This is a genomic window from Ruegeria sp. HKCCD3925 (genome assembly GCF_057221175.1).
This window is the reverse complement of sequence record NZ_JBWVBI010000005.1, coordinates 335451-391043: the sequence shown is the minus strand read 5'-3', so window position 1 is coordinate 391043 and position 55593 is coordinate 335451. Positions and strand designations below refer to the sequence as shown.

Genomic DNA, 55593 nt, shown 5'->3' with positions numbered 1-55593 from the left:
CCAAGCCTGACTTGCCCCGGCTGCACTACTTCGGCACACCATCCCCCATGCCCCCGCACAGCAGAATAGCCGCCTTTGCCCAACGCCTCCTCCATCCGACTGCATGGAGCGCAGATCACGGTATAGCGCAAAACGGCCTCCCCGACCTGCACCTCCCGCCCCTTTAGCGCCGCCAGATTGATCCCCGAAACCACCAGATTGCGCCGCAGGATCTCAGGCATAACCGATCCTTGCCCCAGATAAGAGCCAATCGCCGCCAGATGTTCCTGCTGGATCAAAGTCACCGCCCGCTTGCCCGCCCGGCTGCGGTCGCCGTCGAGGCCATCGGCTGATACCCAAACCTCGTTGCGCCCATCCATTTCCGCTCTGCGGCCGGGACGTAAACCGATCCATGTCACCCGGCCCGGTTGCGCCCAACCGGCAATCAGTTCCGCAAGTTCTGCCAAAACCCCACCACTCCTTGTCGTGTTGGTTCTACCGGATCAAACGACCACAGAAAATTCACAATACCACCAGCTTGCCCCGCCCGCTCGCCTCGGATATCCAGCGTTCCAACTTGATTTCCCCGACCCAGAGGACGCGACATGGCCGCCTATCAATATGTTTACCACATGCAGGGTGTCTCCAAGACCTATCCCGGTGGCAAGAAGTGCTTTGAAAACATCCACCTGAGCTTTCTGCCCGGCGTGAAAATCGGTGTTGTCGGCGTCAACGGCGCGGGTAAATCGACGCTGATGAAGATCATGGCGGGCCTCGACACGGACTTCACCGGTGAGGCATGGGCGGCCGAAGGCGCCAAGGTCGGCTATCTGCCGCAGGAGCCGCAGCTGGATGAAAGCCTCTCGGTCCGCGAAAACGTCATGCTGGGTGTCGCCGCGAAAAAGGCCAAGGTAGACCGCTTCAATGAGATCGCCATGGAGATCGCCGAGAACTACTCGGACGAGCTGATGGAGGAAATGACCACCCTGCAGGACGCGATCGACGCGGAAAACCTATGGGACCTCGACAGCCAGATCGACGTCTCGATGGAAGCCCTGCGCTGCCCGCCGGACGATGCCAACATCACCAATCTCTCGGGTGGTGAGAAACGCCGTGTGGCGCTTTGCAAGCTGCTGCTGGAAGCGCCCGACATGCTGCTGCTCGACGAACCGACCAACCACCTGGACGCCGAGACCATCGCGTGGCTGCAACAGCACCTGATCGACTACAAAGGCACCATTCTGATCGTCACTCACGACCGTTATTTCCTGGATGACATCACAGGCTGGATCCTCGAACTCGACCGTGGCCGCGGCATTCCGTACGAGGGCAACTATTCCGCATGGCTGGAACAAAAGGCCAAACGGCTGGAGCAGGAAGCGCGCGAAGACAAGTCCAAGCAGAAAACCCTGCAACGCGAACTGGAATGGATGCGTCAGGGCCAGAAAGCCCGTCAGGCCAAATCCAAAGCCCGGATTAACGCCTATAATGAGCTGGCCGAACAGTCCGAACGCGAAAAGCTGACCCGTGCCCAGATCGTCATCCCCAACGGCCAGCGCCTTGGCGGCAAGGTGATCGAGGTCGAGGGCCTGTCGAAACACATGGGCGACAAGCAACTGATCGAAGGGCTGGACTTTGCCCTGCCACCCGGCGGCATCGTCGGCGTCATCGGCCCCAACGGTGCCGGTAAATCGACCCTGTTCAAGATGCTCACCGGTCAGGAACAGCCCGACAGCGGCACCATCACGCTGGGCGACACGGTCGAGCTGTCCTATGTCGACCAGTCCCGCGACGACCTGAAAGACAACGACACCGTGTGGGAGGCGATCACCGGCGGCGCCGAGATCATCCAGCTAGGTGACGCACAGGTCAATTCCCGTGCCTATTGCTCGTCCTTCAACTTCAAGGGCGGCGACCAGCAGAAGAAGGTCTCTCTACTGTCGGGTGGTGAGCGCAACCGTGTCCACATGGCCCGCCTGCTGAAAGAGGGCGGCAACGTCCTGCTGCTCGACGAACCGACCAACGATCTGGACGTCGAAACCCTGCGCGCACTGGAAGACGCGCTGGTCGATTTCGCCGGCTGCGCCGTGGTGATCTCCCACGACCGCTTCTTCCTTGACCGGATTTGCACGCATATTCTGGCCTTCGAGGGCGACGCCCATGTGGAATGGTTCGAGGGCAACTTCGAGGATTACGAAGAAGACAAAAAACGCCGTCTGGGACCGGACGCGCTGGAGCCCAAGCGGTTGAAGCATAAGAAGTTTGCGCGGTGATTAGATGAGATTATTTGTTTCATAGCGCTCCGATTTGCCCGCTTCGATCAGGCAAATCCGACCTTTGTTAACTGCAACTGGTGCGTGCAATCGCTCGCCCAAAAAATATCTACAAGGAATAGCTAAGATGCTTATAGGATTTTCACGGGTTGTGAGCGTAATCGCATTGATAGCGACTGGTAGCAACGTCTCAGCGGGACCGGCGACCGAGAAGATGGCTGATTGTCTTGTTAAGCAGAGCACCGGTCAAGATCGAATTGAATTGGTTCGATGGATGGTTCTCGGCTATTCGAAACACCCTGACGTTGCACCAGTTATTACAGCGCAACAGGGCTTCGGCGAGGAGGTGCAGAGTAATGTAGCTGATGTTTTTTCAAAACTGCTTCTAGAACACTGTAACGAAGAAACTCGCGCAGCGCTAAAACAAGAAGGCCAACTTGCGATGGAAAATGCATTTGAAGCTTTCGGGAGAATCGCAGCACTTGAACTGGCACAAGACAGAGCTGTTAATGAGTACCTAACTGGATTCGCCCAATACTTAGACCAAGGCAAGATTGCTGAACTCTACGAATAAGCAAGTGTAGGGTGGGTGCTCGCACCCATCACTCCTCAATTCTCCAATATCCCACCACATAAATTGATGGGTGAAATCACCCATCCTACGCTTCCCCAAACGCTCCTTCGGTGACAACGCCACTCCATTCCGGATCAACCCGGCCTGCGCGGATATCACGATAAATCGACGAATACGGCCAATCGGTTGGATGCTCCACCAACCCATGTTTGACCGGATTGCCCCAACAATAAACCACATGATTGCGGTAATCTCGTTCGTCCCGAATGGTGTGCTCCCAAAACCGGCGTTGCCAAATCCCGCGTTCCTGTTTGACAACCTTGGACTCGCTTCGCGGACCGAATTCTCCGACGGCACGCACAAATCGGCTTTTGATTAACCGCCACCGCGTCGAATAATCCGCATCCCCCGGCGGCAAGGTCCAAACCGCGTGCAGGTGATCCGGCAATACAACAAACGCATCGCACCAGAACGGCCGCTCTATCTGCGTTGCTGCAAAGGCCGCCCGCAGATGCGCTACCTCACGCACCAGCAAATCCGACGACCGGTCGGCCAAAGACACGGTGAAAAAATACTTGGCTCCGGGAACGCGGACGTGTCGATAATCGTTCATGCTGTAACTTGATCATGACGAGGGTTAACGGATTCTGAATGCCACTCCGACGCGCCAGATAAATAACCGGACCTTATCAAAGCTCCGCTAACTAATAACCAAAACCATCGGCGGATTCTTGTGCAAGTCGGACGATTGCCCCTCAAACCCCTGTACAAACCGTACAATCCGCCCTTGCCACACCGCCTGACCGATGCCATATCCATGAGGCTTACGTTTTTCTATTTCGACCTGCAGTCTCCTTCTACGGCGCTCAGTCTATCGATCCAGACAACGACGCCGGGCTGCCGCATCCACGTGGGCAGCACTAAACAGGAGACAACGGATATGCCCGCAGGCACCGTAAAATGGTTCAACACCACCAAAGGCTACGGCTTTATCGCACCTGAAGATGGCGGCAAAGACATCTTCGTACACATCTCGGCTGTCGAGCGTTCGGGCCTCACCGGTCTGGCCGACAACCAGAAGGTCACGTACGAGCTGCGCGCTGGTCGTGACGGCCGCGAAAGCGCCGACAATATCGAACTGGCCTAAGCCATTCAAAGGGCGGGATTTTTCCCGCCCTCTCCGCTATGCCCGCGCCCCGTGTGTGGCATAGGGAATACATCACAATCGGGTTATTCCTCCCCGGTGATTGACCAAATCCGCTATCATTTCAAAACTAGCGTTATGATTTCTTTGGTCATTTGAGGGATGTCACCATGTTCACACGCCGCGTATTTCTGGCCGGTACTGCCGTCAGCCTGCTTCCGGGCGTTGTCAGCGCCAAGAAAGCGGTCGAGTATGATCCCACGCCACAATTCGTGCGGGTCAAAAAGCAATTCCTACCCGGTCAACTGCTGGTCGTTCCCCGTTCCTTCTACCTTTATTACATAACCGAACCCCGCAAAGCGATCCGCTATGGCTGCGGCGTCGGCAAAGCCGGACTGGAGTTTACAGGAACCGCAACTATCGACGTCAAGAAGGAATGGCCCACCTGGCGACCGACCGATGAGATGATCGAACGCGACCCGGTGGCCTATGGTCGGTTTAAGGACAACGACTATGTCCAACCGGGAGGGAGCGATAATCCACTGGGCGCGCGCGCTTTGTATCTGTTCCAAAACGGAGTCGACACCTATTTCCGCATCCATGGCACCACACAACCGCAAACCATCGGTCGCGCGGCCTCGAACGGCTGCATACGGATGCTGAATGAGCATGTAATCGATCTGTACAACCGGGTGCCGATTGGAACCGTGGTGACCGTGGTCTAAGCCGCCGACCAATCCACATCGTCGGCTTGTTCAATCCTCAGGCGACCTTCTGGCCATGGGCGCATCAGCTTCTGCGCCTCTTCTTCGGATCCATGTAACCAGCAATCCACATCCTGCGACCCCAGCAACACACCCATACGGTGGTGGATCGGCTTTACATCGGCATTTGGCTCGCAGGTGACTGCGGCGACCTGATCCACACGCTGCCCACCAGGGGCCTCCCAACAATCCGTAATTGCAGCAAATAATAGCGGAATGCCATCCTTCGCTGCGATACGCCATGCAGTTTTGCGCCGTTTCTCTCCGGTCCACTCGTACCAGCCATCAACTGGTATAACTGCGCGCCCAACACCTTCGAATGCGCTTTTGTCAAAAACCGTTTCAGAGCGAGCGTTGATAATGGTCTCCATCACCGGACGTCCGCGCGCATTGACCCTGCCGACCGGGATCATCCCCCAACGCATCATCTTCAAGCCTTCACCGGTCAATACCGTCACCTCCTGACCCGGTTGAATGTTCCTGCGCGGGGGTTGAGGCCCTACGTTATCTTTCACGTTCAGGAACTTAGCAATCTCGCCAATTGGTCGTGTGAGAAAAAACCGGCCTGGCATAGGACCCTCCTAATCGGCAGCGCGCTCCGCTAAAGCCAGTACAAAAGGTCCTAGCGCGTCAACGATCAGCGCAACGCCTTGGGCATTTGGATGGATGCCATCAGATTGCATGAACTGGCGCGCGACTGCAGGATCGCCCTCGGTCGTGAGCCCGTCAAAGAAGCTTTCCGCATAGATCGCGCCATACTGCTGCGCCAGTTCCGGATACATGGCATCGAAACTTTGCTTGTAATCCGTCCCATAGTTCCCGGGGGCTTGCATGCCGATCAGCAGAACTTCGACATTCGCAGCTTCAGCGGTGTTCAGGATTGCCTCAAGATTGGCGCGCGACACATCCGGATCGATACCGCGTAACAGATCATTGCCGCCGAGGGCTACAATCATGCCATCGACCTCTGGCGTCAGAGTCCAATCAACGCGGGAGGCTCCTCCTGCGGTCGTATCCCCGGAAACACCGGCGTTGATAAGCTGAATATCCGCCCCTTCCTCCTGCAACCAGCGTTGCAGTTGCGGCACAAACCCGTCTTGTTGCGGAAGTCCATATCCTTGTGTCAGGGAATCTCCGAGCGCCGCAATCACCACCGGCTCAGCCGTCGCGGCAAATCCGCAACAGATGAACACGCCTGACATCAAACCCTTGCGCAGCTTCTGTATCGCGCCATATCCCAATGGACTGTACCCCTCTTGATGGCCTGATCGATGACGACACCCGTTCTCACCCTCCAAGATGCCGCATTATCGCTGGATGGCAATGCCGGAAGAGTGGATATCCTGCACGACATCACTTTGACTGTGAGCAAGGGTGAAACTCTGGGGCTGATCGGTCCCTCTGGTTCCGGAAAGTCTTCGCTACTGATGCTAATGGGCGGCTTAGAACAGGCAACTGGTGGACGCGTTACCGCATTGGGCCAAGATTTGACGAAAATGAGCGAGGATGCGCTGGCACGGTTCAGAAGAGATGCCATGGGCGTAGTGTTTCAGAATTTCCACTTGATTCCGACGATGACCGCGCTTGAGAACGTGGCGACCCCGTTAGAACTCGCGGGACACAAAGATGCATTCCAGCGCGCCGCGGCCGAGTTGGAGGCCGTGGGCCTTTCACATCGTATCGATCACTACCCGGCGCAGTTGTCAGGCGGCGAGCAACAGCGTGTGGCGCTGGCCCGCGCTTCGGCCCCGCGCCCGCATATATTACTGGCGGATGAACCAACGGGAAATCTGGATGAAACCAACGGTTCAGCAATCATTGATCTGTTATTCGGACTGCGGGACCGTCACGGGGCAACTCTGGTTCTGGTCACGCACAGCCATACACTGGCTCAGAAATGCGACCGCGTTGTGCGCTTGCGCGATGGGCGTATCGCCGAGGAATCCCAGCGTGAGGCCGCCGAATGAGCCTGCGACTGGCCGGTCGCCTGGCCCGGCGCGAACTGCGCGGTGGGTTGCGCGGGTTTCGGGTGTTTCTGGCCTGCCTGGCTTTGGGTGTTGCAGCAATTGCTGCGGTTGGCATGGTGCGCCAAGCCATTCAGACCGGATTGCAACAAGAGGGCGCGTCGCTCTTAGGCGGCGATGCCCAGCTGGAGTTCACCTATCGCTTTGCAAACGATGAGGAACGTGACTGGATGGCGGACACCGCGCAAGCAGTGTCGGAGGTCGTCGATTTCAGGTCCATGGCCGTCACGGGTGATGGCGCAGGCGCGCAACGGGCGTTAACTCAGGTGAAGGCCGTGGACGGGGCCTATCCGTTGTTGGGATCGGTGGCTCTGGAACCCGCAGTTTCTTTGCCCGAGGCCTTGGCGGGCGCCGATGGGCTGCCCGGCGCCGTGATGGCTCCGTCCCTGATTGACCGCCTGAATCTTGCGATTGGGGACCAATTTGATCTCGGTACGCAGAGGTTCGTTTTGATGGCCTCGCTGGAACACGAACCGGATGGTGCGGCAGATGGGTTCTCGCTGGGACCGCGCACCTTGGTTCGAACCGAGGATTTGCAATCATCGGGCCTGCTGGCTCCGGGTACTTTGTTTTCCACCAAATACAGGATGAACTTGCCGCAAACCGCCGAGTTGGAGGCGCTGTCGCAGCAGGCCAGGCAGGCCTTCGAGGGAACCGGCATGCGCTGGACTGATGCCCGCAATGGTGCACCGGGGATATCCGAGTTTGTAGGGCGCCTCAGCGCGTTTCTGGTGCTGGTTGGTCTATCCGGATTGGCGGTTGGGGGGATCGGCGTATCGGCTGCCGTGCGCGCCTATCTGTCCCAGAAAACGGAAACCATTGCGACATTGCGGACTTTGGGCGCTGATCGGGCCACAATCTTTCAGACATACATGATCCAGGTCGCCGTTCTTTCAGGCGTTGGTATCGTCATGGGTTTGACCCTGGGCGCGGCGCTTCCAATGCTGCTGGCACCGGTTATCGAAACCCAACTGCCGATCCCTGCTGTATTCTCGCTATATCCGCAGCCCCTGTTCGAGGCCGCACTTTATGGTGTGCTAACCGCGTTCCTGTTTACGCTTTGGCCTCTGGCCAGAACCGAGGAGGTGCGTGCGGCAACATTGTTCCGGGATGCGCTGACTTCGGCAAGCAGCTTCCCGCGCTTGATTTATGTAATTGCGACTGCAATTGGCCTGGCCGTACTGATCGGAGCCGCCGCTTGGTTCAGCGGTTCAACCCGGTTGACCCTCTGGACAAGCGCAGGTCTGGCGGGGGCGCTCACTTTGCTGACCCTTTCTGCCTTTGCCATTCGCAAATTGGCCCGCGCGGGCGCTCCTTGGGCCAGAGGGCGTCCAGCCCTGCGGTGGGCGTTGTCCGCCATCTCTGACCCACGCGAAGGCGCAGCATCGGTGGTCCTGTCCCTTGGGCTCGGCCTTTCGGTCCTTGCGGCGGTGGGGCAGATCGACGGCACGCTACGCAATGCGATTTCGGGCAACTTGCCCGAGGTCGCACCCTCGTATTTCTTCGTCGATATCCAGAAGGATCAGATGCCCGGGTTCAGCGAACGTCTCGACACTGACCCTGCCGTCAGTCGGGTAGAAAGCGCTCCGATGCTGCGTGGGATCATTACCAAAATCAATGGGCGACCCGCGCACGAGATTGCAGGCGATCACTGGGTTCTGGACGGCGACCGGGGCGTAACCTACTCTGCCCGCCCCCCACGGAATGCCCGCGTGACTGACGGGGTTTGGTGGCCAGAGGACTACAGCGGCCCACCGCAAGTCAGCTTTGCCGCAGAAGAGGCCGACGAGATGGGCCTGAAACTGGGCGATGAGCTGACCGTTAATATCCTGGGCCGCGATATCACAGCTGAACTCACATCGCTGCGCGAAGTTGATTTCTCCACTGCAGGAATGGGTTTTGTCATGTCGATGAACCCCTCTGCCTTGGCTGGTGCCCCGCATAGCTTCATCGCTACCGTCTATGCCGAAGAACAGGCCGAGGCCGCCATTCTGCGTGATTTGGCCGGTCAATTCCCCAACATCACGGCAGTCCGGGTCAGAGACGCCATCGACCGGGTATCAGGCCTGCTGGCAGGGCTTGCGGCAGCCACGTCATATGGCGCAGGGGTTTCTCTGTTGACCGGGTTTTTAGTGTTGATCGGTGCGGCGGCAGCGGGCGAACCGGCGCGTAGGTACGAGGCAGCGATCCTCAAGACTCTGGGTGCCAACCGTGGGCGCATATTGCGCAGCTTTGCCCTGCGGGCAATCCTTTTGGGAGCAGCCGCAGGTTGCGTTGCTTTGCTGACCGGAATTCTGGGCGGTTGGGCCGTGGCTACTTATATATTCGACACAGAGTTCGCGGTCATCTGGCCATCCGCGCTTGGGATCGTCATCGCCGGTGTTGGCGTTACCTTAGGCGCGGGGATGGTCTTTGCCCTGCGCCCACTTTCAGTACGCCCTGCGCGCATACTGCGCGCCAGCGACTGAGTTCAGCGCATACAAGCGACAGGCTGCAATATTTTCAGCAATTGGTCATTGTCGCACACCAACGCATCGAGCGTGATTTCGTCCAGCGACGCATAAAACACCTCAGCCGCATCCCGCAGCGCCAACCGGAGGCGGCAGGCATCGGTCAGTGGGCAGGTGTTGTCAGCATCCGCAAAACACTCGGCAATCGGCAATCCGCCTTCGACATGGCGAAACACGGACCCGACCCGGATCTGATCCGCCGGGCGCGCCAGCGTCATGCCACCATTGCGGCCGCGTTGTGTGCTGAGATAGTCTAGCTGGCTCAGTTGGTTGATCACCTGTGCCAGATGGTTTTCTGAAATATTACAGACATCGGCGATCTCGGCCTTCGTGACCAGCCGTTCCTGATGTGCGGCGCAATACATCAAAACACGCACCGCGATATTCGTCCGTTTGGTAATCCGCATTAGGGCCTCCCGAATCTCAAGGTGAAGCTTTATTGCATGTCTCGTAAAAAGACTGTTTGACATACATCAATCGTCAAAGAAGGACGCGACCCGCATGGCAGACCCTTATTTCTTCGGCTATGGCAGCCTCGTGAACCTGTCGACGCATGATTTCCCCGACCCGCGCCCAGCGCGACTGAAAGGTTGGCGACGCGCATGGCGGCACACGGATCTGCGCCCGGTGGCGTTTTTGACCGCTGTGCCGGATGCTGATTCCGAGATCGATGGTATGATCGCCCATGTTCCTAAAAACGACTGGGCCGCGTTGGATGAAAGAGAATGGGCCTATGACCGCGTTCCAGCCACACGGTCGGTCACGCACACTCTGACGCAAGAGGTGGAAATCGCTGTCTACGCAGTCCCGCATGCTCGACACACCGCGCCCTGCAATCACCATCCCCTATTGCTCAGCTATATTGATGTTGTCGTGCAAGGGTATCTGCGGGCTTTTGGACCAGAGGGCGCCGATCGCTTCTTTGCAACAACCGATGGTTGGGATGCTCCGATTTTGAACGACCGCGCCGAGCCCCGTTATCCCCGTCACCAACAATTGAAGCAGGCCGAGACCGAATTCGTGGATGACCGCCTGCAACGCGTTTCGGCGCAAGTTTTGCGACCCGGAGAACAAAGAAAGGCAGGTGATTTACCTGCCTCCTTCGTATTCTAAGCACTGACCCTGAAGTCAGCCGCGAGCGCGGATCACCTGCAACAGCGGCAGCAAGGTCGCCATTTCGGGCCCGCGCTCCATCCCCGTCAGCGCTTTGCGCAGCGGCATGAACAGGCCTTTGCCCTTGCGGCCTGTAGCCTCTTTCACGGCCTTGGTCCATGTGCCCCAAGTTTCCCCATCGAATGGGCCTTCGGGCAGCAACGAGACAGCCTGAGCGATGAACTCACGGTCCTCGTCAGCGATCAGGGGTTCGGCCCCATCACGGCACAATTCCCACCATCCCTCGAGATCGCTCAGCGTGGTGATGTTTTCGCGCGCCATGGTCCAGAAAGGCTCGGCCAGTTCAGCAGGGACACCTGCTTCAGCAACGGCATCGGCCACATCGGTCAGCGGCAGCGATTGTAGATGCTTCGCAGTCAGCGGGAACAGGTCCTGCACGTCGAACTTGGTTGGGGCTGCACCGAAGCGTGTAACATCAAAGCCGTCGATCAACTCTGCCATATCCGAGCGCAGCTCAACCGGATCTGACGACCCCAGACGCGCCATCAGGCTCAGTAAGGCCATTGACTGCACACCCTGCTCTCGCAGATCGCGCAAGGCCAGAGTGCCCAAGCGTTTCGACAACGCCTCTCCCTGCGGGCCAGTCAGCAACGAGTGGTGCGCAAAACGCGGACAGGTCCCGCCCAAGGCCTCGATGATCTGAATCTGCGTTGCGGTGTTGGTGACATGGTCCGAGCCGCGCACGACATCGGTTACGCCCATCTCGGTGTCATCGACCACAGAGGCAATCGTATAGAGAACCTGACCATCGCCCCGGATCAGCACCGGGTCGGATACTGAAGCTGCATCGATCGAGATGTCGCCCAAAATGCCATCGTTCCATTCGATACGCTCGTGGTTCAGTTTGAACCGCCAGACGCCATTGCCACGCTCAACGCGCAGGGCTTCTTTCTCGGCATCGCTGAGGTTCAGCGCTGCACGGTCATAGACCGGCGGCTTGCCCATGTTCAGTTGCTTCTTGCGCTTGAGGTCGAGCTCGGTGGGCGTCTCGAACGCCTCGTAGAACCGGCCCATCTCGCGCAGCTTGTCGGCGGCCTCGGCGTAGCGGTCCAGACGCTCCGACTGTCGCTCAACCTGGTCCCAATGCAGGCCCAACCACTCCAGATCCTGCTTGATCGCGTCGACATATTCTTCCTTCGACCGCTCGGGATCGGTGTCATCAATGCGCAGAATGAACGTACCGCCAGCTTTGCGGGCGATCAGATAGTTCATCAGGGCGGTGCGCAGGTTGCCCACATGGATGTAACCGGTGGGCGACGGGGCAAAACGGGTCGTGGTCATGGAAGTCTCCTGTTGGCGCGGCTCATCTCACATGGGCGCGTTTTTGTCCAGCAGGGGCTTTCAGGTCGGTTCAACCGGCCAAATGCCATCTAAGCGTTCGAGCCCGGCTTTGATGAGTTCACGAAGCACGTCGAGATCGATATCCGGTAGCTTATTCATATAGAGGCAGGATTTACCCAGCTTGTGCTTGCCCAGTCTTGATAAGATATCTCCGAAGTCAGCATACCCGGGCATGATATAGATGGAATGCGCCGCCTTGCGCGGAGAGAACCCAGTTGCGAGAAAGTCGCCCTCGCGCCCTGACGCATAGCGATAATGATATCGACCATAGCCAATGATCGACGGCCCCCACATTACTGGCGCATAACCTGTGGTTTCACGAAACAGCCTGTCCAGCACGTGCGCCTCCTCCGCCTTGCGGGTCGGCTGAATACTCGCCAGAAAATCAGCAACGTTTTGCTCGGTGGGTATGGTTTTATTCGCAGATCGCGGCATGAACAAAAATTAACACGTAATGTTCAACCACGCAGCCCATATAACAGTGCCATAGTATGGCCACAGGCCCAGACTGACCTAATTCAGTCAAACATGCTCTGACAGGGAGAACGACCATGACCATCAGATTGACTCGCCGGGCGGCGCTTGGAACGGTTGCGGCTCTGCCGCTTGCGGCAGCTACTTCGCCTGTTCTGGCCGCAGGTACCGAGACCAAAGCCAACTCTACAATAGCAAAATCGTTTCAACTGGGCGATTTCACCGTCACCACCTTGTTGGATGGCAGCCTGCCTCGTGATGGTGCGCAAGACATTTTCGGCGGCGGCGCCTCGGATGAAGATTTCGCCCGTGTATCGGCTGACAACTTCATCTCGCCAGATGTTGCGCAGTTCTTCTTCACACCAACGCTGGTTAATACGGGGTCCGAGATGATCCTGTTTGATACTGGGCTTGGCCAAGGTGGAATTCAGGCCGCGTTGGCCGACGCCGGCGTAACGCCTGATCAGATCGATGTGGTGGTCATTACCCACATGCATCCCGATCATATCGGTGGTATGACAACCAATGATGCCGCGACTTTTGCCAATGCGCGTTATGTAACAGCAGCACCCGAATACGACTTTTGGTCAGCGCAAGACGCGGGCAACCGAGTGGGTGATATGGTTGCAGCCAAAGTCACCCCGATGGCAGAGAAGATGACCTTTATCGGGGATGGTGGTGAAGTCGCATCCGGCGTCACCGGTATGGCAGCGTTTGGGCATACTCCGGGCCATATGGTCTATCACCTAGAAAGCAACGGTCAGCGTCTGGTCCTGACGGCGGATCTAGCAAATCACTATGTCTGGTCCTTTGCACATCCTGAATGGGAAGTGCGATTCGACATGGACAAAGCCGCTGCAACGGAATCGCGCAGGAATGTGCTGGGCATGCTGGCTGCGGACAAAGTGCCTATGATCGGCTATCACATGCCTTTCCCGGCCGCTGGGTATGTCGAATCCCGTGGCAACGGGTTCCGGTTCGTGCCGGTCAGCTATCAAATGATGGGTTAGAGGCTAAAAACCAGCATCCGGCCGCACTTTTGCCCCATCGGTGAAACGGGACAGGCGAAAGGCGGTCGGATCAACGCAAGGCGTGCTTTCCGTAACAAGGTCCGCCACTAATCGACCGGCGGCAGGACCGATGCCAAAACCGTGGCCAGAGAAACCGGTCGCAATATGCAGGCCCTGCACCGCGTCCACTTTCGAGATGACCGGGATCGCATCCGGGGTCACATCGATCAGGCCGGCCCAGCTTTGCACGATCTCCGCACTATCAAGCGCAGGCAACGCCTTGCGGGCGTTGGCCCACGCCCTTCGCAACACTTTCTGGGAAGGTTCCGGGTCGAGTACTCGGCAATGTTCAAACGGTGTCACATCGGTCGGCAGCCAGCTTCGATCCTCATTCGCCTCGACCATCCAGCGTCTCGAAAAGCGAAACCTTAAGGACCGCCACTCTTGCCGGAATGCGGGCAGAAACTGCAAACCGAGTCGGAAACTGTCAGGAACGATATCCACTGTATTCTCGTGACCCGAAGCTATGGTGTATCCCCCGTCCGAGCGCTTTCGAATGGCAAAATCATCACTCCAAAGCGACACCTCTGGCCCTGCTGCAACCGGAGAGGTCCGCATGACCGTATTGAGCACTTTGAGCTGTGGCAGAGTGATTCCAGCGTTCCCCGCAAACAGCCGAGACCAGGCTCCGCCTGCAAGTACGACTTGACTACACCTTACGCGGCCGCGTTCGGTGAAAACACCTGCGATCCGGCCAGCAGCAACATCGACACTTCGCACCGCGCATTGCGTCATGATCGCGGCCCCACGGTCGCGCGCCGCCTCGGCGAATGCGGGGGCCGCCCATTGCGGCTCGGCTCGCCCGTCCTGCGGCATGTAAAGCGCTGAGCGCAGTTTCATACTGTTATCCGACAGCAACCCGTCCAGTTCAGGGCCGGATACCATGCGAGCACCTGTTTGCAGCCCTTCAACATGGTCCAGCCATCGCGTCAGGTTTTCATCGTCTCGTGCGCCAGATGCGCCAAACACGATTCCTGATTGAACATAGCCTGTGGCGCGTCCCAATCGCGCATCCAGCCCTTGCCAGATTCGAAGCGCCTCTTGCATCAGGGGGATCTCGCGCGGATCACGTGTCCCAAGGCGCACCCAGCCCCAATTGCGCGAGCTTTGCTCGCCCGCAATCCGGCCCTTCTCGCACAACAAAACGGAAGCACCTCGCTCAGCAAGCTCGAAGGCTGCCGAAGCCCCGATGATTCCACCACCTATGACGACAACATCTACGTGTTTGGGAAGTGTAAGATCAGATTCGACGGGTGTCGGTGTGGGGCCTGGCATTAACCGCTCGGTGCTCGTTCATCGGAGCGACATCCAGCCTGAAGGCGATTTCACTGGCAATGTAGAAAACGGTTGGTCCCGGGCAATTCCCGGAACCTGTGGCCAATTGGCCAATGCGCGGCGAATTACGCCGCGCAGATGCGCTCAGATTACGCCGCCCCGGAAAGTTGCGCCCATTTCTGGCGCAGTACCGTGCTGAGCTTGGGATCGGACTTAGATGCAAGCGATTCCTGTGGCTGCAACACCGGAAATTCCGATCGCAACGGAACCGGGCCTGCCAACGCGTCGGGCGTCGGCTCTTCCTGGCTCATAATGTCTGCAATCGCAGCATCCAGCGCCTGTTCATCCAACTTGCGCGGCGCTGATTCCATGGGCTTCAACTGCAACGGAGAATGAAGCGGCTTATCGTATCCATTCGTCATTTGACCACCAATACCTTTACTGACATCCCAAACACGGATGCCTTTTCCCAGTTCCACAATCCCGGTCATCGGCTCTGAAAATGGCAGGCCAACCTACCGGATTGCGTCACATCCGCCCCATATGAGGCGAACCCCTGTCGTAAATGTGGCAAAAAAAGGACGCGCGTACAAGCGAAACATAGTCTTTTCACCGCACAACTGGCTGAAATGGATAAACAAACTGCAGCAGAAATCCGCATTACCATGCACTTTCGAAACAATGGTAAATTCTTCAACCAGAGCGGTGCTTACGTTCTATCCCGCCAGCGATTTACAATCGGATAGCGGCGATCCAGCCAGAAGGCCCGCGGCGACAACCGTGTGCCAGGCGCGGACTGGAAGCGCTTGTATTCACTAATGTAAATCAGATGTTCGACCCGCCGGGCCTCGGCCTCATCAAATCCGGCTGCAACGCAGTCGGCGATTGAGCCATCCTGATCTACCAAGATATCAAGAATCGCATCGAGAACGGGGTAGTCCGGCAGGCTGTCGCTGTCTTTCTGATCTTCACGCAATTCAGCACTTGGCGGCTTGTCGATCACCGAAGGGCGTATGACCTCACCCTCGGGACCCATCATCCAATCGCGATGATTGGCGTTGCGCCAGCGGCAGGTCTCGAACACGCGGGTTTTGTACAGATCCTTGATCGGGTTATAGCCACCGTTCATGTCACCATAGATAGTGGCGTAGCCGACTGCGACCTCGGACTTGTTGCCGGTGGTCAGCAGCATCTCGCCAAACTTGTTCGAGATCGCCATTAGCAGAAGACCGCGCAGGCGAGACTGGACATTTTCTTCGGTCAGGTCCTCATTCAGCCCCGCAAAAAGCGGAGCCAAAGTGTTGGTTACCGCTGCGCGTCCCTCAGAGATCGGCACAAAGTCGTAGTGCACGCCCAGCGCCTTGGCGACGGCTTCGGCATCATCCAAAGAACTTTGGCTTGTATATTCCGAAGGCAGCATTACGCAGCGTACATTTTCCGCCCCGATGGCATCCACGGCTATTGCGGCCACCAGCGCCGAGTCGACACCACCCGACAACCCCAGCACAGCTTTGCCAAACCCCGTCTTGCCCATGTAATCGCGCAGAGATTGCACCATCGCGCGATAGTCCTGCTCCCATTCGTCGGGTTGCGGCACGACTTCACCAGCCACAATACGCCATCCGTCATCTTGGCGCGACAGATCGATATGGCTGACGGCCTCATCGAAGACGGGCATGCGGAACGCAAGCTCTCCACCCGGGTTCAATCCAAACGTAGCACCGTCGAAAACCTGATCATCCTGCCCGCCGACCATGTTCAGGTAGATTACCGGCAGACCCGTTTCGACCGTGCGAGCCACCATGTGGTTCAACCGGATATCGTATTTGTTTCGAAAATAGGGCGAGCCGTTGGGGATCAGCAGAAACTCAGCCCCGGTTTCTTCCAGTGTCTCGGCGACATCCTCGTGCCAGCCATCCTCGCAAATCGGGCTACCGATACGGACATTTCCAACGGCATAAGGGCCGCCCATAGGACCCGCATCATAAAGACGGACTTCATCAAAGACGGTTTCATTGGGCAAATGATGTTTAAGAACTTTGCTGACAATCCGCCCACCTTTGAGGATCAGGTAGGCGTTATAAAGCTTCCCATCTTCAACCCAAGGACCGCCGATGGCCAACGCCGGGCCGTCGGCACAGTCTTCAGCCAACGCCTGCACCGCATTCATCGCGGCCCGATGAAACGCGGGCTTCATCACCAGATCCTGGGTATTGTAGCCGGTTATGAACATCTCGGGCAGCGCCACAAGATCAGCCTGCGCTGCGCGCCCTTGCTGCCAGGCTGCAGCAGCCTTGGCGGCATTACCGTCGATATCCCCAACCGTTGGGTTCAATTGCGCCAGAGTGATGCGGAAACGATCGGCCATTTTTGCCCTCTTGCCCTCATGTCTTTCAGGGATTTAGCAGATCACACCGCGAGTGAAAGGCAAATGCGCCAAAAGCCGTTGCTCTGCCCTCGGCGGTATCTTAGTTTTGCGCCAACACAAACACCGCAGGCAGGTACAAAAATGAAAGCGATCCGCACATCCCTTACCGCTGCAACGCTTACAATGCTGGCGTCTTTTGCGATCGCCCAACAGGACGGTCAGATTGTCATCGCTGATGATGATGTCGGAGGTGTCTACGAGGGCACGTTCGAAAACGGGCTGCGCCATGGCACCGGCACTTACCGCCTGCCGAACGGTTTTGAATATTCCGGTCAATGGGTCGAGGGCGAGATTCAAGGACAAGGCACCGCGCGCTACGCCAATGGCTCTGTCTATGAAGGGACATTCACCAAGGGCCAACCAGAAGGGCGCGGCAAAATCGTCTATTCTGATGGCCAGTCCTATGAGGGCGAGTGGGCCAACGGCACGATAAACGGTACCGGTATCGCGACATATTCCAACGGCTCGCGATACGAGGGCGGCTTCAAGGACGCCAGATATCACGGTCACGGCGTGCTGACCGGCCCGGATGGCTCGGTTTATGAGGGCGACTGGGTAAACGGCCAGAAAACCGGCAGCGCCAAGATCACCTACGCCGATGGAAGTACCTATGAGGGCGACTTGAATGGCGGGCAACGGCATGGTCAGGGTAGTCAAGTCTGGGTCGACGGCATGACTTATGCTGGGTCCTGGGCCAACGACCAGATGGCCGGAACAGGCCGTTTGGTTCAACCCAACGGAGATGTCTACGAAGGCGAAATGGTCGAAAATCGCCGACAGGGCAAAGGCAAGTCCATATACGCCAACGGTGCGACCTATGAAGGCGACTATGCTGACGACCAGCGCCATGGTCAGGGCACCTACAAGGGCAGCGACGGGTTTGCGTACACAGGTGCCTGGCAAAAGGGCCAGATTGAGGGCCTGGGTGAGATGCTCTATCCCGATGGTTCGGTCTATATCGGCGACTTTCTAGATGACCTGCCTCATGGCAAGGGGCAAACGACATACCCCGACGGATCAGTTTACGACGGCAACTGGATCGCCGGGATTTTTGAGGGCACCGGCACGGCAACCTATCCCAACGGAACGGCTTATACGGGCCAGTTCAAAAACGCCCGCTTCGACGGCAAAGGTATTCTGACCTTTGCAAATGGCTATCGCTATGATGGCGATTGGGTAGACGGCGTCCGACAGGGGAAGGGCAAGGCTACGTTTCCGGACGGGATCATTTACGAAGGCGATTTTCTGAATGGCAAGCGTCACGGCAAGGGAACACTGACCCGACCGGGCGGATACAGCTACACAGGCGACTGGGCCGACGGCAAGATCACTGGCTTTGGAACCGCCACCTATGAGACCGGGGATGTCTATGAGGGCAATTTCCTGGAAAACAAACGCCATGGTGACGGCACGATGCGTTTCGCGGGCGGCGAGGTTGAGACCGGCGTCTGGGAAAATGACACGCTGGCGACCGAAACAGAGACTGCCCCCGAAACCCCCGCTGCGGGTGCTGAAACCACTGAGCCAGACTCTAGCCCCGACGCGCCCGCCCCTGACGCGACAGACCCGGATATAAACGACGGCTAAATCAGCCCTACCAAGGCACGCGTTTGCCAGCCCAATCGTAAAAACTGCCCGAGTCAGCGGGGGTGAGTCCATTGATGACGGACAGCAGATTGGCTGCGGCCTCATTGGGTTCAACAGCCGGGTGGCGGGCAAGGTACTTTTCGGTAAAGGCCGTTTTGACTGTTCCGGGGTGCAAAGCGACACATATGGCCTGTTTGTGCGTGCGCGCCAATTCGATGGCAGCCGTATGTACTATCTGATTCACAGCCGCCTTGGCCGCACGATAACTGACCCACCCACCCAGCCGGTTGTCCCCGATTGAACCAACCCGGGCCGACAGCACGGCGATCACCGATCTGCGGTCGCGTGGCAGCAGGCGGTGCACGTGCTTCAACACCAAGGCCGGGCCAACTGCGTTCAGTGCAAACTGGTCCATCATCGCCTTCGCCGACAAGGTGCGCATAGATTTTTCCGGACCCATACCGTTAATCTCAAGCGCCCCTGAGGCTACCAGGATCAGATCAAACGGATCAGAAAGGGACGCCAGCATACGCTCTGCGCCATCCGGGTCGGTCAGGTCAAACCCATCCGTTGATCTGGCCAGTCGGATGACTTTGACACCATCCGTTGTCAGGTGGTCATTCAAAGCGCGCCCGATACCGCCAGAAGCTCCGATGATTAATGCAGTTTTCATGCACGAGAAGTTAGCCGAAAGCTTCATCGCTTCAACTCCACCGTCAATTTTGTTCCCCCTTAAATTTCCCGCTTTTCATTCGCCGCGCGCCCTGTATAAGCTGATCCCCATGATCAACCGCGCAGATATCGCTTTTGCAAACGCCGCACTCAGCGGCGCGTTGCTGCGTGGTCTACTGATCCTAATCCGCCTCTGAGCGTGCCATCCGGCGCGCCCGCTCAGAGGAGGACGCCCGCGCGCCAAGAGGCTTTAGGACAGAAGAAGAAAGAGAACCCCATGACAAACGTGACCGACCAAGACCGCGTCGTGATCTTCGACACCACCTTGCGCGACGGCGAGCAGAGCCCCGGCGCGACCATGACCCATAACGAAAAGCTCGAAATTGCCGAGCTTCTGGATGAGATGGGCGTCGACATCATCGAAGCCGGATTCCCCATTGCATCGGAAGGCGACTTCAAAGCGGTGTCCGAGATTGCCGAGCGCTCGAAGAACAGCCGCATCTGTGGTCTGGCCCGCGCCAATTTCGCCGATATCGATCGGTGTTGGGAGGCGGTGAAACACGCCGAGAAGAACCGGATCCACACCTTTATCGGAACCTCTCCGCTGCACCGGGCGATACCAAATCTGACGCAAGACGAGATGGCCGACAAGATCCACGAAACGGTCAGCCACGCGCGCAACCTTTGCGAAAACGTGCAGTGGTCGCCGATGGATGCGACCCGGACCGAATGGGATTATCTGTGCCGTGTGATCGAGATTGCAATCAAGGCTGGCGCCACCACGATCAATATCCCCGATACTGTCGGTTATACTGCCCCGGTCGAGTCTGCAGATCTGATCAAGCGCCTGATCGAGACGGTTCCCGGCGCGGATGAGGTAATCTTTGCCACCCACTGCCACAACGACCTTGGCATGGCGACAGCGAACTCTCTGGCAGCGGTCGCAGGTGGTGCGCGTCAGATCGAATGCACCATAAACGGGTTGGGTGAACGCGCAGGCAACACCGCGCTGGAAGAAGTTGTGATGGCGTTGCGCACACGCAACGACATCATGCCGTGGCATACTGGCATCGACACCACCAAGATCATGCATATTTCGCGCCGGGTCGCGACCGTGGCCGGATTTCCGGTGCAGTTCAACAAGGCCATCGTTGGAAAGAACGCATTTGCCCATGAAAGCGGCATCCATCAGGATGGCATGCTGAAGAACCGCGAAAACTTCGAGATCATGCGCCCTGAAGACATTGGGCTCTCTGGCACCTCTTTGCCGCTGGGCAAGCATTCGGGCCGCGCTGCGCTGCGCGATAAGCTCGAAACGCTGGGGTATGAGGTTGGTGACAACCAGCTCAAAGACATTTTTGTGCGCTTCAAGGATCTGGCCGACCGCAAGAAAGAAGTCTTTGACGATGACCTCATCGCGTTAATGAGCGTCGACGACGAAGCGGACGATCACCTGCAACTGGTGTCGATGAAAGTGACCTGCGGTACCGGAGGTCAGGCCGAAGCGACGGTCGAGCTGGAAGTAGAGGGTGCAGACAGGATCGCCACGGAAAACGGTGACGGCCCAGTCGACGCAACCTTCCGGGCGATCCGGGCGATCTATCCCAACACTGCGCGGCTGCAACTGTATCAGGTGCATGCGGTAACCGAAGGCACCGACGCGCAAGCCACGGTTTCGGTCCGTCTTGAAGAGGATGGTATGATCGCCACCGGTCAGTCTGCAAATACCGATACGGTGGTTGCGTCGGCCAAAGCCTATATCCACGCGCTGAACCGCCTGATCATGCGTCGTGAAAAGGCCGGTCCGGGGGCAGATACACGCGAGATCAGCTACAAAGACCTGACCTGATCGAAGGGTAAGGCGAATGGCTCCCGCACCCGCGGCGGCCCGGCTTCGCCGACCCTTCTTGGGTTTTGGGCCCGGCAGCGCGCCACTGGCGCGCTGCCGGGCCCAACGCGTTTGACGGCATCTTTGATGCAGGCAAACGGAGCGGGAGCTTTCCCTGTGTAATTCTTGCTTTTCAAAGCTGAGCGAACAGCTCCGACAAGCGGCGCGTTTCGTCTTCGATCCCGAAGGGTGCATTCAACATGAACATACCTGATCCGACCATGCGATGACCTTCCCGCGCCGGAGGGAACGTGACCTCATGGCAAATCGTTTTGGGATATCCAGCGGATTTCAGAGACGAAATCATAGCCTTGTGACGTGCATCCGTCAGGATTGGATACCAAAGTGCGATCACTCCCACATTCCATTTGCGGTGCAGCTTCGCGATCACCCCAGGCAAACGGTCATACTCGGCTTTCACTTCATAACTGGGATCGATCAGCATCATGCCCCGCCTCGGGGTCGGAGGCAGCAATGATTGGGCCAACTCAATCCCATCCTGCCGATAGACCTTCGCCCCGAAAGGCGACAGCGCCAGTGAAAGTGCCGTATGTTCCTGCGGATGCAGCTCGGCGAAATGCAGGCTATCCTGTTTTCGCAACAGGTTGGCCGCAATCAGAGGTGAACCGGGATACGCTTGCACGCCGTGACTGGCCTGTATGGTATCCAGCACCCGCGCCATTGGATGATCGGAATCAAACCAACCTTCGCGCCTGACGCGCCCGATCCCGGCGACAGCTTCACCCGTTCGAACCGCCTCAGCCGCGTCAAGGTGATATAGTCCACGCCCGGAGTGCGTTTCGATATAGCTGAGGGGTTTGTCCTTTTGGGTCAAATAACGCAGCGTCCACGCCAATAAAGCGTGCTTTTGCACATCAGCCAGATTTCCAGCGTGGTAAATGTGTTGATATGAGAGCATTATGCCTTCTAAAGTCCCCATCAATAAGGCGGAAAGGTGCTGATTGTCGCGGAATCAGCCCTTTAACCGGGCGAGTTGGCACCCTATAAGGCATCCGTCCCGGAACCGTCGAGTCGCGGGCAGTGGAAATTCTGACAAACGGGATCAGGGAAATATGGGCATCTTTGGCAATCTGGGCGGCCTGTTCACAGCGGACATGGCTATCGACCTTGGGACAGCAAACACGCTGGTTTATGTCAAAGGGCGCGGTGTCATCCTGTCGGAACCGTCTGTTGTGGCCTATCACGTCAAGGATGGCGTCAAGAAGGTGCTGGCCGTTGGCGAAGATGCCAAACTGATGCTGGGCCGGACGCCCGGTTCGATCGAGGCGATCCGCCCGATGCGTGAAGGCGTCATCGCTGATTTCGACACCGCCGAAGAGATGATCAAGCATTTCATCCGCAAGGTGCATAAACGCTCGACATTCTCGAAACCCAAGATCATCGTTTGCGTCCCTCATGGCGCAACCCCGGTTGAAAAACGCGCAATCCGCCAGTCGGTTCTGTCCGCAGGCGCGCGCCGCGCGGGCCTGATTGCCGAACCAATTGCGGCTGCGATTGGCGCGGGGATGCCGATAACCGATCCGACCGGCAACATGGTTGTCGATATCGGCGGCGGTACCACCGAGGTCGCGGTTCTGTCGCTGGGCGATATCGTCTATGCCCGCTCGGTCCGCGTTGGTGGCGACCGGATGGATGAGGCGATCATCTCGTACCTGCGGCGTCAACAGAACCTGCTGGTGGGTGAATCAACTGCGGAACGGATCAAGACCACCATCGGTACCGCACGGATGCCAGACGACGGGCGTGGCCAGTCGATGCATATTCGCGGGCGCGACTTGTTGAATGGTGTACCGAAGGAAATCGAGATCAGTCAGGCTCAGGTGGCCGAAGCGCTGTCTGAACCCGTGCAGCAGATTTGCGAGGCGGTAATGACCGCGCTGGAAACCACGCCGCCCGATCTAGCGGCGGACATCGTGGACCGGGGCGTGATGCTGACCGGCGGCGGCGCGCTGCTGGGTGATCTGGATCTGGCGCTGCGCGAGCAAACCGGTTTGGCAGTTTCTATTGCTGATGAAAGCCTGAATTGTGTGGCTTTGGGCACCGGCAAGGCGCTGGAATACGAAAAACAACTGCGCCACGCGATTGACTACGAAAGCTAAGGCGCGCACCCTTTGAAGGGTAACAAACGGACGCGAGCAGCACGGGAAGGTAACCTGTGGCAAAAGACCGTTCACAGCGCGACGAATACACGACCCCTTTGCGCCGCCTGCTGCTGGGGATCGTGGTCCTGTGCCTGCTGGGTATCTTCCTGATCTGGCGCATCGACAGCCCGCGCGTCGAACGGTTCCGCGCGCAGGTGGTGGACACGGTTGTCCCCTCGATGGAGTGGGCAATGGTTCCGGTCACTGCGCTGGTGAACCTGTCTCGTGATTTCCAAAGCTATCAGCGGCTGAGCGAGCAGAACCAGGAATTGCGCAGCGAGCTGCGCCTGATGCGCGCCTGGAAAGAGGCCGCGCTGCAGCTGGAACAGGAAAACGCCCGCCTGCTGGATCTCAACAACGTACGGCTCGATCCGCGCCTGACCTATGTCACAGGAGTTGTGATGGCCGATAGCGGCTCACCCTTCAGGCAATCTGTGCTGTTGAACGTAGGCGAGCGTGACGGGATCGTGGATGGTTGGGCAACGATGGACGGGATCGGAGTGGTCGGGCGCATCTCGGGCGTGGGCCCGGATACCGCGCGCGTGATCCTGATGACCGATGCCTCAAGCGCGATCCCGGCGACGATCCAGCCTTCGGGGCAGACGGCGCTGATCGCAGGTGACAATACTTCGGCCCCTGCAGTGGAGTTTCTGGAAAACCGGGAACTCGTGCGACCGGGCGACCGGGTCGTTACATCAGGCGATGGTGGCGTGTTCCCCGGTGGCTTGCTGATCGGTCAAATCACGGTTGATCCCGGTGGCAGGTTGCGTGTGCGGCTGTCGGCAGATTTCGAGCGGCTCGAGTTTCTGCGCGTACTACGCTATCAGTCGGCCCCACCAATCACGGAATCCGGTGATATCGTCGGCCCGCGTCAACCCGAAGCATCCTTGACCCCATCCGAGGTCAATGATGGATAGGTCGGTCTCAGGTCTGTGGGCCAAGCGCGGTCTCTATGTCGCTCTGGCGGCATTTGTGGTTTTTCTGCACCTGTTGCCGCTGGATACAAAACCTGATCGCCTGCCCTTTCCTGACATACTGATCGCTCTTACTTACGCTTGGGTTTTGCGGCGGCCGGAATATATTCCGATCCTGATCATTGCCATGGTCATGTTCATGGCCGATTTGCTGTTGCAACGCCCACCGGGGTTGCTTGCTGCGTTAGTGGTTCTGGGTGCAGCCTATCTTCATTCCACTGCAGCTGGCATGAAAGACAGTGGGTTTGTGGGCGAATGGGCAACCGTCGGGGCAGTGATCACGGTTGTGTTTGTGCTCTATCGACTCATTCTTGCTATCCTCTCGGTGCAACAGGCAACTCTGGGACCGGTAGTGGTGCAAGTTATTCTGACAATCGCAATCTATCCTGTGATGGTTTTGATGAGCCAAACTGTGTTTGGCGTAAGGCGCAAATCTGTTGCCGACAGCACGATGCCACGGGTGCGGCCATGAAGCAGCGCAAACCAAAGCCCAAGGGCCTTGCTTACAAACGTTTGCCGCGCCGCGCCTTGATCCTCGGTGGGCTACAAGCGGCCTTTATCGGGGGGCTGGCAGCCCGGATGCGGTTCATGCAGGTGGATCAAGCGGATGAATACCGTCTGCTGGCCGAAGAAAACCGGATCAACATCCGTCTGATCCCACCAACCCGGGGCCGGATTTATGACCGAAACGGGCAGATCATCGGATTAAACTCTCAGTCCTATCGCATCGTCATCGTGCGCGAGGATGCAGGCGATATCGACAAGGTCATCGCCAAGCTTTCGGAACTGATCCCGTTGACCGGGGACGAAATCGAGCGTGCCAAAACCGAAATGCGCCGATCGGCCCCGTTTCTGCCGGTCACGCTGGCCGATCAAGTAACGTGGGAGGATATCTCGAAAGTCGCGGTCAATGCCCCCGCACTGCCTGGTGTCACGCCCGAGGTCGGCATGACACGTCAGTATCCGCGCTATGAAGATTTCGCCCATGTGGTCGGCTATGTCGGCCCGGTCAGCGACTATGATCTGAGCCAGATTGAAGACCCCGAGCCGGTACTGCGCATCCCACGGTTCCAGATCGGCAAGGTCGGGCTGGAAGCCAAGCAAGAGATCACCTTGCGCGGCAAGGCCGGGGCCAAGCGGGTTGAGGTCAACGCCACAGGCCGGGTGATGCGCGAGCTGGACCGCCAGGTCGGCGAAGCCGGGGCAGATTTGCAATTGTCAGTCGACGCCAATCTGCAGCAATACGCGCAGGCGCGATTGGCTGGGGAAAGCGCCGCTGCGGTCGTGATCGATTGCGAAACCGGCGACATCCGCGCCATCAGCTCGGCCCCCAGCTTCGATCCGAACCTGTTCGTGCGTGGGATCTCGGTGGCGGACTACCAGATGCTGACGCAGGACAAGTATCGCCCGCTTGCCAATAAGACAGTACAGGGCACCTACCCTCCTGGATCGACTTTCAAAATGATCACCGCCATGGCTGCGCTCGAAGCCGGGGTGATCAGCCCATCCAGTACAGTGTACTGTCCGGGTCACATGAAAGTGGGCAGCCGCCGCTTTCACTGCTGGAAACGCGGCGGGCACGGGACGGTTGACCTTGAAACCTCGCTGAAGCGCAGTTGCGACGTCTACTATTACGACGTGGCAATTCGTGTCGGGATCGACAGGATTTCCGAGATGGCACGCACCTTCGGACTGGGTATCAAACATGACATTCCGATGTCTGCCGTTGCCGCCGGGCTTGCCCCCAATCAGGAATGGAAGCAGCGGGTTCACGGACAGGACTGGCTGGTAGGCGACACCGCAAACGCGTCGATCGGTCAGGGGTTCATGCTTGCCTCACCGCTTCAATTGGCCGTGATGACGGCGCGTTTGGCGACAGGTCGCGCCGTGCAACCACGCCTTGTTCGAACAATCAATGGGGTTGAACAGCCCTCGGGCGCGGGTGAACCGCTGCAGGTGAACCGCAACAACCTTGAGCAAGTGCGCAAAGCCATGTTCACAGTCTCGAATAACAGGCGTGGCACCGCGTATCGCAGTCGCATCATCGCCGATGAGTTCCGCATGGCAGGCAAAACCGGCACCAGTCAGGTGCGCAATATTACCAAGGCAGAACGCGCCGCAGGTGTGATCCGAAACGAAGACCTGCCATGGGAGCGTCGAGACCATGCCCTGTTCGTCAGCTTCGCCCCCTATGACAATCCGAAATACGCTGTGGCTGTGGTGGTGGAACACGGCGGCGGCGGCTCCAAAGCCGCGGCGCCAGTGGCGCGCGATATCATGCTGCAGGCACTCTACGATGGCACGCCACCGCTCGAGGCGTATCCGGCCGGAGACCGAGAGCGCATCAAAGAACAACAGAAACGGCTGGAGGGTGACCGTCGCCCCAAAGCGCGTCCTGACGAGAAGGACCGCGCATGAGCTATCTTGAATATGCCGTCAAATCCACGCCGTCGGGGTTTCGCAAGTTCCTTTATATGAACTGGCCGCTCACCCTATTGCTGATCAGCGTGGCAAGCGCGGGGTTCCTGATGCTCTACTCGGTCGCGGGTGGATCCTGGATGCCGTGGGCGGAACCGCAAATGGAACGGTTCGGTCTGGGCTTGGCAGCCATGTTTATCATCGCGCTTGTGCCTATCTGGTTCTGGCGGAACATGTCGGTTGTGGCCTATCTGGGCGCGATCGGTCTACTGATCGTGGTCGAACTGTTTGGAACGATCGGCATGGGGGCGCAGCGCTGGATTGATCTGGGCTTCATGCGGCTGCAACCCTCAGAAGTAATGAAAGTGGCGTTGGTGATGGTGCTGGCCGCCTATTACGACTGGCTGCCGGCGCACAAAACCTCGCGCCCGCTCTGGGTGATTATCCCGGTCATTCTGATCCTGATCCCGACATTCATGGTGCTGCGCCAGCCCGACCTAGGCACATCGATCCTGTTATTGGCTGCTGGTGGTGGTCTGATGTTCCTTGCCGGGGTGCATTGGGCCTATTTCGCTGCCGTGATTGCAGCGGGGGTTGGCCTAATTGCTGCGGTGTTCAACAGCCGAGGGACTGAATGGCAGTTGCTCAAAGATTACCAGTTCCGACGCATCGATACGTTTCTGGATCCTTCAACCGATCCGTTGGGAGCGGGATATCACATCACGCAATCGAAGATCGCTCTGGGTTCGGGGGGCTGGAATGGGCGCGGTTTCATGCAGGGAACGCAATCACGTCTTAACTTCCTGCCCGAAAAACACACCGATTTCATCTTCACCACCTTGGCCGAAGAGTTCGGCTTTGTCGGCGGCATCACACTGTTGATCCTTTACGGTCTGATCCTGATCTTCTGCATGGTCACGGCGCTGTCGACCAAGGATCGTTTCTCGTCTCTGGTGACACTTGGGATCGCGCTGAATTTCTTCCTGTTCTTTGCCGTCAATATGTCGATGGTGATGGGGCTGGCCCCAGTGGTCGGAGTACCGCTGCCGATGGTCAGTTATGGCGGCTCGGCCATGCTTGTCCTGATGGCCGCCTTTGGCATCGTTCAAAGCGCCCATATACATCGTCCCCGCTGAAAGGTTTCCCATGCCCGTGAATGTCCTGTTTTCCGCGCGCCCTGAGTTGTGGCCCGAGTATGAAGCTCTGATGCATCAATACTTGTCGGACGCAGGGCTAGATTTTCATCTGGCCACGGACATCCCTGCAGATCAGGTCGACTACATCGTTTACGCCCCGAACGGAGGGGTACAGGATTTCACGCCCTTCACACGGCTCAAGGCGGTGCTGAGCCTCTGGGCTGGGGTTGAGAAAATCTCGGGCAATGAAACCTTGACCGTTCCGCTGGCGCGTATGGTTGACGGGGGGTTAACGCAAGGCATGACGGAATGGGTGGTGGGCCATGTGCTGCGCTATCACCTTGGGATGGACCAACACATTACGCTACAGGATGGGGTCTGGACACCTGATGCGCCACCACTGGCCCAGCAACGCACCGTCTGCATCTTGGGTTTGGGCGCATTGGGTGAAGCATCGGCCCACGCGTTGGCAGCGTTGAATTTCCATGTCATCGGTTGGAGCCGTACCGCCAAGACTATTCCCGGCGTGACCTGTCTGCATGGTAAGAACGGGCTGCGCGATGCACTGTCCCAGGCCGAGATAGTGGTTTTGCTGCTGCCAGATACTCCGGCGACCGAAAACACGCTCAACGCCGAAACACTGGCGCTGTTGCCGGAAGAGGCCAAGATCATCAATCCGGGTCGCGGGCCGCTTATCGATGATGAGGCCCTGCTGGCCGCGCTGAATTCAGGGCAGGTCGGGCACGCCACGCTGGATGTCTTCCGCACCGAACCCCTGCCGACCGAGCATCCCTATTGGGCACATCCCAGTGTGACGGTGACGCCACATATAGCCTCGGAAACCAGACCTGTTACCGCAGCTCAGGTGATCTGCGAGAACATTCGCCGAGGTGAAGCGGGTGAACCCTTTCTCCACCTCGTTGACCGAAAGCTTGGGTACTAGGCCGCGATCAGCCCGCGGCCTTTGAGCAAGGCTTCGACGCCAGGCAGACGTCCACGGAAGGCCAGATACAGCTCTTCCGCCTCGCGGGATCCGCCAGTTGACAGGATGTGTTCCTCCAGTGCCTTGGCGCGTTCGGGATCAAACGCGCCGTCTGCTTCTTCGAAGGCAGCAAAGGCGTCGGCATCCATGACTTCGGACCACATATAACTGTAGTAACCCGCGCTATAACCGTCGCCCGCAAAGACATGGGCGAAATGCGGGGTGGCGTGGCGCATTCCAATGGCCCGAGGCATGCCGATTTCGGCCAGCACCTCGGCCTGTTTCTCCATCGGATCAGCGGGGGCAGCCCCCTCATGAAACGCCAGATCGACCAGGGCCGAGGCAACATATTCCACCGTCTGGAACCCCTGATCGAAATTGGCGGCCTGTAGCACCTTCTGCAACATCTCCTGCGGCATCGGTGCGCCCGTTTCGGCATGAGTGGCGAACTCAGCCAATACCTCGGGCACTTCCAGCCAATGTTCGTAAAGCTGGCTGGGCAGTTCAACGAAATCACGCGCCACCGAGGTGCCCGAGATACTCTCATAGGTCACATTGGACAGCATCTGGTGCAGGGCATGGCCGAACTCGTGAAACAACGTTCGGGCGTCATCATAGGACAAAAGCGCTGGTTCACCTTTGGCAAAGTTACAGACGTTGATCACGACCGGAGCCTGTTCTTTCGGGTATTTCGCCTGCCCGCGCATTGCGCTGCACCATGCACCCGACCGTTTCGAACCGCGTGCAAAGTAGTCACCGATGAACACCGCAATATGCTGCCCGTCACGGGTCACCTCCCACGCACGGCAATCGGGATGATAGAGCGGCACATCAAGCGGCGCGAACTCCAGCCCGAACAGCCGTGTGGCGCAGGCGAAAGACGCCTCGATCATTCGGTCCAGTTGCAGGTACGGCTTCAGCGCCGCTTCATCGAGATCATGTTCGGCCTTGCGGCGTTTCTCGGCATAGTAGCGCCAATCCCACGCCTCCAGCGGGCCATTTACGCCATCCTCTTGCATCATTGCCGTCAGCACCTCGGCATCTGCGTCGGCGCGGGTTTTGGCGGGCTCCCACACATCCAACAGCAGCTCTCGCACGCGATCTGGTGTGCGGGCCATCTCGGTCTCAAGCTTGTAGGCGGCGAAGCTGGCATACCCCAGCAGCTTGGCGCGTTCTTCGCGCAGGCGCAGGATGTCCGCCGCAATCTCGCGGTTGTCGGTCTCACCTCCATTTGCCCCCCGTGCAGTCCACGCGCGATAAGCCTTTGCACGCAAATCCCGGCGGGGCGAGAATTGCAGAAAGGGCACGATAATCGACCGAGAAAGGGTTACCACCGGGCCATCCGCTCCCTTTTCCTGACCCGCTGCGCGCGCTGCATCGATAACAAAATCCGGCAAGCCTTGCAGGTCTTCTTCGGTCAAATCCATGAACCAGTCGCGTTCATCCGCCAGCAAGTTCTGCGTGAAGGACGTGCCCAGAGACGCCAAACGGGCCTTGATCTCTTGCATTCTCGCATTGTCGGCGCCGGTCAACGCCGCCCCCGCCCGCATGAACCCGCGATGAGACAGCATCAAAACGCGCGCCTGTTCATCGGTCAGGTCTAGATTATCGCGCCGGTCCCATAAATCCGCCACGCGCTTAAACAGTGCTTTGTTTGATGAGATGCGCGAGTAGTGTGCCGCCAGCTTGGGCGAAAATTCGCGTTGCAGTTCTTCACGCTTGGGGTTGCTGTCCGCACCTGCAACGGTGAAAAAGACCGACAGAACCTTATCCAACTGCTCGCCTGCAGCCTCCAGCGCTTCGATCGTATTGGCGAATGTGGGCGTATCCGGACTCGCTGCTATCGCCTCAATCTCGGCATCATGTGCGTGCATCGCCTGATCCAGCGCAGGGGCAAAGTCATCATCCGTGATCGTTGCAAAGGGCGCGATTTCGAAGGGCGTGTTCCAGTCGGACAGGATCGGGTTGGTCATTGAGGTCTCCTTTGACCTCATAGCTAAGACCGTCCGTCGAAATGATCCAGAGCTACCCGAGAATTTGAGCCCGCCTTAATGAGATGCCCCGCAGATCGGGCAATCGGTGCGACGCGCCAGGGTGATCTTGCGGCTTTCGCCGTATAGCGCATCGTAGATCAACATCTCACCTCGCAATGCCTGCCCGGCGCCGGTGATCACCTTGATCGCCTCAACCGCCATCATCGAGCCGACCACACCCGGCAGTGGGCCGATTACTCCAGCCTCGGCGCAAGAAGGCGCAAGGCCGGGGGCAGGCGCTTCGGGGAAAATGCACTGATAGCACGGGCCGGTTGTGGCGGGATCGAACACACTCAGCTGCCCTTCCCATTGCGAAAGCGCCCCCGAGATCAGCGGTTTGCCCAACGCAACGGCCGTTCGGTTGGCCAGGTAGCGGGTATCGAAATTGTCAGTGCCATCAAGGATCAAATCGAAATCAGCGAACAGATCTGTTGCAATCTCTTCAGTCAGACGGCGATGATAAGGCAAGACAATCACATTGGGATTCTGCGCCACCATCGCCTGCTGGGCCGAGAACACTTTGGGCATGCCGATATCTGCGTCGCGGTGGATCACTTGCCGCTGTAGGTTGGCGTTCTCGACCACGTCATCGTCGATCACGCCGATTGTTCCCACTCCGGCGGCAGCCAAATATTGCAGGGCGGGCGCGCCGAGCCCCCCCGCACCGATTACCAGCACGCGCGCCTGTTTCATTCGCTTTTGGCCGGGACCGCCCAGTTCACGCAGAACGATGTGGCGGGCATAGCGTTCAAGCTCGGTCTCGCTGAACTGTTCGGATGGCTTGGCGGGCTCCGACGTCTGGCCGGACGCGGCGCGATTTCGCAACGCCTTCAAACCCCGCCCATAAAGCAGCACCAGCACAGCCGCTCCAGCGAGGATCAGCCACATCGCTGCCGACCCACCGGTCGCCTGACGCAACGGGTTTCCCTCAGGCAGGAGAAGTTGAGCAATAATCACGCCTATCAGGAGCGCGCCAATGGAAACCAGACGCGCGCTGCGCGACACCCCGGCGATATAGCCGACACCCCAAAGCCCGGCGGCAAGGATCAGAACCAGCAGCATCAGCCGCGCCCGGTCGAGCCGAAGCCACCCGCGCCGCGATCAGTCTCGGTCAGAGCCTCAACGTCCTGGAACATGGCCTGCACCACCGGTGCGACGATCAGTTGCGCGATACGTTCGCCATGCGTAATCTCGAAGGGGTCCTGACCCGCATTCATCACGATCACGCCCAACGGCCCGCGATAGTCGCTGTCGATTGTACCCGGAGTGTTGGGCAAGGTGATCCCGTGTTTCAAGGCAAGGCCCGATCGTGGACGCACCTGAACCTCGAACCCCTGCGGAATTTCGATCCTAAGGCCTGTCGGTATCAGCGCACGACGGCCCGGTTCAAGAATAACAGACTCACCATCCGGCAGATTGGCGCGCACATCCGCCCCGGCAGCACCCGCGGTTTCGTATGAAGGCAAGGGCACCAACGGGTCAGCCCCCTCCTCTCGGATCACGCGAATTGCCACCATACCTGTACCTCTTGTCTTTATGGCTGCTATCTGGTCAACGCGCCGGCGATCTTGGCTGCTAACCGCTTTGCCACATCATCCTTGCCCATACGCGGCCATTCTTCGGCACCTTGCTCTGAGATCAGGATCACCGCATTCTCAGAACCGCCCATGATACCTGTCGCGGGGCTGACATCATTCGCAACGATCCAGTCACATCCCTTGCGGGCACGTTTGGCCGTAGCATGTTCGATCACGTTGTCTGTTTCGGCGGCAAAACCCACCACCAAATCGGGCCTGCCACTTCCCATTCGCGCGATGCGCTTCAAAATGTCGGGATTCTCGGCAAACTCTAGCGCGGGCACCCCGTCGCGGCTTTTCTTCAGCTTCCGGTCCGAGGCACTGGATACCCGCCAATCGGCCACTGCAGCTGCAAATACCCCCGCATCCACCGGAAGCGCCGCGTCGACCGCATCCGACATTTGCAGCGCGGTCTCTACACGCACGACCTTTATGCCGTCTGGCGGAGGCACGTCAGCCGGACCCGTAACAAATGTAACATCGGCCCCCAATGCAGATAGCGCGCGTGCAACAGCTGTTCCCTGCGCGCCCGATGATCGGTTGGCGATGTATCGTACCGGATCAATTGGTTCATGTGTCGGACCCGATGTCACCAGAATACGTTTGCCAGCCAAAGGCCCATCCCCGAACTGCGCCTCAATCGCCGCGACAATTTCAAGTGGCTCCGACATGCGGCCCGGACCGTATTCACCGCAAGCCATATCGCCTTCGTTCGGGCCGACAAAACGCACGCCGTCTGCTTCCAGTTGCGCATGGTTACGCCGGGTTGCGGGATGCTCCCACATGCGGACATTCATCGCAGGCGCACACAGAACCGGCGTATCGGTCGCCATCAAAAGGGTCGAGGCCAGATCATTAGCTAACCCGCCTGCCATCTTACCCATCAGATCGGCCGTTGCCGGAGCAACCACGATCAGATCAGCCGAACGGGAAAGCTGAATATGACCCATCTCCGCTTCATCGGTCAGATCAAAGAGATCTCGATAGACCTTTTCACCGGCCAGGGCAGACACGGATAACGGAGTTACGAATTCTTCGGCAGCACGCGTCAAAACCGGCGTGACCGCCGCACCACGTTCCCGCAACCGCCGGATCAGGTCCAGCGACTTGTAGGCCGCAATCCCACCGCCGATAATCAGCAAAATACGTTTCGATGACAGCATGGCTCGCCCTTCCCGTCCCGGTCGGCCCTGACATTAGGCAACGCTGGCGGGCAGTTCCAGCAGTTAATTCTGCACCTCAAAGGCTTTGCAGGGGTCTTCTCGCTCGGCCGTGGGGCTATCGATAACAGCATCAAAATCCCCGCTCACGACCCCATCTTCGGATTGTCCAAGCACAAAGACCTTCAAACCGGGGCGCAGTCGCGACAGAAAAGTCGGAATTCCGCGATCCTTACGGGCATGGCCATTGCCAGTGATGACCGCTACAGGCCCACCAGTTTCGTCGGTGGCGCGCAGAATGGCTCGGGTCAACACAGCGTCCCTCAGACGTTGAATGGCGACCATCTGCGGTAGAACTTCAGCGGGCAATGCGTCGCAATGTGCCGCCAGTTGATCAGCCTCGCGTGCGGCTTGATCTTCATCCGACAGAGGTACAGTCAATCCATATCTGGCCGCATCAGCCCCCAACGCTGTGGCCGCCCCGCGTTCCATAGCAGCGCGGGCCGCCTCACGCGGAACCATCGCGCCATACACCGGCACATCCGCGGCCTGAAAAATGGGGTAGTACATTCTGAGAGGCGGCCAGCCGGATTCTGCCCAGCGCAGAATTCGGGACAGCTCCTCGGGATTGGTTGCCGCTTTTTGAGCCAACCGCTGAGCACCTTCTTCGGTCACCATCTCCCAGACAACCGCCGTGGGCGTGATTGCTTCAACTGCTTCGGCTTGGACCAGATGATGCTGAGGGTTGTCATGTATCTCGCCCAGAATGACGACATCCGCGGCCCGCATGTCGGCCAACACGTCCTGAGGGATAAATTCAGCAGCTCGAACCGTTTGAGGCAAAGTGGCGAGCAACACAAAAGCTGTAAGAATCGCAAGAGGTTTCATGCGAAGAAGTGTTGCACCTCGCGCGATTGCGCTTCAAGGTTCTTGCGCATCTTTGTGAACGCTGCCGCCTCAAGCTGGCGCACACGCTCTTTCGACAGGCCAAGCTCTTTCCCGAGACTTTCCAGCGTCCGGGCAGGCTCACGCAGTTTTCTTTCGCGAACGATAAACCGCTCGCGATCGTTCAAAGCTTGCATCGCCGCCACCAGCCATTCGCGCAGTTGCTGGTTGTCGTGGCTGTTCTCTACTACCTCGGCAGCTTGTTCGCTGTCATCTTCCAGCGCATCAATCCACTCGCGCCCGTCCTCATCTGCAGACTGCACCGCATTCAGCGAGAAATCGGACCCTGCCAGACGGCCTTCCATCATCTCGACATCACGCAGCGGGACTCCGATTTCGGCGGCAATCTTCTGATGCAACTGATGGCGATCCAGCTCCAGCCCCTCGGTCGCGGCTTCGCGCTCCAGACGCGCCTGTACCCGACGCATGTTGAAGAACAGCGATTTCTGGGAAGAGGTCGAACCAGTGCGCACCATCGACCAATTGCGCATCACATAATCCTGAATGCTGGCCTTGATCCACCACACTGCATATGTTGAAAACCGCACACCCCGATCCGGATCGAACTTGTCGGCGGCTTTCATCAAGCCCAGTCCCGCCTCCTGAATCAGATCATTCATCGGCGCGCCGTAGCGTTTGAATTTCGCCGCCATTGATATCGCCAGCCGCATATAAGCCGTAATGAGGCGATGCAGCGCCTGCTCATCGCGTTCGTCGCGCCAGGCATAGGCCAGTTTCAATTCAGTCTCCGCATCCAGCAGCTCGGCCTTCATTGCCTGCCGGGACATCGAAAAATCATGTGCGTTGTCGAGTGCCATGCAATTCTCCCCTTTTATCACAGGCGATGGGCCGGGCTTGCCTTGCCGACTTGTGGTCGATACGCAGGACAAAACCGGGTGGATCACCAGAAAGGTAATAAAAGTGCATGCCAATTTAACCTTTATCTTGGGCGGCGCGGCATCCGGAAAATCTGCTTTTGCGGAGCAACTTACTGTTTCAAATGGGAAAAGTCGCGTTTACCTTGCGACATCACAAGTGTTTGATGATGAGATGCGCTTAAAAATCAGGCAACATATTGCACAACGCGGCAGCGGGTGGACGACGATCGAAGCGCCATTTGATCTATCGCCGGAACTCGCCAAGCTGACAAATGATCAGATTTGCCTGATCGATTGTGCAACCATGTGGCTGACAAATCACCTGCTGGCAAAGAATAACCTAGAGGAAGCACAGGCCGGACTGCTTGAGGCGATGAAGACCTGTGCCGCCCAGATCGTCGTGGTATCAAACGAAGTCGGCCACGGGATCGTCCCCGACAACGCCCTTTCCCGCCGGTTTCGCGAGGCGCAGGGACGGCTGAACATCGCTCTGGCTGCGCAGGCAGAGCGGGTGGTGCAGGTTACGGCCGGGCTGCCGCTGGTTCTCAAAGGGCAACCCCTATGACGCGCCTGCATTTGGTACGGCACGGCCCCACCCATGCTAAAACTATGGTAGGCTGGTCCGACCTTCCTGCCGACTTGAGTGATGAGGCCGCGATTGCACGGCTTGATGCGCATCTGCCTTCCAATGCCGTCGTAATCTCATCAGACTTGTCACGCGCCAGCGATACGGCCAGCGCCATTCAAGGCACGCGACTCCGCCTTCCGCACCACCGCGATCTGCGCGAAATCAATTTCGGCAACTGGGAGATGCGCCCCTTCGCCGAGATCGAGGCGGAAGATCCCGAGCTTTGCTTTGCCTACTGGGATAATCCGGGCGAGGTCAGGCCTCCAAACGGGGAAAGCTGGAATGAGGTCCGCGCGCGTGTCGATAGGGTCGTCGACACCCTGATCGCGGCCCATACCGGATGTGACCTAGTCCTGGTCGCCCATTTCGGAGTGATCCTGACTCAGGTCCAACGCGCTCTGGACGTGGACGCCCAACACGCGTTTGGTCACCGCATCGACAACCTGTCCATCACCGAGATCACGCGCCACAACGATGGTTGGACCGTAGGTCGGATTAATCACCGACCGTGATAAGGGTGCGCACAAATCTCTGATTTACCGACGCGTCTCTGTCCGACATCGTTGCTGTATGACATATGATCTCTTTATCGGTGACCGGTTGTTCTCGAGCTGGTCCATGCGCGGATGGCTGATGCTTGAGAAATTCGGCCTGCCATACCGCACCCATATGATTGGCCTTTATTCCGGCACAATGGCGGCGGATATGGAACCCCTGGCCCCGGCGCGCCTTGTTCCTGCGCTGCGTCTACCAGATGGAACCGTGGTCGGCGAAAGCCTCGCGATGGCAGAGACATTGGCCGAACGCCACCCCGAAGCAGGGCTTTGGCCGTCAGACCCTGCCGCCCGCGCCACAGCCCGGTGGCTTTGCGCTGAAATGGTTGCCGGTTTCACAGCGCTGCGGGGGCAATGCCCCATGCAGTTGAAACGTTGCTGGGAAGGGTTCAAACCTTCACCTGAAACGATGACTGATTTGCAGCGGATCGAAACCCTCTGGGCCCATGCACGGAAGGTCTCTGGCGCCGCGTCGGGCCCGCTGTTTGGTGCCTATTCTCTGGCTGATATTTTCTACACGCCGGTCGCTGCGCGGATTGTCGGCTATGGCCTGCCCGTGTCCGAGGTCAATCGTGCATACTGCATGCACCTGCTCTCTGATGTCGCAGTTCGGCAATGGCGCGCCATGGGCATGACGGTCGCGTATGAGCCCTTCCCGTATCCGCAAGACCTTCCCGCACACAGTTGGCCAATTGGCGGGGATTCAGGGATATTGGCGGTCAGCAACGGCCCCTCGGTCAACACAGCCTGCCCCTATTCCGGCAAGCCTGTACAAGAATATCTGGAACTCGATGGCAAGATTTGGGGCCTGTGTAATCCGTTTTGCCGAGACAAGACCATTGCCGACCCTGAGGCGTGGCCGAAATTTAACGCCATGGTTGCTGACGTTAACGATTCCTAAACTGCAACCATGGCAGCAACGTCCTGTTAACCAAGAACAGGATTGCCATGGTCGCCCGCGCCCACACCGTTGCCTTTCAAGGGGTCGATGCCCGCCCGGTCGAGGTGCAATGCGCCGTCTCACCGGGCCTTCCGGCCTTTTCCATCGTGGGATTGCCGGACAAGGCAGTCTCCGAAGCACGGGACCGTGTTCGTAGTGCGCTAAGTTCGATGGCGATCGCGCTGCCGTCGAAACGGATCACGATTAACCTTTCGCCTGCCGATCTGCCCAAAGAGGGCAGCCATTTCGACCTGCCTATCGCCGTCGCTTTGTTGACTGCGTTGGAAATCATTCCAGCGGATGCTGCCGAGGGCGCTGTCGCGTTAGGCGAGTTGTCTTTGGATGGTTCTCTGGCACCCGTCGTCGGCGCGCTGCCCGCCGCAATTACAGCAGCCGCCGATGATCGCAGCTTGCTTTGTCCCAGCGCCTCTAGCGCCGAAGCCGCGTGGGTTGACGCCACTCAGGTGATCGGAGCGGGCTCGTTGGGGGATGTGGTGCGGCACTTTACCGGTCAGTCTGCGCTGCCCGCTGCGACACCGGGCGAAGTGAAACTATCACCCAACGCACGGGACCTGCGGGACGTGAAGGGGCAAGAGCGCGCCAAACGCGCCTTGGAAATCGCCGCAGCCGGGCGGCATCACCTGATCATGATCGGGACACCGGGTTCCGGCAAATCCATGCTGGCGGCGCGTCTGCCAGGTATATTGCCGCCTCTGAGCCCGGTCGAAGCTTTAGAGACATCGATGATCCAGTCGCTTTGCGGCTTACTGGACGAAGGGGGCATCAGCCGCGCCAGACCGTTTCGCGAGCCGCACCATACCGCTTCCATGGCGGCGATCGTGGGCGGTGGCAAAGGCGCGAAACCCGGTGAGATTTCACTGGCGCATAACGGCGTCCTGTTCATGGACGAGTTTCCCGAATTTCCGCGCACCGTGCTGGAAACCCTGCGACAGCCGATTGAAACCGGCGAAGTCATGGTCGCCCGTGCCAACGCCCATGTGAAATACCCATGCCGCTTTATGCTGGTAGCCGCCGCGAACCCGTGCAAATGCGGATATCTGACGGACCCATCCCGCGCCTGTTCACGCGCGCCGGTCTGTGGTGAGGATTACTTGGGGCGTATCTCAGGGCCGTTGATGGACCGGTTCGATTTGCGCATCGAAGTCCCTCCGGTCGGATTTACCGATCTCGATCTGCCGCCTACCGGCGACAGCTCTGCGACCGTCGCAGAGCGGGTCGAAGCGGCGCGCGCCATACAAGCAGATCGCTTTCGCGACACGCCAAATACCCGTCAAAACGCAGATGTCGAAGGCAATGTGCTGGAAGAAATCGCCGCCCCTGATGCCCAGGGCAAAGAACTATTACTGAAAGCCGCGGAACGCTTTGGCCTGTCGGCCCGCGCCTTTCACCGCATCCTACGCGTGGCCCGCACCATTGCCGACCTCGAAGGTGAGCCGGATGTGCGCCGCCCCCATGTCGCCGAGGCGCTGAGCTTTCGCATCAGCGCCAAAGCAGGAGCTTAAAGTTTCGCCTCAATCGCTTGCCAGATTTTCTCGGCGATGTTCACGCCATTGAACCGCTCAAGCTCCTGAATACCAGTGGGTGAGGTCACGTTGATCTCGGTCAGGTAGTCGCCAATTACATCGATCCCCACAAAGATCTGACCACGTTCCTTCAATAACGGTCCGATCGCAGCGCAGATTTCCATATCTCGCTCGGACAGGCCGATTTTCTCGGGGCGCCCGCCCACATGCATGTTCGAGCGGGTCTCGCCCTCAGCCGGAACCCGGTTGATGGCGCCCACTGGCTCTCCATCGACAAGTATGACCCGCTTGTCGCCATTGCGCACATCGGGCAGGAATTTCTGCGCGATCAGAGGCTCACGAGAAAAGCCGGTGAACAGCTCATGTAGCGATGTCAGGTTGCGGTCATTCGCATCAAGACGGAATACGCCAGCACCTCCGTTGCCGTAAAGCGGCTTGAGGATGATATCGCCATGCTTTTCCTTGAACGCCTTGATGGTTCGCAAATCCCGCGCAATCGCGGTGGGCGGAGTCAGTTCAGGGAAATCCAGAACCAGCAGCTTTTCGGGATAGTTTCGCACCCAAAACGGATCGTTAACCACCAGGGCCTGCCCCTTTAGCCGGTCAAGCAAATGGGTCGAGGTGATGTAGTGCATGTCAAACGGGGGGTCTTGGCGCAGCCAGACGACATCAAATTCAGCAAGGTCCACTTCACGCTCAGGGCCCAACACTGCCGGGTTGCCAGCGACTCGTTGCACCGTCATGTCATGGCCGCGCGCCGTGATCTTGCCTTCCTGGTAAGCCAGTTGATCCGGGCCATAAAAAAACAGCTGGTGGCCGCGCACCTGAGCCTCTTCTGCCAGACGGAAAGAGCTGTCGGCGTTGATATCCACGGCCCCGATTGGGTCCATCTGAAAGGCGATCTTCATGGTGTATCCCTCAATTCCACGCTCGATACATGGCGCAGAGGCTTGACGGGTTCAATGGGGGTCAGTCCAAACCAAAGGCGTTTTCGATGATTTGAACAGTTCCAGTGTCATCAACCAGTGCCGCATCAAACCGAGTATTCGTCAGCTGACCAGCCGGCTCCTGTTCAAGAAACTGGGCAGCGGATGCGCAAATTCGATCCATCTGTCGGCGACTAATCCGGGCGGCTGCGCGGTCAAAACTACGGCTTTTCTTAACTTCAATGAAGACCAACCCATCTGCGTTGCGCGCGATCAGATCTATTTCACCGCCAGCACCGCGCCACCTGCGTCCTGCGATTGAATAACCCCGTCGCGCGTATTCGGCGGCCACGCAAAGTTCGGCGGATTGTCCAGCGTGATAAGATACAGAACCCCGAACGGATCTCTGTGCCATATCATCCCTTTCCCAGCTTCAGAGCCATCTGATAGATCGGGCGGCGCGGCAGGCTGAACATCTCTGACACCAAATCTGCCGCATCCCGCACCGAATGCGTTTGCAATGCTTTTATCAATGCCTCTTCTACGTCAGAGTCCTTAACAGATTGCGAATGGGCGCGATCCACAAGCAGAACCACCTCGCCCTTAACCGATGCGCCCTCGTACTCTGCTGCCAGATCAGCGAGCGTGCCACGACGCGTTTCTTCGAACTTTTTGGTGAGTTCACGGCACAGGGCCGCCTGTCGGTCTCCACCCAAAATATCCGCGAGATCAGAGAGGCAGGCAGCCACACGCTTCGGCGATTCATAGAAGACAAGCGTTCCGGGGACGCTGCGCAGGGATTCGATTCGTGAACGCCGTGCGCCAGAGGCATTGGGCAAGAACCCGGCAAAGAAAAATGCATCCGTGGGAAGCCCCGCCAACGTCAGCGCCGTCAAAACAGCAGACGGTCCCGGTGCACATGTCACGTTGTGCCCAGCCTCAGCCGCCTGGCGGCCTAAATCATAGCCGGGATCTGCGATCAGCGGCATTCCCGCCTCGGACGCGTAAGCCACCGATTGCCCTTGTTCCAGCGCCTCAAGTATTTTGCCCCGCGCGCCCGCGCCGCTGTGATCGTGGTAGGCCAGTATGCGGCGCCCTTCGAGCGGCACGCCGTGGATTTCCATCAAACGTCGCAAGCTGCGCGAATCTTCGGCAGCAATCATGTCTGCCGAGGCCAAAACATCGAGCGCCCTGAGCGTAATATCGCGTGCCGTCCCGATTGGGGTGGCAATAAAGTACAGCCCAGTGGCCAATCTGATCTTTTGGAAATTCAAAGCTGGACCCTCACAGCGTGACGTTTATTATCGCGGTTCAATAGACCAAGGTGCCCTCAGACGCCGGATCAGGGAGTTTTCTTTTAGATGTTTACCGTTTGCAAGCCCGCACGCAAACTGGCGAAATCCGCCATTGTACTGGCCACGGCCGCTTTTCTGGCCGCCTGTGAAGTCGGCGGCATCAGCGGAGGCCCCTCGATCGACACCTCTGACCCGGTTCCGGTGGCCCTGTTGGTCCCAAGCGGATCACCTCAGTCTGGCGATGCGGCCCTTGCCCGTAGCCTTGAGAACGCAGCGCGGCTGGCTATAGCGGATTTGCCGAACGTCAAGATTGATCTGCGCGTCTACGACACGGCCGGCAATGCCGGAACGGCCTCGGCGGTTGCACAGCAAGCTGTAGCGGACGGGGCCAAGATCATTCTTGGGCCAGTGTACGCACAAGCCGCAAACGCGGCAGGACTTGCGGTGCTAAACAACAATGTGAACGTGCTGTCCTTCTCGAACAACACCAGCATTGCGGGCGGCAATGTCTATGTGCTTGGCCCCACTTTCCAGAACACGGCCAACAGGCTGGTGAACTACGCCGGACAGCAGGGTAAAAACAGTACTGTCATTGTGCACAGCAATGACTCAGCGGGCCAGCTAGGCCAGTCTGCCATCGCTGCCGCGCTCAGCAACAGCCGCGTCAACAATGCGGGCACAGTTGGATATGACCGGTCTCAGCAGGGCGTGATCGATTCTGTTTCGGCGATTAAAGCAACGGTCGATTCGACCGGCGCAGATTCGATTTTCCTGACCGCGACAACCGCAGGCGCGCTGCCGCTTTACAGCCAGTTGTTGCCCGAGGCTGGTGTGTCTCCTGCGACAACTCAGTATATCGGCCTGACACGTTGGGACATTCCAGCCCAAACGCTGGAATTGCCTGGCGTACAAGGTGGCTGGTTCGCACTTCCCGATCCGGCAAAGGCACAGGCGTATCGCCAGCGTTACAACAACACCTACGGTGAGGCACCACACCCGATCAGCGGGCTTGCCTATGACGGAATCGCTGCGATCGGAGCCTTGGTCAGCCAGGGCAAATCGAACGCGTTGACAGGTGCAGCATTAACCCAGAACGCCGGTTTTCAGGGTGTCGGCGGTATTTTCCGCCTGCGGCCGAACGGTACGAACGAACGCGGTCTGGCTGTTGCCACGATCCAGAACAAACAGGTGGTTGTGATTGACCCTGCCCCACAAAGCTTCTCTGGCGCCGGATTCTAATCGACCGGCGCAGGGCTCTGCGCCCGATGTCAATCTGATCTGCGCGGCTGACGAGATTTTTAACAACGCCGAGGTCAATGCCAACCTGTCCGCCGCTGTTGAAATCAGTTCGGACAACGCAGCCTTGCGCGCCGAGACGGTGCGCATTCTGCGAGAGGCGCAAAAGACAGGCCGCAAGGCGATTGCGGACGCCTTTGCCGAGCGCCCATTTGATGCACTGCCGCTGACGCATTCCTATACCTATCTGACGGACCAGATGGTCGGCACAGCAATGCGCATCGCCAGCGAGCATCTGCATCCGCTGGCAAATCCCACGCAAGGCGAGAAAATCGCTGTGCTGGCAGTGGGAGGTTATGGCCGGGGTGAGATGGCCCCGTCATCCGATGTAGATCTGCTTTTTCTGACGCCGTACAAAATCACCGCCTGGGCCGAGAGCGTGATCGAATCCATGCTCTATATTCTCTGGGATCTGCGGCTGAAGGTCGGTCACTCTTCACGCACGATCAAAGATTGCCTGCGTCTGGGGGCCGATGATTTCACCATCCGTACCGCCATGCTGGAACAACGGTATCTCGTCGGGGATCAGCCCCTTGCGCAAGAACTTGAAGCGCGCCTGAAGACCGATCTTTTCAAAGGCACCGAGCGGGAATTTATCGAAGCCAAGCTGAAAGAGCGCGATGAGCGGCACCTGAAGCAGGGTGAACGCTATATGGTCGAACCCAATGTCAAAGAGGGCAAGGGCGGCTTACGCGACCTGCAATCGCTCTACTGGATCGCAAAATACATCTATGGCGTAACGGATGTGGCCGAACTGGTCCCTATGGGCCTCTTTACGCCCGAAGAGTTTGACGAGTTCGCGCAAGCCGAAGAATTCCTCTGGGCCGTCAGGTCTCATTTGCATCTGGTGACGGGCCGCGCGACGGAACAACTGACCTTCGATCTGCAGGTCGAGGTGGCCGATCGTATGGGATATCAAGACCGCGCCGGTCGGCGCGCCGTCGAGGTGTTCATGCAACGCTATTTCCGCGAAGCCACCCGTGTGGGCGAATTGACACGGATTTTCCTGACCAAACTGGAAGCCTCGCACATGAAGGGCGCGGCCTTGCTGGAACGTATTTTCCGCCGTCGCCCCCGCGTCAAGGCCGGTTACCGCGTGGTCCATGGCCGTCTGGATATCGCGGACCCTGACACGTTCCTGTCAGACAAGGTCAACCTGTTACGGTTGTTCGAAGAGGGTTTGCGCACGGGTATGCTGATCCATCCCGACGCAATGCGGTTGGTGACGGCCAACCTGAACCTGATCGACGATGAGATGCGCAACGACAAAGAGGCGCGGCGCATCTTTCTTGATCTGATGCTGAAACACGGCAACCCCGAACGTGCCCTGCGACGAATGAACGAGTTGGGGGTTCTGTCAGCCTTTTTGCCCGAGTTTGAGCACATCGTGGCGATGATGCAGTTCAATATGTATCACAGCTATACGGTGGACGAGCATACGATCCAGTGCATCGTCAATTTGGCGCAGATCGAGCGAGGAGAGTTAATCGAGGAACTGCCCTTGGCGTCATCCATCCTGGAGGGTGGTGTTAGCCGAAAGGTTCTATACGTGGCTCTGTTGCTGCACGACATCGGCAAAGGACGCCCCGAAGATCATTCGATTCTGGGTGCGCAAATCGCGCGCAAAGTGGCACCACGATTAGGGCTGAGCAAGGCGGATTCGGAAACCGTCGAATGGCTTGTACGCTATCACTTGCTGATGTCCGATATGGCGCAAAAACGCGACATCTCAGACCCGCGCACAATCCGCGATTTCGCGAAAGCTGTTGCAACCGTCAAACGGCTGGACTTGCTGACGGTGCTGACAGTCTGTGACATCCGCGGTGTCGGACCAACGACCTGGAACAACTGGAAGGCTACATTGCTGCGCGCTTTGCATGCTGACACCAAACACGCACTGGAATCCGGGATGGAGGCGCTTAACCGAGCCAATCGTGGAGATGGGGCGAAAAAGCGGTTGCGGGCCGAATTGGAAAACTGGTCCAAATCTGACCTGAAAACCGAAACCGGGCGGCATTATGATCCGTATTGGCAGGGACTGAACCTTTCGACACATGTCGAATTCGCGGAAATGTTGAAATCGCTGGAGGACAGCGGCGATCCGGGTGCCGTAGAAATCCGTCTGCATCCGGATGAGGATCGCGACGCCACCCGCGCGTGTTTTGCCATGGGTGATCATCCGGGTATTTTTTCTCGCATAGCGGGGGCACTTGCCCTTGTAGGAGCCAACGTGGTTGATGCCCGCAGCTATACGACGAAAGACGGATATGTAACTGATGCGTTCTGGGTTCAGGACGCCGAGGGCCATCCCTTCGAGGCCACGCGCCTGCCTCGGCTGACCCAGATGATTCACAAGACACTCAGGGGTGAGGTTGTCGCACGGGACGCATTGAAATCCCGCGACAAGATCAAGAAGCGCGAACGCGCCTTCAACGTCCCGACCCATATCACCTTCGACAACGAAGGTTCAGAGATTTACACGATCATCGAAGTCGACACCCGCGACCGGCCCGGACTGCTATATGATTTGACGCGCACGATGGCAGCCGCCAATGTCTATATCGCGAACGCAGTGATCGCCACCTATGGAGAACAGGTGGTCGACACGTTCTATGTCAAGGATATGTTCGGCCTGAAATACCACTCTGAGGCCAAGCAACGCGGGTTGGAAGCCAAGCTGCGTGCGGCCATCACCGAAGGTGCCGAGCGGGCCGCATCATGAAGCCGATCCGCCTGATTTCGGGCTTTTTCACCGTTGGGTTCTGGACCTTGGCAAGCCGCATTCTGGGCTTTTTGCGGGAAATCCTGCTGACCGCTTATATCGGGCCCGGACCGGTGATGGACGCTTTCGTCGCAGCCTTCCGACTACCCAATATGTTCCGCCGCTTCTTTGCCGAGGGCGCATTCAACGCAGCCTTTGTTCCAATGTTTTCAAAACGCCTTGAAGGCGGTGAAGACGCCGAAGGTTTCGCACAGGATGCGTTTAACCTGTTGGCAGTGGCGGTGCTGGCGCTAGTCGGTCTGGCGATGGTCTTCATGCCCGCGTTGGTTTGGATAACCGCCGAAGGATTCTATGGTGATGAACGCTTCGATCTGGCGGTGGATTATGGTTACGTCGTGTTCCCCTACATCCTGTTTATGTCCCTCGCTGCGCTGTTTTCCGGAGTATTGAACGCAACCGGGCGCTTCGCCGCTGCAGCCGCCGCTCCTGTGCTGCTGAACATATTCGCCTGCTCCGCGTTAATCTTTGGCGCGATATCTGGTGGAGAAATCATACGCTGGCTCATCGCGGTCATCCCAGTCGCAGGCATCGCGCAATTAGCGCTTGTCTGGATTGCGACTGAACGCGCGGGAATTCGCATTCGGCCCGGTTGGCCAAAGCTCAGCCCGGAAATGCGCCGCATGGTGCGGATCGCGGTTCCTGCGGCGTTGGCCATGGGCGTTACGCAAGTCAATCTTGTGGTCGGACAGCTTGTGGCATCAAAAACCGAAAAGGCAGTCAGTTGGCTGTTTGCCGCAGATCGTTTGTATCAACTGCCGCTCGGAGTGGTTGGCATCGCCGTCGGCATCGTGCTGTTACCCGACCTGTCACGCCGCCTGCGCGCAGACGACAAAGATGGAGCACGCAACGCCTTTTCAAGAGCCGGAGAGTTTACTCTGCTGCTGACCTTGCCTTCGACAGTTGCCTTTATGATCATCCCCGGCCCGTTGGTCTCGGTCCTGTTCCAACGCGGCCAGTTCAGCGCCGAAGATACAGCGGCGACCGCCTTGGCCGTGGCCATCTATGGTATCGGGCTGCCCGCATTCATGCTGCAAAAGCTGCTGCAACCGTTGTTCTTCGCCCGCGAAGATACCAAATCACCGTTTCGATACGCAGTGGTTGCGATGGTGGTGAATGCCGGACTTGCCTTTGGGCTTTATCCCATTGTCGGGTGGATTGCGCCCGCAATCGCAGCGTCGACTGCTGGCTGGGCCATGGTTGCGCTGCTTGCAATCGGTGCGCGCAGAATGGGCGACGAAGCCCGATTTGATGACCGGTTCAAACAGCGGATTTGGCGGGTCGTGGCGGCATCGGCTGGCATGGGGGTGGTGTTGTTTGCGGCCATTAACCTCTTCGGCTGGACGTTCGAAGTACCAGGCTGGCGTTACCTTGCGCTTCTCGTGCTCATTGTAACTGCGGCGGTGGCCTACTTCTTGTTGGGGCACATCTTTGGCGCCTTCCGGATTTCGGAGTTCCGAACAGCGCTGCGCCGTAGCTAATGCGCATCAATCGCGTCGCGTTTTGCTGAGGATGCGTGCCCAGCCACCCGGAGCCAGAAAGAAAGACAAACCAAACCCGGTGGCAAAACCGCCCAGATCGGCGACCCAATCCGAGGTCCCACCGAAGATCAGACCGAACAGCAACTGAATGCCCATAAGAACCGCGATCAGGCTGAATGCGCGCGATTGGTTTTCACCCACCAGAGAAAGCTTGCGCCACAGCAGCCAAGTGAACGCGCCGATTAGCCCATAAACCGGAGGAAACCCGCCAACCAGTGGATATGGCGGGTTCAACAGCACCGCATAGGCCAACGCTCCGCCGACACCGGACAAGACGAATATGATCAGCATGGCGACGCTGCCAAAGACCTCAGCCACCATCTTCCCCATCGCCAGAACAAACACGCAGACAAACACAGCTTGTGTGAAATTGGCCTGAACAAAGGGATATGTGACAAAGCGGATCACATGTTCGAACGGCCAGCGCCCGTTCTGGACCATCCAATCGAATATATCGGGCGAAAACGTATATTGCTGCAACGCATCCAAGCGCCAACCAACAGCAGTCGGCCCTCCGACCAAGCCCCTGCTGCCAAGCAAGAAGATCAGTTCAATCCCGATGATGAACAGAACCAGCGCCACCACGACCGGCGGCAGAGGGTTCACGGGCGGTGTATAATGCTCACTGCTCATTGGGCTGGCCTTTCGCGGCTGTTGACGTCCCTTGGCCTCATGGGTAAGCGACGGGGGCTGATTTTTCCAGACAGGAGTTTCCTTCGATGACCGAGACCCAATTCACGCCGCGCGTGTTTTCCGGCATCCAGCCTTCAGGAAACCTGCACTTGGGTAATTACCTGGGTGCACTTAAACGTTTCGTGGATATGCAGGGGCCGGAATACGAGACCGTCTACTGCATGGTCGACCTCCACGCGATTACTGTCTGGCAAGATCCGGATCGTCTGCGTGAAAAGACCCGCGAAGTTTGCGCGGGGTTCATTGCCGCTGGTCTGGATCCCGAGAAATCCATCCTGTTCAATCAGAGCCAGGTGCCCGAGCACACACAGCTGGCCTGGATTTTCAACTGTATCGCCCGGATCGGCTGGATGCAGCGGATGACGCAATTCAAGGACAAGGCCGGTAAGAATGCGCAGAATGCTTCGCTGGGTCTGTTCGCCTATCCTGCCCTGATGGCGGCAGACATTCTGGTCTATCACGCGACCCATGTGCCTGTTGGTGAAGACCAGAAGCAACATCTGGAACTGACGCGCGACATCGCAATCAAGTTCAACCATGACTATGGCGTCGATTTCTTTCCGGTAACCGAACCGGTCATCGGTGGGCCTGCGCCCCGTGTGATGAACCTGCGTGACGGGTCCCGGAAGATGTCGTCGTCAGACCCGTCTGATATGACGCGGATCAACATGACCGATGATGCCGACGCCATCGCCAAGAAGATCCGTAAAGCCAAGACCGACCCGGACGCTTTGCCATCGGAGGTCGATGGCCTTGAAGACCGTCCTGAGGCGCGCAATCTGGTGAATATCTATGCCGCGCTTAGCGACCAGACGGCCGCACAAGTGCTGGCTGAGGTTGGCGGGAAGCAATTCGGTGAGTTCAAGCCAATGTTGGCAGAACTTGCGGTCTCGAAACTCTCACCCATTTCAACCGAAATGGCGCGCCTGATGGGCGAAGAGGCCGAGATTGATCAGATTCTCGCCCGAGGTGCTGAACGGGCACGTGCAATCGCGGCCCCGATTCTGCAGCAGACCTACGAGATTGTAGGGATGGTCGGCGCGGGCAAGTCCTGACCACGCGATCGCAATCCAAAAAAGAACGCCGCCCTTTCTCGGGCTGCGTTTTTCGTTCCGTCGGCTCTTATGCCGCCTGCAGGCTCAGCATCTCGTGCACGATGGATTCCGCAACTTCGTGCGGGCTGACCGCTTCGGCTTTGGCCCGTGTCAGGATGCGATCCATCGTCTGCTCCAGCGCCTGCAACCTACCGGCGACCCAAGCTTCACGCTCTGCGACACGCAGGATTTCCGTCGCCACATTCACGATACCACCGCCATTGGCGACGAAGTCAGGGGCGTAAAGAATGCCACGCTCGTGGAGCAACTGCGCGTCCCGATCGCTGGACAACTGATTATTTGCCCCTCCGGCCACAGCGCCGACTTTCAGTAATGGAATACTCGTTTCGTTCAGGATGCCGCCGATCGCACAAGGCGCAAAGATATCCGCTTCAACGCCGTAGATCGCATCGGGTGCAACGACCTGTGCCGCAAACCGTTCGGCCACGCGGGCCGCTTGCCGGGTGTCGATGTCAGTTACGATTAACTGCGCACCAGAATCGTGCAACAACTGGCACAAATGCTCGCCTACATGGCCAAGCCCCTGAACCGATACAGTCAGGCCTTTCAGGCCAGAAAATCCAAACCGGTGCTGCGCTGTCACCCGGATAGCATTGAATATCCCGCGCGCCGTTATCGGAGACGGATCACCGCTGGCGAACTCACCTTCCGCCAGCCCAGCCACAAATTCGGTTTCAGACCCGATATGCGCCATATCTGCAGGCGTCATACCCATATCTTCTGCCGTCCAGTACAGACCGTTCAAACCTTGAATCACGCGCCCAAAGGCCCGCAAAAGTTCAGGTGATTTATCCTCATGAGGATCCCCGATAATGACAGCCTTGCCTCCCCCGAGCGGCAGATCAGCCGCGGCGTTCTTGAACGTCATGCCCCTTGCCAGTCGCAAAGCATCGTCCAGGGCCTCGGCTGGGTGGCCGTAAGGGCGCATACGCACACCGCCCGCAGCGGGGCCACGTTGCGTTGAGTGGATCGCGATGTAGCCCAATAGACCAAGTGAGTTATCTTTGAATTCGACCACGCGCTCGTGCTCTGGCGCGTCTACGATGGTGATGTCCATTCTTCTCCTCCGGAGTGCTTCCGAGAGTTTGCCACCTATCGTCGAGTGATTTTCACCCTTTTGTCACTATATCAGGGAAATTTTTGGTGCTAACATCTAAAATTGAAAACTTTTGTGGAGTTTTTCGCCATGGATGATATCGATTCCAAGATAATCCGCGCCCTTCAAAACGATGGCCGTATGACTGTCATCGATTTGGCGGAGCATGTCGGGCTGTCCCCGACACCCTGCGCACGGCGTTTGGATCGGCTGCAACGGGACGGGATTATCACCGGCTACGCCGCACAGGTCGACCCCGAGCGGCTTGGATTCGGCGTTACAATCTTTGTGTCTGTCGAGTTGGAGAAACAGGATCGCAACGCCATCGATTCCTTCGAAAAGGCGATTCGTCGCTGCGACGAGGTGATGGAATGCTACCTTATGACCGGATCACGCGACATTCTGCTGCGCGTGGTTGCCAAAGACCTCAATGCGTTTGATGCATTTCTGGAAAACCGGCTTATGAAAATTTCGGGCATTCGAAACCTACGATCAAACTTCGCTTTGCGCACCATGGTCAAACGCGAAGCGCTGCCTCAGCACCATGGATAATCTGCTGGACCTTGCGTCAGCCCCAACCTAGGTTTCCCCGAAGCTTGAGGGAGGGCGCAATGGCAGTCGGCAAAAACATCCGCACCTATTTCAACGGCCAATGGCATGACGGGGACGCACCGATCATGCGCGCTGCTGACCATGGCGCATGGCTGGGCTCATCGGTGTTTGACGGAGCCCGGTACTTTGATGGTATGACCCCGGATCTGGATGCCCATTGTGCCCGCGTGAACCGTTCAGCCGAGGCGCTGATGCTGACACCTTCTGTAACAACCGAACAGATGGTCGATCTGGTTCACGAAGGGTTGCAAAGTTACGCACCTGACACCGCCGTTTACATTCGCCCCATGTATTGGGGCATCGACGGGGATCACACCGCCATCGTCCCTCAGGAAAACAGCACTGGCTTTGCCATCTGTCTTGAAGAAATCCCAATGGCACCCAAAACCGCCTCGGCGACGCTGACAACCACTCGGTTCCGCCGCCCTGTTCTGGAATCCGCTGTGGTCAACGCAAAGGCAGGGTGCCTGTATCCGAACAATGCCCGGATGTTGCAGGAGGCACGCAGCAAGGGCTTTTCAAACGCCCTTGTGGCCGACGCGATGGGGCATGTGGCCGAGACTGCGACCGCAAATATCTTCATGGCGCGCGATGGTGAGGTTTTTACTCCAATCCCCAATGGGACATTCTTGGCCGGGATTACACGCGCGCGGCATATTAAAAACCTGCGCGCCGATGGGGTAACCGTGCATGAAACCGTGCTGAGTTTCGATGACTTTCACGACGCGGACGAAGTGTTCATGAGCGGTAACATGAGCAAAGTGACGCCAATCACCGCGCTGGATGACACCCAGTATCAGGTGGGCCCAATCGCCCGTCGCACACGCGAGATGTACTGGGATTGGGCTGCAAGCAATTGCTGATCTGCTCCTTTTCTGTTTCAGTTGCCACTGCTTACCCTGTGGGGCATGATCCCGAAAACAAACGAGGACAAACATGCGCAAGTTCCTAGTCGTTCTGGACGACAGCCGTGAATGCCTGAACGCCATGCGCTTTGCCGCTATGCGTGCGGCACATACTGGCGGCGGGGTTACGGTTCTTTCGGTAATTCCACCGGACGAATTCAACCACTGGATCGGTGTTGCCGAGGTGATGCGCGAAGAAGCGCGTGAACGTATTCACGCCCATTTCGAGGTGTTCGCCAAATGGATGCGCGACAAACAGGGTGTCGAGCCCGAATTGGCAATCCGTGAAGGCGATCCGGTGGCCGAAATCATTGAACATGTCCAATCCGATCCCGAGATCGGGGTATTGGTTCTGGGTGCAGGTACTGACAAAAAAGGCCCCGGACCGTTGGTGACACAACTGACCCGGAACTCTGGAAGCTTGCCCATTCCTATTACTATCGTGCCCGGCGATCTGAGCAAAGAGAAGCTGGAAGCCATCACCTGAGGTGAATTTATGTCCGCGAAGCTGCAGTTCTGGTTCGACTTCGCATCGACCTATTCTTATCTCAGCGCGATGCGTATTCAGCAGGCGGCTTCGGAATATGGAGTTGCCGTAGAATGGCACCCATTCCTTCTGGGGCCGATCTTTGCTGAACAGGGATGGAACAACTCGCCGTTCAACCTCTACCCGGCAAAAGGTCGGTACATGTGGCGAGACATGGAACGGCTTTGCGCCGCGCGCGATTTACCTTTTCGGCGGCCTGAGCCATTTCCGCAAAACAGCTTGAAAGCAGCAAGGCTAGCGCTGGCGATCGAACCAGCTGATCAACGGGCAGCCTTTGTACGCACTGTCTATTCTGCGCAGTTTGGTTCCGGTCGTGATATATCGAATCCGGCGGTTCTGGTTGAGTGCCTTACCAAATCTGGCGTTTCGACTGATCTGATGGATCGGATAAGCGACCCCGCGATCAAGGCTGCCTTGTTCGAGCAAGTTACTCAGGCCAAGGCTAAACACATCTTTGGTGCGCCAAGTTTCGTTATTGGGGACGAGCTGTTCTGGGGTGATGATCGTCTGGATGATGCGATTTCTTACGCCGCCGCAATTTAGAACGGTTCCAAATCTTGACTTCCCCCGCACGGACGCGCATATCAGGTGCATCTTAGACGGAGCCGCGCCATGTTCATTCAAACCGAATCCACACCCAACCCGGCCACACTAAAATTCCTACCCGGCCAGACGGTTCTGGAAGCAGGCACCGCTGATTTTCCAAGCGCCGACGCTGCAGAAAAATCTCCGCTCGCCAAACGCATATTCGGTGTAAACGGCGTAACAGGCGTGTTCTTCGGCAACGATTTTGTCACGGTAACCAAATCTGATGACGTGCAGTGGGATCACATCAAGCCCGCAATTCTCGGCGCTGTGATGGAGCATTACCAGTCCGGCCAACCGGTTATGGGCGCAGGCGCAGAGACCGCCTCGGGCCACGCTGAACACACCGGCGAAGATGCAGAGATTGTCAACCAGATCAAAGATCTGCTGGATAGCCGCGTGCGTCCTGCTGTGGCTCAGGACGGCGGTGACATCACCTTCCACGGCTTCGACCGCGGCGTTGTTTATCTGCACATGCAGGGAGCCTGCGCGGGCTGTCCTTCCTCGACCCTAACGCTGAAAATGGGGATCGAGAACCTGTTGCGTCACTACATCCCCGAAGTGACCGAGGTTCGCCCTGTTGCCGTCTGAACCGACGATTTTGGCATTCGATACATCGGCCGCGCATTGCGCGGCCGCTTTGCTGCGAGAGGGCAAGATTATCGCATCGCACGCCGAGGCGATGACTCGTGGGCAGGCGGAACGGTTGATGCCCTTGCTTGAAGAAATCCTGACCCGGAACAATTGCACATGGCGGCACCTTGATGCGATCGCCGTCGGAATCGGCCCCGGGAATTTCACCGGCATCCGAATCTCGGTATCCGCAGCGCGCGGGTTGGCGCTTGGGCTTGGTGTGCCGGCGGTTGGGGTGTCGGGGTTTGATGCAGTTGCGGAAATTGCGCCCGACGGGCATCTCCCGGCGATAGCTGCACCGCGCGATCAAGTTTATGTGCAGCCTAAGGGGCGCGCGCCTTACCTGACCTTACGTCATGCCGCTGACGATATTGGTCCCTTGTATTTCTGCGAGGACCCAGAACAGCAGGCCCGTGCGATCGCCCAGGTGGCTGCTGGTCGTTGGACGACAGTTCAAGCGCCACCTGCTCCGCTTTATGTCCGCCCTGCAGATGCGGCTCCCTCCAGCGATGTACCACCGGTGCTTTTGGACGAATGACACCACAGGACATGGCAGAAACCCACGCCGCAGCCTTCACACAGTCACGCCCGTGGAGCGCTGAAGAATTCAGCAATCTGATCGCCAATCGCTTTACCCATGTAGTTGGTGACAAACGGTCTTTCGCTCTCATTCAAGTGATCGGCGAAGAGGCCGAGCTGCTCACGATCGCGACACGTCCAGACTATCAAAGACGCGGGCTGGCGCGGCGCATCATGGCAGACTGGCACGCCAAGGCACGAGAACTCGGTGCAATCCGTGCATTTCTGGACGTTGCCTCAGATAACCATTCGGCGATCTCTCTGTACCAAACCTGCGGATACACGCCATGCGGCAATCGCGCAGCCTATTATCATCGCAAAAGTGGCCCAAACGCCGATGCGATCGTCATGGAACGCCCCCTGAGCGAAAAATATTCGCTTTTTTAGACCATATGGTCAAAAATGTGTTGACCGAAGCTGTTGCAAACAGCTTCAATTCCCGCCATCACAACAGGTATGCTCGCTCTGAGTGGGTACCGGGCGATTAAGCCCCGGACCGATAACAGCCAACGGGAGTAACAAATGACATTTATGAAATCCTTGATGGGCGCAGCCGCTGCGGTTGCACTAACAGCAGGTGCTGCTATGGCAGAACCGGCCCTTATCTTTGATCTGGGTGGCAAGTTCGACAAATCGTTCAACGAAGCCGCGCATAATGGCGCTCAGCGTTGGGCGGAACAGACCGGCAAAAGCTATCGCGAGATCGAGCTTCAGTCGGAAGCGCAGCGCGAACAAGCGCTTCGCCGCTTTGCCGAAGCGGGCGCAAACCCGATTATCACAATGGGCTTCGCCATGGCCGATCCATTGGCTGCAGTGGCAGGTGACTATCCGGATACCAAATTCGTTGCGGTCGACGTGACCTGGCTGGAAGCCCCGAACATTCGCCAGATAGGATTTGCCGAACATGAAGGATCATACCTGGTCGGCATGATGGCGGCGATGGCGTCCCAATCCGGCACGGTGGGCTTTATCGGTGGTATGGATATCCCTCTGATCCGCCACTTTGGTTGTGGTTATGCACAAGGCGCGAAGTCCGTGAACCCGGACATCAACGTTGTTGCCAATATGACAGGCACCACCCCTGCAGCATGGAACGACCCGGTGAAGGGCTCGGAGTTGACCAAAGCACAGATCAGCCAGGGTGCTGACGTGATTTACGCCGCTGCGGGCGGTACCGGTGTTGGCGTTCTGCAAACCGCAGCCGACGAAGGCATCCTGTCAATCGGTGTCGATAGCAACCAGAACCACCTGCACCCGGGCAAGGTCCTGACCTCGATGCTCAAGCGTGTGGACGTTGCTGTATATGACGCCATGAAAGCTGGCGAAGACGTCCAGACCGGTGTTTACACCATGGGTCTTGCACAAGATGGCGTTGGCGTTGCGATGGATGAAAACAACGCGGAACTGGTGAGCGAAGAAATGAGCTCGGCCATTGAAAGTGCCCGTCGCGACATCATCGATGGCAACGTAAGCGTTGTCAGCTACTACGAGAACGACAGCTGCCCTGCACTGCAGTTCTGATGTAACTGGGGGCGGGGGCCATGGCCTCCGCCCTGCACCACTCTGCCGCATGCGGCCCTTTCGGCAACCCAAGGACAAGATATGACCGTCCCCGCCATTGAACTCAAAGGGATTTCCAAAGCCTTTGGGCCGGTTCAGGCTAATAAAGATATTTCTATCAGCGTCGCCCGCGGAGCGATCCACGGGATCATCGGTGAAAACGGAGCGGGCAAATCCACGCTGATGAGCATCCTCTACGGATTTTACAAAGCCGACAAAGGCGAAATCTGGATCAACGGCACCAAGACCGACATTCCTGACAGCCAGGCGGCGATCGCCTCGGGCATCGGGATGGTGTTTCAGCATTTCAAACTGGTCGAGAAT

The 55593-nt window shown here is 58.0% G+C and carries 57 protein-coding genes (2 of these 57 running past the window's edge); 34 read left to right on the top strand and 23 right to left on the bottom strand.

Going from position 1 to position 55593, the window contains the following annotated elements; all coding sequences use genetic code 11:
* Window positions 1–446: the 5' portion of an MOSC domain-containing protein gene (locus AC2TEM_RS14705; protein WP_170423826.1), read on the bottom strand. 25 nt of this gene lie to the left of the window's left edge; the window shows 446 of its 471 coding nt (coding positions 1–446); its start codon is at window positions 444–446; the stop codon falls past the left edge of the window.
* A gap of 138 nt (window positions 447–584) precedes the next feature.
* On the opposite strand from AC2TEM_RS14705, the gene ettA reads away from it, so the two are divergent.
* Window positions 585–2252, top strand: a complete 1668-nt coding sequence (gene ettA, locus AC2TEM_RS14700; RefSeq protein ID WP_170423824.1) for an energy-dependent translational throttle protein EttA — start codon at window positions 585–587, stop codon at window positions 2250–2252.
* Window positions 2253–2379: 127 nt separating this feature from the next.
* Window positions 2380–2826, top strand: a complete 447-nt coding sequence (locus tag AC2TEM_RS14695; protein WP_170423822.1) for a hypothetical protein — start codon at window positions 2380–2382, stop codon at window positions 2824–2826.
* Window positions 2827–2911: 85 nt separating this feature from the next.
* On the opposite strand, the gene AC2TEM_RS14690 is transcribed toward AC2TEM_RS14695, so the two are convergent.
* The gene (locus AC2TEM_RS14690; RefSeq protein ID WP_170423820.1) at window positions 2912–3439 is read right to left on the bottom strand and encodes an REP-associated tyrosine transposase; all 528 of its coding nucleotides are present in this window, start codon (window positions 3437–3439) and stop codon (window positions 2912–2914) included.
* A 327-nt stretch (window positions 3440–3766) separates the two neighbouring features.
* Here AC2TEM_RS14690 and AC2TEM_RS14685 point away from each other — a divergent pair, with 327 nt between their 5' ends.
* Both AC2TEM_RS14685 and AC2TEM_RS14680 read left to right on the top strand, forming a co-directional pair.
* Entirely contained in the window at window positions 3767–3973 is a 207-nt protein-coding gene (locus AC2TEM_RS14685) for a cold-shock protein (protein ID WP_010442474.1), read from the top strand.
* A 167-nt stretch (window positions 3974–4140) separates the two neighbouring features.
* Window positions 4141–4695: a L,D-transpeptidase gene (locus tag AC2TEM_RS14680; RefSeq protein ID WP_170395928.1), complete on the top strand. Its 555-nt coding sequence runs from the start codon at window positions 4141–4143 to the stop codon at window positions 4693–4695.
* Here the strand turns inward: AC2TEM_RS14680 and AC2TEM_RS14675 are convergent.
* Together AC2TEM_RS14675 and AC2TEM_RS14670 are read right to left on the bottom strand one after the other, a co-directional pair.
* Window positions 4692–5306, bottom strand: a complete 615-nt coding sequence (locus tag AC2TEM_RS14675; protein ID WP_170423818.1) for an SOS response-associated peptidase — start codon at window positions 5304–5306, stop codon at window positions 4692–4694. The two genes, AC2TEM_RS14680 and AC2TEM_RS14675, sit on opposite strands and share 4 nt — an antisense overlap.
* Window positions 5307–5315: 9 nt before the next feature.
* A complete protein-coding gene (locus tag AC2TEM_RS14670) occupies window positions 5316–5936 on the bottom strand; it encodes an arylesterase (RefSeq protein ID WP_170423816.1) in 621 nt (206 codons plus the stop codon).
* 69 nt (window positions 5937–6005) lie between these two features.
* Between AC2TEM_RS14670 and AC2TEM_RS14665 the strand changes: the two genes are divergently transcribed.
* Both AC2TEM_RS14665 and AC2TEM_RS14660 read left to right on the top strand, forming a co-directional pair.
* On the top strand, window positions 6006–6701 hold the full coding sequence (locus AC2TEM_RS14665) for an ATP-binding cassette domain-containing protein (protein WP_170395925.1): 696 nt from the start codon (window positions 6006–6008) through the stop codon (window positions 6699–6701).
* A complete protein-coding gene (locus AC2TEM_RS14660; protein ID WP_170423815.1) occupies window positions 6698–9226 on the top strand; it encodes an FtsX-like permease family protein in 2529 nt (842 codons plus the stop codon). Before AC2TEM_RS14665 ends, AC2TEM_RS14660 begins: the two co-directional genes overlap by 4 nt.
* 2 nt (window positions 9227–9228) lie before the next feature.
* Here the strand turns inward: AC2TEM_RS14660 and AC2TEM_RS14655 are convergent, their stop codons facing one another.
* Window positions 9229–9675, bottom strand: coding sequence for an Rrf2 family transcriptional regulator (locus tag AC2TEM_RS14655; RefSeq protein WP_170423813.1), 447 nt, complete (start codon window positions 9673–9675; stop codon window positions 9229–9231).
* Window positions 9676–9769: 94 nt separating this feature from the next.
* Between AC2TEM_RS14655 and AC2TEM_RS14650 the strand changes: the two genes are divergently transcribed.
* Window positions 9770–10381: a gamma-glutamylcyclotransferase family protein gene (locus AC2TEM_RS14650; RefSeq protein ID WP_170423811.1), complete on the top strand. Its 612-nt coding sequence runs from the start codon at window positions 9770–9772 to the stop codon at window positions 10379–10381.
* 15 nt (window positions 10382–10396) lie between these two features.
* On the opposite strand, the gene gltX is transcribed toward AC2TEM_RS14650, so the two are convergent.
* Both gltX and AC2TEM_RS14640 read right to left on the bottom strand, forming a co-directional pair.
* Entirely contained in the window at window positions 10397–11722 is a 1326-nt protein-coding gene (gltX, locus tag AC2TEM_RS14645) for a glutamate--tRNA ligase (RefSeq protein WP_170423809.1), read from the bottom strand.
* A 60-nt stretch (window positions 11723–11782) separates the two neighbouring features.
* Window positions 11783–12121 (bottom strand): DUF1801 domain-containing protein, encoded by a 339-nt coding sequence (locus AC2TEM_RS14640; RefSeq protein ID WP_480761717.1) that lies wholly within the window; start codon window positions 12119–12121, stop codon window positions 11783–11785.
* Window positions 12122–12333: 212 nt separating this feature from the next.
* Between AC2TEM_RS14640 and AC2TEM_RS14635 the strand changes: the two genes are divergently transcribed.
* Window positions 12334–13266 (top strand): MBL fold metallo-hydrolase, encoded by a 933-nt coding sequence (locus tag AC2TEM_RS14635; protein ID WP_170423805.1) that lies wholly within the window; start codon window positions 12334–12336, stop codon window positions 13264–13266.
* A gap of 3 nt (window positions 13267–13269) precedes the next feature.
* Here the strand turns inward: AC2TEM_RS14635 and AC2TEM_RS14630 are convergent, their stop codons facing one another.
* The 3 genes from AC2TEM_RS14630 to AC2TEM_RS14620 form a co-directional block, all read right to left on the bottom strand.
* Window positions 13270–14601 carry an NAD(P)/FAD-dependent oxidoreductase gene (locus tag AC2TEM_RS14630; protein WP_170423803.1) on the bottom strand — a complete coding sequence of 444 codons (1332 nt, stop codon included), beginning with the start codon at window positions 14599–14601 and terminating at the stop codon, window positions 13270–13272.
* A gap of 149 nt (window positions 14602–14750) precedes the next feature.
* Window positions 14751–15092 (bottom strand): hypothetical protein, encoded by a 342-nt coding sequence (locus AC2TEM_RS14625; protein WP_170423801.1) that lies wholly within the window; start codon window positions 15090–15092, stop codon window positions 14751–14753.
* A 218-nt stretch (window positions 15093–15310) separates the two neighbouring features.
* Window positions 15311–16969, bottom strand: coding sequence for an NAD+ synthase (locus tag AC2TEM_RS14620; protein WP_170818624.1), 1659 nt, complete (start codon window positions 16967–16969; stop codon window positions 15311–15313).
* 141 nt (window positions 16970–17110) lie between these two features.
* Between AC2TEM_RS14620 and AC2TEM_RS14615 the strand changes: the two genes are divergently transcribed.
* Window positions 17111–18616 (top strand): 2-isopropylmalate synthase, encoded by a 1506-nt coding sequence (locus tag AC2TEM_RS14615; RefSeq protein WP_170609150.1) that lies wholly within the window; start codon window positions 17111–17113, stop codon window positions 18614–18616.
* A 7-nt stretch (window positions 18617–18623) separates the two neighbouring features.
* Here AC2TEM_RS14615 and AC2TEM_RS14610 read toward each other — a convergent pair whose 3' ends face one another.
* Complete coding sequence (locus tag AC2TEM_RS14610) at window positions 18624–19289, bottom strand: SDR family NAD(P)-dependent oxidoreductase (RefSeq protein WP_480790423.1); 666 nt, start codon at window positions 19287–19289, stop codon at window positions 18624–18626.
* On the opposite strand from AC2TEM_RS14610, the gene AC2TEM_RS14605 reads away from it, so the two are divergent.
* Both AC2TEM_RS14605 and AC2TEM_RS14600 read left to right on the top strand, forming a co-directional pair.
* A complete protein-coding gene (locus tag AC2TEM_RS14605; RefSeq protein WP_480856274.1) occupies window positions 19270–19485 on the top strand; it encodes a hypothetical protein in 216 nt (71 codons plus the stop codon). The genes AC2TEM_RS14610 and AC2TEM_RS14605 overlap by 20 nt on opposite strands.
* Window positions 19486–19565: 80 nt before the next feature.
* Entirely contained in the window at window positions 19566–21137 is a 1572-nt protein-coding gene (locus AC2TEM_RS14600; RefSeq protein ID WP_170395900.1) for a 2-isopropylmalate synthase, read from the top strand.
* Between the two features lie 172 nt (window positions 21138–21309).
* Here AC2TEM_RS14600 and AC2TEM_RS14595 read toward each other — a convergent pair whose 3' ends face one another.
* Complete coding sequence (locus AC2TEM_RS14595) at window positions 21310–22095, bottom strand: 23S rRNA (adenine(2030)-N(6))-methyltransferase RlmJ (protein ID WP_170423791.1); 786 nt, start codon at window positions 22093–22095, stop codon at window positions 21310–21312.
* A 154-nt stretch (window positions 22096–22249) separates the two neighbouring features.
* Between AC2TEM_RS14595 and AC2TEM_RS14590 the strand changes: the two genes are divergently transcribed.
* Genes AC2TEM_RS14590 through AC2TEM_RS14565 form a run of 6 tightly spaced genes read left to right on the top strand, consistent with a single transcriptional unit; the run spans window position 22250 to window position 28809 of the window.
* Window positions 22250–23296 (top strand): rod shape-determining protein, encoded by a 1047-nt coding sequence (locus tag AC2TEM_RS14590; protein WP_039523195.1) that lies wholly within the window; start codon window positions 22250–22252, stop codon window positions 23294–23296.
* Window positions 23297–23352: 56 nt separating this feature from the next.
* Window positions 23353–24255, top strand: a complete 903-nt coding sequence (mreC, locus tag AC2TEM_RS14585) for a rod shape-determining protein MreC (protein WP_170423788.1) — start codon at window positions 23353–23355, stop codon at window positions 24253–24255.
* Window positions 24248–24784 carry a rod shape-determining protein MreD gene (locus tag AC2TEM_RS14580; protein ID WP_170423786.1) on the top strand — a complete coding sequence of 179 codons (537 nt, stop codon included), beginning with the start codon at window positions 24248–24250 and terminating at the stop codon, window positions 24782–24784. The genes mreC and AC2TEM_RS14580 overlap by 8 nt, the downstream gene beginning before the upstream one ends.
* Window positions 24781–26730, top strand: coding sequence for a penicillin-binding protein 2 (mrdA, locus tag AC2TEM_RS14575; RefSeq protein ID WP_170423784.1), 1950 nt, complete (start codon window positions 24781–24783; stop codon window positions 26728–26730). Before AC2TEM_RS14580 ends, mrdA begins: the two co-directional genes overlap by 4 nt.
* Window positions 26727–27866, top strand: a complete 1140-nt coding sequence (gene rodA / locus AC2TEM_RS14570; RefSeq protein WP_170395892.1) for a rod shape-determining protein RodA — start codon at window positions 26727–26729, stop codon at window positions 27864–27866. The genes mrdA and rodA overlap by 4 nt, the downstream gene beginning before the upstream one ends.
* Before the next feature lie 10 nt (window positions 27867–27876).
* Window positions 27877–28809, top strand: coding sequence for a 2-hydroxyacid dehydrogenase (locus AC2TEM_RS14565; RefSeq protein ID WP_170423782.1), 933 nt, complete (start codon window positions 27877–27879; stop codon window positions 28807–28809).
* Here AC2TEM_RS14565 and AC2TEM_RS14560 read toward each other — a convergent pair.
* The 6 genes from AC2TEM_RS14560 to AC2TEM_RS14535 form a co-directional block, all read right to left on the bottom strand.
* Window positions 28806–30821 carry a M3 family metallopeptidase gene (locus AC2TEM_RS14560; protein ID WP_170423780.1) on the bottom strand — a complete coding sequence of 672 codons (2016 nt, stop codon included), beginning with the start codon at window positions 30819–30821 and terminating at the stop codon, window positions 28806–28808. The genes AC2TEM_RS14565 and AC2TEM_RS14560 overlap by 4 nt on opposite strands.
* Window positions 30822–30896: 75 nt before the next feature.
* Window positions 30897–31943, bottom strand: coding sequence for a molybdopterin-synthase adenylyltransferase MoeB (locus AC2TEM_RS14555; RefSeq protein WP_170423778.1), 1047 nt, complete (start codon window positions 31941–31943; stop codon window positions 30897–30899).
* Window positions 31943–32398: a dUTP diphosphatase gene (dut, locus tag AC2TEM_RS14550; RefSeq protein ID WP_170423776.1), complete on the bottom strand. Its 456-nt coding sequence runs from the start codon at window positions 32396–32398 to the stop codon at window positions 31943–31945. The genes AC2TEM_RS14555 and dut overlap by 1 nt, the downstream gene beginning before the upstream one ends.
* Window positions 32399–32424: 26 nt before the next feature.
* Window positions 32425–33621 carry a bifunctional phosphopantothenoylcysteine decarboxylase/phosphopantothenate--cysteine ligase CoaBC gene (coaBC, locus tag AC2TEM_RS14545; RefSeq protein WP_170423774.1) on the bottom strand — a complete coding sequence of 399 codons (1197 nt, stop codon included), beginning with the start codon at window positions 33619–33621 and terminating at the stop codon, window positions 32425–32427.
* Between the two features lie 63 nt (window positions 33622–33684).
* Window positions 33685–34506, bottom strand: a complete 822-nt coding sequence (locus tag AC2TEM_RS14540) for a ChaN family lipoprotein (protein WP_223117561.1) — start codon at window positions 34504–34506, stop codon at window positions 33685–33687.
* Window positions 34503–35381 carry an RNA polymerase factor sigma-32 gene (locus AC2TEM_RS14535; protein WP_170423772.1) on the bottom strand — a complete coding sequence of 293 codons (879 nt, stop codon included), beginning with the start codon at window positions 35379–35381 and terminating at the stop codon, window positions 34503–34505. The genes AC2TEM_RS14540 and AC2TEM_RS14535 overlap by 4 nt, the downstream gene beginning before the upstream one ends.
* Before the next feature lie 52 nt (window positions 35382–35433).
* Here AC2TEM_RS14535 and cobU point away from each other — a divergent pair, with 52 nt between their 5' ends.
* The 4 genes from cobU to AC2TEM_RS14515 are packed head-to-tail and all read left to right on the top strand — an operon-like array spanning window position 35434 to window position 39086.
* Window positions 35434–36006: a bifunctional adenosylcobinamide kinase/adenosylcobinamide-phosphate guanylyltransferase gene (gene cobU, locus AC2TEM_RS14530; protein ID WP_480856273.1), complete on the top strand. Its 573-nt coding sequence runs from the start codon at window positions 35434–35436 to the stop codon at window positions 36004–36006.
* A complete protein-coding gene (locus AC2TEM_RS14525; protein ID WP_170423770.1) occupies window positions 36003–36581 on the top strand; it encodes a histidine phosphatase family protein in 579 nt (192 codons plus the stop codon). Before cobU ends, AC2TEM_RS14525 begins: the two co-directional genes overlap by 4 nt.
* Before the next feature lie 58 nt (window positions 36582–36639).
* On the top strand, window positions 36640–37524 hold the full coding sequence (locus AC2TEM_RS14520) for a glutathione S-transferase (protein ID WP_170423768.1): 885 nt from the start codon (window positions 36640–36642) through the stop codon (window positions 37522–37524).
* 47 nt (window positions 37525–37571) lie between these two features.
* A complete protein-coding gene (locus tag AC2TEM_RS14515) occupies window positions 37572–39086 on the top strand; it encodes a YifB family Mg chelatase-like AAA ATPase (protein ID WP_170423766.1) in 1515 nt (504 codons plus the stop codon).
* On the opposite strand, the gene gshB is transcribed toward AC2TEM_RS14515, so the two are convergent.
* From gshB to rsmI, 3 genes are all read right to left on the bottom strand, one after another.
* The gene (gene gshB, locus AC2TEM_RS14510) at window positions 39083–40015 is read right to left on the bottom strand and encodes a glutathione synthase (protein ID WP_170408309.1); all 933 of its coding nucleotides are present in this window, start codon (window positions 40013–40015) and stop codon (window positions 39083–39085) included. The genes AC2TEM_RS14515 and gshB overlap by 4 nt on opposite strands.
* Before the next feature lie 61 nt (window positions 40016–40076).
* Window positions 40077–40448, bottom strand: coding sequence for a YraN family protein (locus AC2TEM_RS14505; RefSeq protein ID WP_170423764.1), 372 nt, complete (start codon window positions 40446–40448; stop codon window positions 40077–40079).
* 1 nt (window position 40449) lies between these two features.
* Complete coding sequence (rsmI, locus tag AC2TEM_RS14500) at window positions 40450–41307, bottom strand: 16S rRNA (cytidine(1402)-2'-O)-methyltransferase (RefSeq protein WP_170423761.1); 858 nt, start codon at window positions 41305–41307, stop codon at window positions 40450–40452.
* A gap of 87 nt (window positions 41308–41394) precedes the next feature.
* On the opposite strand from rsmI, the gene AC2TEM_RS14495 reads away from it, so the two are divergent.
* From AC2TEM_RS14495 to murJ, 3 genes are read left to right on the top strand one after another with little or no spacing between them, the layout of a single operon-like run.
* Window positions 41395–42567 (top strand): penicillin-binding protein activator, encoded by a 1173-nt coding sequence (locus tag AC2TEM_RS14495; RefSeq protein WP_170395865.1) that lies wholly within the window; start codon window positions 41395–41397, stop codon window positions 42565–42567.
* Window positions 42527–45346, top strand: coding sequence for a [protein-PII] uridylyltransferase (locus tag AC2TEM_RS14490; RefSeq protein ID WP_170395863.1), 2820 nt, complete (start codon window positions 42527–42529; stop codon window positions 45344–45346). Before AC2TEM_RS14495 ends, AC2TEM_RS14490 begins: the two co-directional genes overlap by 41 nt.
* Entirely contained in the window at window positions 45343–46884 is a 1542-nt protein-coding gene (gene murJ, locus AC2TEM_RS14485) for a murein biosynthesis integral membrane protein MurJ (RefSeq protein WP_170423759.1), read from the top strand. Before AC2TEM_RS14490 ends, murJ begins: the two co-directional genes overlap by 4 nt.
* Before the next feature lie 6 nt (window positions 46885–46890).
* On the opposite strand, the gene AC2TEM_RS14480 is transcribed toward murJ, so the two are convergent.
* Window positions 46891–47577, bottom strand: coding sequence for a rhomboid family intramembrane serine protease (locus AC2TEM_RS14480; RefSeq protein ID WP_170423757.1), 687 nt, complete (start codon window positions 47575–47577; stop codon window positions 46891–46893).
* An 86-nt stretch (window positions 47578–47663) separates the two neighbouring features.
* On the opposite strand from AC2TEM_RS14480, the gene trpS reads away from it, so the two are divergent.
* A complete protein-coding gene (trpS, locus tag AC2TEM_RS14475; protein WP_170423755.1) occupies window positions 47664–48692 on the top strand; it encodes a tryptophan--tRNA ligase in 1029 nt (342 codons plus the stop codon).
* Window positions 48693–48759: 67 nt separating this feature from the next.
* Here trpS and AC2TEM_RS14470 read toward each other — a convergent pair whose 3' ends face one another.
* On the bottom strand, window positions 48760–49809 hold the full coding sequence (locus AC2TEM_RS14470) for a Glu/Leu/Phe/Val dehydrogenase (protein WP_170609148.1): 1050 nt from the start codon (window positions 49807–49809) through the stop codon (window positions 48760–48762).
* Window positions 49810–49938: 129 nt separating this feature from the next.
* On the opposite strand from AC2TEM_RS14470, the gene AC2TEM_RS14465 reads away from it, so the two are divergent.
* The 9 genes from AC2TEM_RS14465 to AC2TEM_RS14425 all read left to right on the top strand — a co-directional run.
* Complete coding sequence (locus AC2TEM_RS14465) at window positions 49939–50400, top strand: Lrp/AsnC family transcriptional regulator (protein WP_170423751.1); 462 nt, start codon at window positions 49939–49941, stop codon at window positions 50398–50400.
* Window positions 50401–50459: 59 nt separating this feature from the next.
* Window positions 50460–51323 carry a branched-chain amino acid aminotransferase gene (locus AC2TEM_RS14460; RefSeq protein WP_170423749.1) on the top strand — a complete coding sequence of 288 codons (864 nt, stop codon included), beginning with the start codon at window positions 50460–50462 and terminating at the stop codon, window positions 51321–51323.
* 73 nt (window positions 51324–51396) lie between these two features.
* Window positions 51397–51852: a universal stress protein gene (locus AC2TEM_RS14455; RefSeq protein WP_074736907.1), complete on the top strand. Its 456-nt coding sequence runs from the start codon at window positions 51397–51399 to the stop codon at window positions 51850–51852.
* Window positions 51853–51861: 9 nt separating this feature from the next.
* Window positions 51862–52455 carry a 2-hydroxychromene-2-carboxylate isomerase gene (locus AC2TEM_RS14450; RefSeq protein WP_170423747.1) on the top strand — a complete coding sequence of 198 codons (594 nt, stop codon included), beginning with the start codon at window positions 51862–51864 and terminating at the stop codon, window positions 52453–52455.
* 69 nt (window positions 52456–52524) lie between these two features.
* Entirely contained in the window at window positions 52525–53088 is a 564-nt protein-coding gene (locus AC2TEM_RS14445; RefSeq protein ID WP_170395847.1) for a NifU family protein, read from the top strand.
* Window positions 53078–53668 (top strand): tRNA (adenosine(37)-N6)-threonylcarbamoyltransferase complex dimerization subunit type 1 TsaB, encoded by a 591-nt coding sequence (tsaB, locus tag AC2TEM_RS14440; protein WP_170423745.1) that lies wholly within the window; start codon window positions 53078–53080, stop codon window positions 53666–53668. The genes AC2TEM_RS14445 and tsaB overlap by 11 nt, the downstream gene beginning before the upstream one ends.
* A complete protein-coding gene (locus AC2TEM_RS14435; protein ID WP_170423743.1) occupies window positions 53665–54096 on the top strand; it encodes a GNAT family N-acetyltransferase in 432 nt (143 codons plus the stop codon). The genes tsaB and AC2TEM_RS14435 overlap by 4 nt, the downstream gene beginning before the upstream one ends.
* 135 nt (window positions 54097–54231) lie before the next feature.
* Complete coding sequence (locus tag AC2TEM_RS14430) at window positions 54232–55230, top strand: BMP family lipoprotein (RefSeq protein ID WP_170395841.1); 999 nt, start codon at window positions 54232–54234, stop codon at window positions 55228–55230.
* An 81-nt stretch (window positions 55231–55311) separates the two neighbouring features.
* On the top strand, window positions 55312–55593 hold the start of the coding sequence (locus AC2TEM_RS14425) for an ABC transporter ATP-binding protein (RefSeq protein WP_480856272.1). 1248 nt of this gene lie beyond the right edge of the window; only the first 282 of its 1530 coding nucleotides appear in the window; it begins with the start codon at window positions 55312–55314; its stop codon lies beyond the right edge, outside the window.

Bases quoted from the DNA above. Each gene is read 5' to 3' on its own strand.
- rodA (WP_170395892.1), top strand. From the start codon at position 26,727: ATGAGCTATCTTGAATATGCCGTCAAATCCACGCCGTCGGGGTTTCGC.
- AC2TEM_RS14565 (WP_170423782.1), top strand. From the start codon at position 27,877: ATGCCCGTGAATGTCCTGTTTTCCGCGCGCCCTGAGTTGTGGCCCGAG.
- AC2TEM_RS14470 (WP_170609148.1), bottom strand. From the start codon at position 49,809: ATGGACATCACCATCGTAGACGCGCCAGAGCACGAGCGCGTGGTCGAA.
- AC2TEM_RS14525 (WP_170423770.1), top strand. From the start codon at position 36,003: ATGACGCGCCTGCATTTGGTACGGCACGGCCCCACCCATGCTAAAACT.
- AC2TEM_RS14685 (WP_010442474.1), top strand. From the start codon at position 3,767: ATGCCCGCAGGCACCGTAAAATGGTTCAACACCACCAAAGGCTACGGC.
- dut (WP_170423776.1), bottom strand. From the start codon at position 32,398: ATGGTGGCAATTCGCGTGATCCGAGAGGAGGGGGCTGACCCGTTGGTG.
- AC2TEM_RS14665 (WP_170395925.1), top strand. From the start codon at position 6,006: ATGACGACACCCGTTCTCACCCTCCAAGATGCCGCATTATCGCTGGAT.
- gshB (WP_170408309.1), bottom strand. From the start codon at position 40,015: ATGAAGATCGCCTTTCAGATGGACCCAATCGGGGCCGTGGATATCAAC.
- AC2TEM_RS14445 (WP_170395847.1), top strand. From the start codon at position 52,525: ATGTTCATTCAAACCGAATCCACACCCAACCCGGCCACACTAAAATTC.
- AC2TEM_RS14460 (WP_170423749.1), top strand. From the start codon at position 50,460: ATGGCAGTCGGCAAAAACATCCGCACCTATTTCAACGGCCAATGGCAT.
- trpS (WP_170423755.1), top strand. From the start codon at position 47,664: ATGACCGAGACCCAATTCACGCCGCGCGTGTTTTCCGGCATCCAGCCT.
- AC2TEM_RS14450 (WP_170423747.1), top strand. From the start codon at position 51,862: ATGTCCGCGAAGCTGCAGTTCTGGTTCGACTTCGCATCGACCTATTCT.
- AC2TEM_RS14535 (WP_170423772.1), bottom strand. From the start codon at position 35,381: ATGGCACTCGACAACGCACATGATTTTTCGATGTCCCGGCAGGCAATG.
- AC2TEM_RS14555 (WP_170423778.1), bottom strand. From the start codon at position 31,943: ATGCTGCTGGTTCTGATCCTTGCCGCCGGGCTTTGGGGTGTCGGCTAT.
- AC2TEM_RS14630 (WP_170423803.1), bottom strand. From the start codon at position 14,601: ATGCCAGGCCCCACACCGACACCCGTCGAATCTGATCTTACACTTCCC.
- murJ (WP_170423759.1), top strand. From the start codon at position 45,343: ATGAAGCCGATCCGCCTGATTTCGGGCTTTTTCACCGTTGGGTTCTGG.
- AC2TEM_RS14590 (WP_039523195.1), top strand. From the start codon at position 22,250: ATGGGCATCTTTGGCAATCTGGGCGGCCTGTTCACAGCGGACATGGCT.
- AC2TEM_RS14670 (WP_170423816.1), bottom strand. From the start codon at position 5,936: ATGTCAGGCGTGTTCATCTGTTGCGGATTTGCCGCGACGGCTGAGCCG.
- AC2TEM_RS14435 (WP_170423743.1), top strand. From the start codon at position 53,665: ATGACACCACAGGACATGGCAGAAACCCACGCCGCAGCCTTCACACAG.
- AC2TEM_RS14505 (WP_170423764.1), bottom strand. From the start codon at position 40,448: ATGGCACAGAGATCCGTTCGGGGTTCTGTATCTTATCACGCTGGACAA.
- AC2TEM_RS14625 (WP_170423801.1), bottom strand. From the start codon at position 15,092: ATGACCGGGATTGTGGAACTGGGAAAAGGCATCCGTGTTTGGGATGTC.
- AC2TEM_RS14520 (WP_170423768.1), top strand. From the start codon at position 36,640: ATGACATATGATCTCTTTATCGGTGACCGGTTGTTCTCGAGCTGGTCC.
- AC2TEM_RS14595 (WP_170423791.1), bottom strand. From the start codon at position 22,095: ATGCTCTCATATCAACACATTTACCACGCTGGAAATCTGGCTGATGTG.
- AC2TEM_RS14515 (WP_170423766.1), top strand. From the start codon at position 37,572: ATGGTCGCCCGCGCCCACACCGTTGCCTTTCAAGGGGTCGATGCCCGC.
- AC2TEM_RS14690 (WP_170423820.1), bottom strand. From the start codon at position 3,439: ATGAACGATTATCGACACGTCCGCGTTCCCGGAGCCAAGTATTTTTTC.
- AC2TEM_RS14635 (WP_170423805.1), top strand. From the start codon at position 12,334: ATGACCATCAGATTGACTCGCCGGGCGGCGCTTGGAACGGTTGCGGCT.
- AC2TEM_RS14465 (WP_170423751.1), top strand. From the start codon at position 49,939: ATGGATGATATCGATTCCAAGATAATCCGCGCCCTTCAAAACGATGGC.
- AC2TEM_RS14610 (WP_480790423.1), bottom strand. From the start codon at position 19,289: ATGAAAACTGCATTAATCATCGGAGCTTCTGGCGGTATCGGGCGCGCT.
- AC2TEM_RS14600 (WP_170395900.1), top strand. From the start codon at position 19,566: ATGACAAACGTGACCGACCAAGACCGCGTCGTGATCTTCGACACCACC.
- AC2TEM_RS14605 (WP_480856274.1), top strand. From the start codon at position 19,270: ATGATTAATGCAGTTTTCATGCACGAGAAGTTAGCCGAAAGCTTCATC.
- AC2TEM_RS14655 (WP_170423813.1), bottom strand. From the start codon at position 9,675: ATGCGGATTACCAAACGGACGAATATCGCGGTGCGTGTTTTGATGTAT.
- AC2TEM_RS14455 (WP_074736907.1), top strand. From the start codon at position 51,397: ATGCGCAAGTTCCTAGTCGTTCTGGACGACAGCCGTGAATGCCTGAAC.
- AC2TEM_RS14620 (WP_170818624.1), bottom strand. From the start codon at position 16,969: ATGGCCGATCGTTTCCGCATCACTCTGGCGCAATTGAACCCAACGGTT.
- AC2TEM_RS14675 (WP_170423818.1), bottom strand. From the start codon at position 5,306: ATGCCAGGCCGGTTTTTTCTCACACGACCAATTGGCGAGATTGCTAAG.
- AC2TEM_RS14660 (WP_170423815.1), top strand. From the start codon at position 6,698: ATGAGCCTGCGACTGGCCGGTCGCCTGGCCCGGCGCGAACTGCGCGGT.
- AC2TEM_RS14540 (WP_223117561.1), bottom strand. From the start codon at position 34,506: ATGAAACCTCTTGCGATTCTTACAGCTTTTGTGTTGCTCGCCACTTTG.
- AC2TEM_RS14430 (WP_170395841.1), top strand. From the start codon at position 54,232: ATGACATTTATGAAATCCTTGATGGGCGCAGCCGCTGCGGTTGCACTA.
- AC2TEM_RS14480 (WP_170423757.1), bottom strand. From the start codon at position 47,577: ATGAGCAGTGAGCATTATACACCGCCCGTGAACCCTCTGCCGCCGGTC.
- AC2TEM_RS14615 (WP_170609150.1), top strand. From the start codon at position 17,111: ATGAAAGCGATCCGCACATCCCTTACCGCTGCAACGCTTACAATGCTG.
- AC2TEM_RS14580 (WP_170423786.1), top strand. From the start codon at position 24,248: ATGGATAGGTCGGTCTCAGGTCTGTGGGCCAAGCGCGGTCTCTATGTC.
- AC2TEM_RS14695 (WP_170423822.1), top strand. From the start codon at position 2,380: ATGCTTATAGGATTTTCACGGGTTGTGAGCGTAATCGCATTGATAGCG.
- gltX (WP_170423809.1), bottom strand. From the start codon at position 11,722: ATGACCACGACCCGTTTTGCCCCGTCGCCCACCGGTTACATCCATGTG.
- AC2TEM_RS14650 (WP_170423811.1), top strand. From the start codon at position 9,770: ATGGCAGACCCTTATTTCTTCGGCTATGGCAGCCTCGTGAACCTGTCG.
- AC2TEM_RS14495 (WP_170395865.1), top strand. From the start codon at position 41,395: ATGTTTACCGTTTGCAAGCCCGCACGCAAACTGGCGAAATCCGCCATT.
- coaBC (WP_170423774.1), bottom strand. From the start codon at position 33,621: ATGCTGTCATCGAAACGTATTTTGCTGATTATCGGCGGTGGGATTGCG.
- ettA (WP_170423824.1), top strand. From the start codon at position 585: ATGGCCGCCTATCAATATGTTTACCACATGCAGGGTGTCTCCAAGACC.
- AC2TEM_RS14680 (WP_170395928.1), top strand. From the start codon at position 4,141: ATGTTCACACGCCGCGTATTTCTGGCCGGTACTGCCGTCAGCCTGCTT.
- AC2TEM_RS14560 (WP_170423780.1), bottom strand. From the start codon at position 30,821: ATGACCAACCCGATCCTGTCCGACTGGAACACGCCCTTCGAAATCGCG.
- mrdA (WP_170423784.1), top strand. From the start codon at position 24,781: ATGAAGCAGCGCAAACCAAAGCCCAAGGGCCTTGCTTACAAACGTTTG.